Here is a 56,301-nt window from a genome sequence, read left to right on the forward strand (position 1 = left end):
GAACACACTAGCTGAAGGTTCGGCCACCTCACTCCGCAGGCGATGACGCTCTGTCGCCTGCGGAACGTGAGGCTTAAAGTTTAAATACAAGAGATTCAATGATCACGCGACTGCACTTAATTTCCGGGTTGCCCCGTTCCGGGTCGACGTTGCTCTGCGCATTACTTCGTCAGAACCCCCGTTTTTCCGCTGCGATGACCAGCCCTGTGGCCCTGCTGTGCGGGACCGTCCATGGAAAGATGTGTGGTGGAGAGTTCAGCACGTTCTTTGACGACGGCAAGCGCACGAATATTTTGCGAGGAATATTCGACTCTTACTATCCCGGTGTTGGTGCCGATCAAGTCATCTTTGATACCAATCGAACATGGACTGGTCGAGCGTCGTTGCTCGCCGCTTTGTATCCTCAGGCACGTATTATCTGCTGCGTCAGGGAGGTTGGCTGGATTATCGATAGCGTGGAAACCATGTTGGCAAAAAACCCACTCCAGCTATCGAGAATGTTCAACTTCCAGCCCGGCAGCTCCGTGTACGCACGTGCAGAATCGTTGATGGAGACAGAGCGTGGTCTGATTGGACATCCGTGGAGTACGCTCCGTGAGGCTTGGTTTGGGGTCGAGGCAAAACGCCTCATCCTGATTTCCTACGATCGCTTGGTTCGTGAACCCGAGAACATCTTGAGGTCCCTCTATCATGAAATCGATGAGGCTTGGTTCGAGCACGATTTTGAGAATGTGGTGTACGACGAGCCCGACTACGATGCTCACCTCGGCATGCCCGGTTTGCACAAGGTAAGAAGCAAGGTCGAGTACCAATCTAGAAAGCCCTGCATTCCGCCTGACCTCTTCGCGAAATACGCTGGAACCAACTTCTGGGATAAACCAGAACTCAATACGCGGAAGGTAAAGTTACTTTGAACTACGACATGGGCGATCAGCCCACTGGGCTTCGATAGAGGTACAGCAAGTGAACGCCCCCGAGAAGAACGAAGAATTTGTGCAAACGCCGGTCGATCCCGCATTGGCCTGTCTCGTCGTCATCGCAAGGTTCCACGGTATCGCTACCGACGCTGCACAGCTACGTCACGCTGCAGCGCGTGGGGGGCAGCCCTTCGATGCTGACGCACTGGTCCTGTGCGCCCGCTCGATTGGTTTGAAGGCCCGTCTCGTTCCCTTGCGGACAGATCGGCTTGATCGCTCGCCACTACCAGTGCTCTGCCTAGACAAGGCCGGGAACCATTTCATCATTGCACGCCGGGAGGGCGAATCTGTCCTGTCCTTCGAAGCCGGTTCGACTAAACCCACGCTGGTGCCGATAGAGGAGATTACCCGTCGCTCCACCGGGTACATGATCGTGTTCGCTTCCCGTGCATCTCTCACGGGAGAGTTGGCAAAATTCGATTTCTCATGGTTCATTCCTGCGGTCGTCAAGTACCGGCGACTGTTGCTGGAAGTCCTGACAATCTCGTTTGTCCTGCAGATCTTCGGACTGGTGACCCCGCTCATGTTCCAGGTGGTCATGGACAAGGTGCTGGTCAACCGGACCTACAACACGCTCGCTGTGGTTGGCATCACGCTGTTTCTCAGCTCAACCTTTGAGGTGACACTCACTGCGCTACGAAACTACATCTTCTCGCACACGACGAACCGGATCGACGTTGAGCTTGGCGCACGACTCTTTAAACATCTGATCGCCCTGCCGTTGCCTTATTTCGGAGTGCGGCGTGTGGGCGACACGATCGCACGGGTACGGGAACTCGAGAGCATCCGGAATTTCCTGACAGGCCAGGCACTGACAGCGGTCATCGATCTGTTCTTCTCGATCGTATTCATCGCGGTCATGTGTTTCTACAGTGTCTGGCTGACGATCGTGGTTGTGCTTTCGCTTCCGCTCTACGCAGGTGTCTCGGCTGCCCTCATCCCGGCTTTGCGCTACCGGCTCAACGAAAAATTTTCACGTGGTGCTGACAATCAATCGTTTCTCGTCGAGACGGTGTCCGGTGTGGAAACGGTGAAGTCGATGTCGGTCGAGCCGCAGTTCACTAAAAAATGGGAAATGCAACTGGCGGCATACGTTGCGTCGGGTTTTCGTGTCACTCAACTCGGTAACGTCGGTCAGCAACTGATCCAGTACATCGGCAAGCTCGTTTCACTCGGCACGCTCCTGCTCGGTGCCAAACTTGTGATCGACGGCAAGCTGACGATTGGCGAGTTGATTGCGTTCAACATGATGTCGCAGCGCGTTGCAGCGCCGGTCCTACGACTCGCCCAGCTCTGGCAGGATTTCCAGCAGGTAGGCATCTCGATGAGCCGGCTGGGCGACATCCTGAATACACGAACCGAACTGCGTCAGAGCAGCCAGCCAATGCCTGCCATCAAGGGGGAAGTTCAGTTCGAGCACGTGCGTTTCAGATACCGCCCGGATGGACAGCCCATCCTTGATGACGTGTCGCTCGATATCCGTGCTGGTCAGGTGATCGGCATCGTCGGCCGGTCTGGATCCGGCAAGAGCACGCTTACCAAGCTCCTGCAACGTCTTTACGTTCCCGAGCACGGCGCGGTACGCATCGACGGGGTGGACCTGGCGCTAGCTGATCCATCCTGGCTCAGACGGCACATCGGCGTCGTGCTTCAAGAGAACTATCTGTTCAACCGGTCGGTCCGTGAGAATATTGCGCTCGCCGATCCCGGGGCGCCGATGGCGGCCGTCGTACACGCCGCAAAACTGGCGGGTGCACACGATTTCATCAGCGAGCTTCCGCAAGCCTACGACACTGCCATAGAAGAGCACGGCGGAAATCTATCTGGGGGACAACGCCAGCGTATCGCCATTGCACGTGCGCTATTGACCAATCCCCGTATCCTCATTTTCGATGAGGCGACCAGTGCTCTCGATTTTGAAACCGAACGTGTGATACAGAACAATATGAAGTCGATCTGCGCCGGCCGCACGGTGATCATCATCGCCCATCGGCTCAGTACCGTGCGCCACGCGAATCAGATCCTTGCGATGGACAAAGGACACATCATCGAACGCGGCACGCACGAAACGTTGCTGGCGGCTGGCGGCTACTACGCACATCTTCTTTCCTTGCAGAACGGGTGATATCGATGTTGCTTCGCCTGCACGTATTACTCGATCTGCTGCGCCGGTACCGAACCGTCTGGAGTGCAGCATGGAACATTCGCCGTCAACTGGATGGTCCCGCCAGGCTTGAATATGAACTTGCCTTTCAGCCGGCGCATCTTGAGCTGGTCGAAACGCCGGTGCATCCCGCTCCCCGGTGGACGGCTCGACTGATCATTTTGCTGGTTGCGCTGGCTATTCTGGTTGCCTGCGTTGCCAGACTCGATATCGTCGCATCGGCGAAAGGAAAACTCGTTCCCGATGCCAGAGTGAAAGTTGTTCAACCCGCAATGACAGGCGTCGTTCGGGAGATCGCTGTTCAGGATGGTCAACGGGTAAAGGCAGGCGATCTCCTGGTGAGACTCGACACCACCCAGGCTGCAGCAGACGAGGATAAAGCCAGATCGTCCAGACTGGATGCGGCATTTGCCGCCGCCCGGTCGCAGGCGCTGCTGACCGCCTTGCAGGCGGGTCGGGAACCGGAAGTCGTCAGAGTTGATGGCGCGTCCCCTGGGCGCCAGGAAGAGGCGCAACACCTCGTTGACGGAATGTATCGTGAATACGAGGACAAGTTGAATTCCGCAAGGGACGAACTCGCAAAGCGGGAAGCAGAGCTCGACAGTACACGGCAGGAGATCGCCAAGCTTGCCGCAACGGCTCCCCTCGCCCGTAGCCAGGCCAATGACTACAAGGCGCTGGCCGCCGACAAATACGTGGCGAAGAATGACTACATCGACAAGGAACAGACGGCGTTGGAGCAAGAGCATGAACTCGATGCCCAGCGTAGCCACGCCCATGAACTGTCGGCGGGGATAGCGGAGCAACAGGCAGACATTGCGCAGACCATCTCGCAGTTTCGCCGGGAACAGCTCGATGCGCTGGAGAAGGCAAATGAGCAGCTCACCCAGAGCAGCAACGACGAAACCAAGGCTCATACCCGAAGAGAATTGCTCAGTCTGACCGCGCCGGTTAGCGGCACGATCCAGCAGCTCGCCACACATACGCTCGGTGGTGTCGTAACGACTGCGCAGGCACTGATGGAGATCGTGCCGGACGACGCACTGGAGGTTGAGGCGACTGTCGAGAACAAGGATGTGGGTTTCCTGAAGATCGGCCAGCGTGCAGCGGTCAAACTTGATGCTTTTCCCTATAGCCGATACGGAATGCTTGAAGGAACGGTTGTTGATCTATCCAACGATGCTGTACAGGACAGGAAGCTCGGCCTCGCTTTCACTGTTCGCATTCGACTGACATCCAACCGGATGTGGATCGATAACCGGTGGATATCGCTTACGCCGGGTATGACCGTGAAGGCGGAGATCAAGACTGGTAGACAAACGGTTGCACAGTATCTGTTAGGCCCACTAGTTGAAGGCGCTCAGGAGAGCATGCGTGAGCGCTAGAGTTTTGTATTGGTTACCCGTGCTTGCAATCGGTGTGGTGTCGACATGTTCGACGCTCGCATATGGCTTCGATCCATTGCGCGCTGAACAGACGATCTCGCCGAATGCTGCTGCTGGCCTCGTCACGACAGTTGATCCATGTGAATCCGGTCCTCTCAGCGAGCCGCTGACATTGGACGATGCGGTTGCGCGTGCGTTGTGCCGTAACCCGAAAACCCGTGAAGCATGGGCTGACGTCAAGGCTCAGGCGGCTGCGGTTGGCGTGGCACGAGCATCGTACCTGCCGACTATCACTGGAAACTGGCAGGGCGTTCGGGACAATTCCGTCACGGATATTACGGGGCATCCCGAGCTGAGTTCGAACTACGCTGCGACGGTGCGTTCGGAAGGCGTGTCGCTCAACTGGCTTCTGTACGATTTCGGAGGGCGGGAGGCGGCACTCAGGAATGCATCATCGCTACTGGAGGCGGCGCAGGCTACGCAAAATGCGACATTACAGGCGACGTTCGCCACGGTTGCCAAAGATTATTACTCGGCCCAGGCGGCTCGTGCGGCGCTGGATGCGGCTCGGGACATCGAGGAGATGACAAGGCAAAGTGCCACGGTAGCGCAGGCCAGGGTCGACAGGGGGGCTGCCCCCGTCACCGATGCGTTGCAGGCACAGAGCCAGCATGAACAGGCGATACTGAGTCTCGCCAAGGCCCGGAGTGACGCCCAGTCGTCGATCGGTGCGGTGGCGGTAGACATGGGCTACGACCCCACCGTTATTACCGAAGTGCCTGCTGTGACGGATACTGTGATTCCGGGCAGGATTTTTACGCAAGCTCTTGCACAGTTGATCGAAGAGGTGAAGCGGACTCACCCCAGCGTCGTAGCCGCAGAAGCGCAATATGATGCTGCCGTAGCGAAAGCTGCTCAGGTACGTGCGCAGGGGTTGCCAAGTATCAGTCTCACGGGGAAATACAGCCGGGACAACCAGCCTCAAAGCCTGGGGCTCGGACTTCCAACCTTTCCGTCCAGCGGTCACGACGCCTATATCGGCATTCAGGTTTCCATTCCGATCTTCGAAGGATTCGGACGAAACTATCAGATTGATCAGGCACAGGCCGAAGCAGAACGGCAACTGGATACGCTCGAAGAAACCCGGCTCAAGGTCGCACTGGACGTCTGGGATAGCTATCATGCCCTGGAAGCCGCGTCGGAAAGCTCAGCTCACAGCAGCGCTCTGCTGGATATCTCCCAGCAGGCCTATATCGCAGCCGAACACCGTTATAGCGTTGGCGTCGGTAACATCCTCGAACTGCTTAATACGCAGACGACTCTCGCCAATGCGAAGGAACGCCGGATTCAGACGTTGACCGAATGGGACAATGCCCGGATTGATCTCGCGTCGAAGCTGGGACGCCTCGATCTATCGTTCACTGCAACGGCAGGAACAAATTGAATGACTCTCTGGAAATCATGTCTGGCCTCTCCGCATGTTTCTTTTGCCGAGCATGTTGCAGTCGAAGCTAGCAATCTCGATATGCGCTACACAACTATATTTTGTACTCCATAAGTATGATCATGAAATACTCTAGGGCTGCAATCTTGATTGCCGTTGGTATAACGACAGGTTCTGCCTTTGCAGAGGACAGACCCATTGCGGCCTCAACAGCATCGGCCCAGCCTGCTTCCATGTCTGGTCAAACAGACAGGGGAATGGCTCAAGGAGGGATCGCAACTGGCTAAAGCAGGGAATCACGAAGAGGCGGTAGCCTACTTCGACAGGATCATCGATGCATATGGGAAGCAATATGATGACAAGGGTACAAGATACTACAGTGCCCATTGGCAGATTGAGAGCTTGATGTATCTCGTTTCGTCTGCCAATGCGCATGTCAAAGCCGTGGTTGCGCCAGGAACATGGGCTTATGCCTGGTACCTGAAATCCTACGCATTGACCGGACTTGGGCGGCAGGCGGACGCGAAAGCAGCGATTCAACGGGCGGTGGACCTGTCACCTCGCAACGCGCAGTTTCTTGAAGAATGGGGAACGCTGCTCGAACTGGAAAAGAACTGGCCGCAGGCGATGAAAACATTTCAGGACGCCAAGGATGATGCCCGTCAGTTTTCGCCGCCAGATGTCAAGAACGCAGAGCTGGGGCGGGCATGGCGAGGTCAGGCGTATGTCGATGTCGAACTGAACAGGCTGGACGAGGCAGAGGCGCTGTACCAACAATGTCTGCAACTCGATCCTCACGACGCGCGTGCTGCCGCCGAGCTTCAGGGGCTACGCCGACAACGTGCGGCAACAGGCAGTAGTCAATAGAAATGAAAAGATCGCACTCACCCCGATGCTGCGAGGAACACACGTTGACGGCAATAACGGGTCTGCAGTTGCGTTGCAATACAGGCGCTCATGGCATCTGTGATCGGCGCCGGCTGGAGGAGCGAAGATGGCGGTCGATCCGGATACAACCCGTCTCGATCCCTGGGCGCGTTCGCCTCGGAATGGCGAAACGACTGGAATTCCTGCGGGACGTTTCCCTGGCGGGCATCATGTGGATTTGCTGTTCACCTTTCGCCAGTGCGCAGATGGTCGAAACGCATCCCGATCCCTCATGCCAGCTAACAAAGAATGCGCAGGTCCAGATGACCGTGCGCAGCGGGCACTACGTCATTCCGGTCGAGATCGGTGGCCATGTGTATCCGATGGTACTCGGTATCGGTTCCGACAGAACCGCTTTCACGCCCGAAGCGATCCAGACGCTCGGGCTGGCCGAGGATAGCCGGCGTGCCAGCGTCGTCGCAGGGCTCGGGACGGGCTCCACCTCTGAATACCCCCGTATTCTTCCTTCCCTCAGGTTTGGCGGTTCGGAGTGGGTCGATCTGCCTGTACTTCCCATGCAATCGATACCGGATGGTCCACCGGGTGCGGGTGAGCGACCAGTTGGGCTGCTCGGAGCTGACGTCCTGTCCCGTTTTGATCTGGATGTCGATTTCGTCAACAGGTCGATGAGCCTGTATACGGCTCAGGGATGCGTCGGACAGTTTTTACCCTGGCAGGGCCGGTACTTTGAATACGCGACCCGACCGGTGCCTGGCTCCAGGCACCGGTTTGTCATTCCAGTGCAACTGAATGGCGTGTCGCTCAATGCGTTGCTGAGCACCGGCACGGCGCGGTCGGCACTGAAACGCGAGGATCAGCCGAATGTGGGTGGCGTGAGCACCGGTTCGCCAAACAAAAACATCCCCAACGGAGCCTCCGGTTACGCAGGTTCTGGTGCGGTAGTGGATCGATACCGTTTTGAGAGCTTCCGGATTGGCCCGGCTACGTACCACAACGTTTTACTAAGGGTCAGCGATACCGTTCCCGAAGGCGAGGACATTGCTCTGGGTCTGGACTTCATGCACTCCCGACGGATCTGGTTTCCCCGATCGTCGGAGCAGGTGTTCATGCAGCCGTCGACTGATCGTCGCGATGTTCCGATACCTTCCGAAATCATTCAGCCAGGAACGTCTGGATCGATCCCGGACGGGGATGACCCCGAAAGCCTTGATGCAATGATACGGAGTCGCCCCGAACTGTCGACCCATAGCCACATGACCTATTATCCGAATGTTCGGGTGATACAGCGGGCACGGTTGCAGCCGCCTCCCTGAGCGGCTATCGGACAGCAGGTTGCTCGTCGAACGAAGTCGAAGTCGTGTTTATGCCGGGTCATCGACACGTTTCTGGTTGGGAGCTTACTGATAAGTGAATAGAAACAGACGCGTTTCGAAGTGCCTGTTGCTGCCTCTGCCTCAGGCGGTAGCTCGCAGGCGGGCACTTGAACATCATCTCGCCCTGGTTTCGTTGCAAGCAGGTGAATCGTCATCTGGCGTATTCGCCAGGCTGATGCGGGCACTCTACCTTGCGTACTTCGTTCATGAGTCGACGATCGGGCGTACAGAACTGGATGACTTCCGGGAAGCTGAAGCGTTTCTTCATCGGTGCCTTGCACGGTCCGGCGAAGACAAACGCTGTGAAATCAACGCAGCAGATACGGACGTTCTTCAGCGGGTTCCGGCGATTCACGATCGTCAGCTTGACACATCGCCGGCCCGGATCTTTGTTGCAGCGGACAGGAGAATGGACCGGTTCCTGACCAGCAATGATGCGCTTTCCCCGATTGCTGGCAGCAGCTTGACGGAGTTGCGCGATGTCACTGATTGATCGTTTGCTCGCCAGAACGCCGAAGCGGATGCTTCGTTTAAACTCAAAGTGGTTGTGCGGGTGTGGCTTGCCGATGACGGGTGTCGGTGCTGCCGTTTTCCCTGGGCGCTTGCCCCGTCGTCCGGTCAGTCGGCTCACGATCGACGTGTCGCCTTTCATAGAATCTGGTTTGACGTAACCGTCTCGTAGTTTTTCATACTGTATATAAGAAAATGCTCGATACCGGAGAGGCTTGCCAGTCAACGGTTTCCCGGATTCAGTTGCCCACGAAATTTCAAAACTCGTGGGCGAAAATCACCTCGTCACTGCAACATCAGTTCGATCTTGATGCGTTTGAATGAGCCACATTTCAGCCCCGGATCGGTCTTTCCGTAACTCTGCCAGTCAACAGTCAGCCCTTGGCAACACTCGTTCTGGTGAAAGAAAACGTATGTTTCGCACACCTGCCTCGGCATCGGTTCATCGTCGGCCCACAAATCTTCGGGTGGCGCATCGACGAAGGGAACTGCCTGGTCTGGCGGTAGCGCTCGAAGTCGATCCACTTGCCGTTTGAGGATCAAGATCATCTCATCGCAATTCCAGGTCGAGGGCAGGATGGGATTCGTGTTGTCCGTCACCTCACGCCCCGGCTGATCTGCTTGCCGTATGTGATCCCCAAGGGTTCAAGAAGCTCACGTAGCAACGCCAGACCCGCTTGGGTCACCTTGGCGCGTGCGTTGACGCCGCCACGTTGTCGCTGAGCATCGCGCTTCGCTTTGAGTGCGCCGATTTTTTGCCCCACGGTCTGATACTCCCGGTCGCTTCCCGCAAGCGCCTTGAACGCGTCACCAAGTTGCCCGTCTCGGGTAAGCGCAGCCGATAGGCCGTGCACATCGATTTCGCCCCTCGCCAGTTCCCTCAATTTTTCAACGAGCACGATCAGCTTGTTTGTTTTCTCCGCTTCGACCTTGGCCCATTCAGGAAAACGGTCACGTGCATACTGTGCCGAGAGCCAGGGCGACATCTCACCAAAAAGTCTACGAACCTTATACAAATTGATCTTCTTCACCGCAACGGGATCATCCAGGGCAAAACCACTCATGAAGATTGCTGCAAGTTCTGTCTCAAATTCCCGCTCAAGCCGGGCGTCGTCGGAACGCCAGTTGCTCCTGTGCTCCTCAGTGAATGCATCCAGTTTAACCATCGTGCCAAGCGTGCCGGTCCTGCCGTACTCCGTACTGGCTTCGACGATTGCATCGTTATAGGCGCACTTTGCTTCAACGCGAGCTACCTTGACAATCTCTGCCTGTTCCTTGTCGATCATCGGCGCAACTTCACACTGCACGACCTCAAAATTCTGGATCGCATTGTCCCGCACGAGAATGCTCAGTGCCGTACTGCTGTCCTGTTCGACCGGGCGGAGTAGTTTGTATGTCGTACGGTCCAACTGAAGGTGCTCTTCAAGGTAGCCGGTTAGCGTTGCTTCTTCCAGCAGACGTACTCGCACTTCCTCCCGCAGGTTGTCGCTGCCAGGGACCTTGAATTCAGCATCGGCCCGAACGTTGCCATAGATTCTCACGGAACACGGACGATCCCGACGATTTGCACGGTTAACGGTTTGAATGATCTGATTCGTATCTGCGTCTACATGATCAAACCGGGTCCACAGAATGTCAGGCTCCCGAACGAAGTTGAGGCCGAGTCCGAAGAGCGGGCTGGAAATCAGGATCGGCAGCGTACTGGTTCGGGCGGGCCTCGATTTCTTCAGCCGTATTCTCAGGCCGTGACACAATGACGGCCTGATCCCGCAATCCAAATCTCTCAACGAGAAGCCTGTACATCCCCATCTTCGATGTATTCAGAAGCATGACAAGTCTTGTCTTGGAAGCGATTCGCCAGCATCGAGCTTCTGTCTGAACCCCTGGAGCAGAGCAGCGAGATCGGAGTCGAAATGCTTCGTCAGCCGGATTTCGAGCGGGTTGCACTTGAACACTACGAACTCGTAGCAACAAGAGTCCGGTTCGGTCAACGTGCCGAGCGGCGGCATATCGATGGTGTTGACTGGCAACAACGTAGCAGCAGACGCTCCCGTTTTAGCGGCCAGCTCCGCCACAAACCGCCGTCGCCACTTGAACACCATGTTGTCGTTCAGGCCGTGTTCCCGTGCAATGCGTGAGACGGATGCCCCAGGCCATAGTCAGCTCGACGATCGATCGCCGGTACTCGTTCGTGAAGTTCGGCCGCTTCGCGGCCGCCTTCAGCGCGTCGTCAGAAGTGAGGCCTTGATACGCTTTGCATTGTACCGGCGGATATTCATTCATCTGGCTTTGTTGATCGTCCATAGGCTCTAGTAAATCGGCAACTGCGCGGTCGCCTTTATCTCCTGAAGGGAAAGGTGCGAGTTCAGGGTCACAATTCCCGGCAAGCTAGAAAAGATGTCAGTAAAGAGGTGGCCATATTCGGCAAGATCTTTCGCGACAATCTGGACAAGATAGTCTGCATCGCCGCTGACCTTGTGACAGCTAAGAACATTCCGATGAGCTGCAAGCTGTGCTTCGATCCGAGTTAATACCTTTTCCGCGTGTTCCGTGACAGTGATGTGCACGAAAGCTAAAACCCCCAGTCCTAGCAACTTCCGACTTACCACTGCCTGATAGCCTTCAATGTAGCCTTCTGCTTCTAGCCGTCTTTGGCGTCGCCAGCTGGGCGATTCACTTAGCGAAAGTTTCTCCGCAAGTTTGCCACCCGTCATGCGTCCGTCCGTTTGCAGGAGACGAAGCATGTCTTGATCGATATGGTCGAGTTTCTGCATGAAAAAATCTTTCTCTTACGGGAAGAATTGCACGGGAATTCTCCAGAATACTAGCTCCAACCCGCGCATTTTTGCAAAGTAATTTCTGTGACGTATCGCTAGACTGATGCTACTCAATGCGGGGATGGCGACCACAGATGATCACGATATACAGCGAAGCTCACGCGTCGCACTGCGACACATATGAGGTTATGAACGGAGAACTGACTCCGTGCTTTGAGACTCCACAACGCGCCTTTTCAATTGTCAAGGAATTAAAGTTTTGCGGGCTGAGCGATATACGTCTTCCCGATTCACACGGCATATCTTCTTATGCCAGCGTGCACGACGAGGCATACGTTCGCTTTCTTTCCGACGCGTGGAAACAGTGGTCCGACGCCGGCCGCAGAGGGTCGGCATTGCCGCTTGTGTGGCCTGTTCGGGGAAATGTCACGGCGCCTCCCGATTCGATTGACGGTCGTCTCGGCTACTACTCAATGGACACGTGTGCTCCTATAACAGCCGGCACATGGGAAGCCGTCTGCGCAAGTGCTGACACGGCGTTGACCGGAGCAGGATATCTCGAGCGTGGCCATCGGGCCGCATTCGCGCTTTGTCGTCCACCTGGTCATCACGCCAGCCGGGACTGCATGGGCGGCTACTGTTATCTCAACAATGCGGCTCTCGCAGCTCAGAAGCTGATTGATGGAGGAGCGCATCGCATCGCCATACTTGATGTCGACTATCACCACGGCAATGGCACTCAACATATTTTCTACGATCGGGCAGACGTGCTGTTCGTGTCGCTCCACGCGGATACTCGTGTCTCATATCCATACTTTTCAGGACGCAAAGAAGAAGTAGGTAATGGGATCGGTTACGGGTTCAACAAGAACTACCCGTTGCCGCACGGCGTCTCCTGGGGCGTCTATGGAGATGTCCTCGCAAACGCCTGTTCTGAGATTGAGCGATATGCGCCGGATGCACTCGTTGTTTCCTTGGGCGTCGACACGCATGAGGATGACCCAATAGGACGCTTTCGCCTTCAGGAGGGAAATTACCTGCGTATGGGCGAGATCATTGGTCGTCTCGATATACCGACGCTGCTGGTTATGGAGGGGGGATATCTCATTGAGAAGATGGCTAGCAATGTAGTGTCGGTCGTAGCATCTTTCGATGGGGTAAAAGCATGAAAGCCATACAACGTCTCCACCGCAATTTCACCGTTACAGCACAGTGGGTGAAATTCACGATCACGGCCCTGGCTGTCTTTACATTCCATCGGTCGTATGCCGCGGACGAAGTCGTCGTCAAAGTCGGCGTGGCCACGACGCTCACCGGAGTTGCGGCACATTTGGGAAAGGACGAAGAAAACGGCGCGCGTTTAGCAGTCGAGGATATCAATCGCGACGGCATTATGGTCGGCCCGCGTCGGGTAAGACTGGAGTTAGTCTCCGAAGACGACGCTGGCGATCCTCGTCTGGCAACCACCGCAGCCCAGCGTCTCGTTGATGAAAACGTGGTCGCCGTGGTTGGCCACATGAACTCCGGCACATCCATCCCGGCGGCACGCGTCTACGCCCAGGCGCACGTCGCCCAGGTTTCGCCGTCTGCAACCAATCCGGTGTTCACCCATCAGGGGTTTGCCACAACCTTCAGGGTAGTTGCGACGGACGAGTCGCAAGGCCCAGCACTTGCCGAGTATGCGTCCAATGCCCTGCGCATTCGAAGCGTTGCCATCATTGACGATTCATCGGCATACGGCGTTGGCCTTGCAGATAGCTTCGAGCGATCTGCAAAACTACGTGGAATCCGGGTCCTGTCCCACGATGCGGCGAGCGACCACACCGTCGACTTCCGGGCAGTCCTCACCCGGCTCAAGGCTGAACGGCCTGATGCTCTGGTGTTTGGCGGCATGGACGAAACAGGCGCTCTACTCGTTCGCCAGGCCGCTGCGCTGTCTTTGAACATTCCGATCGTAGCCGGCGATGGGATATGTGGGGACGATTTCCCCAAGCTTGCGGGCCCCGCTGCGAACCAAGTCGTCTGCTCGATCGCGGGTGCCGCGTTGAGCGGCTTGCCTAGCGGAAAGGCGTTCGAGCTCAGATATCAGAAACGGTTTGGCGAGCCGATACTCGGGTATGCCGCCTTCGCATACGACGCTGTGCGCGTGATCGCCGCCGCCATCGTCAAAGCCGGATCCGTCGAGCGTCCCGCAGTGCTGGCTGCGCTACACACCACCGACTATGCGGGAGTGACTGGGCGAATTCGCTTTGACAGCAACGGCGACATACATGATCCCGTCATCGCGGTGTACGGCTATCAGGGTATGGACAAGATTCTGAAGGCCCAGCTTTCTCCACCCATCATTCATTAGATCGCATTTTCCCTCAAATACTCAAAAGACCAACCAGCATGATTCAAGAAAAAACAATTCGCGCCCATCTTCAGGCAAATGGCTTTGCGCACTATCAACCAGCCATCGACTGCGACGATGACGATCGTCGCATACTCAATGAAGAATTTCTCTCACTGGAATCAGACGAATTCGCACCGCCCGGTGTACATCGCTTTCGCCGCTATGGAAACGGAATCATCATTCCCTGGGCCGAAAGGGAAGAAGTCTTCTGGATCCCGCCGGTGACCAGCGCAAACGTGTGTCGTGCCGGTTACGATCAAGGCGGCAACAATCCCGAGCATCGGAACATCCGCTACTTCAACGCGTTGAGCGACGTATGCAAGGCAAGCCGCATTCTTCAGCGGCTCATTCTCGACGATTTTTCGCATACCTTCTGGCAACACGTTGGCCAGGAATTCCCGATCTACTTCGGCGTGCACTTTGTAAAAATCCAGGCACACGATAGTCAAGAGCTTGGTATCAGTTCGCCCAATTGTTTTCACCAGGATGGCGAACCGTTTACGTTTGCTCACCTGGTTCATCGCTCAGGTTCAACCGGCGGCGGCGTCAACTATATCGGCAAGCCATCGATTCGTGACCTCTCGCTCTATGAGGTCCAGGCTGACGATATCGTTGCCCAATTTACCTTGAATGGCTTTTTGGAGAGTTTCGCGGTTTTCGATCCGGCCGTTTGTCACTACGTCGATCCCGTGCGCAAGGCCAGCAACAGCGACGCGATAGCGGAGCGCTGCATCATCCTCATCGATTTCTCTCAAACGAGGCAGAACATCTAATGCAAACGCTCACGATGGCCGTTCTTCCGATACTCATTGCGCTGGCAGTGGGTTATGCCACCGGACGGATCATCAACTCCGGAGCCCGGACCAGTCTGGCCCGGCTGATCACGCCACTCGTATGGCTTCTCCTCTTTTCGATCGGGTACCAGTTTGGTGACGTCCTTGGAAGAGCGAGTGAGGCGAGGCACGCAATCATGCTCGCGCTCCTGCTTGCCGTTCTGACGACGGCATTTCCTTGGCTATTGATTGTTCTCGCGCACCGTCCTGACGTAACGCTCGTTCGGACCGTGAATCGGGAGCGCGTGAAATCTGATGCGGTTCTAAAACCAATTAAGGAATGCGCTATAGCACTTCTGATGGTCGTGAGCGGCGTGTTGATCAGCTTTGTCAAATTACCCGTGTTTCTGTCGGGCGTGCCGCTTCCTTCTACCAATCAGCTTCTTTATACGTTGATCTGGCTGGTGGGTGTCGATCTGGTAGGAATCACTGTCAGCAGGAAATGGCTCTCGGTCAGAACGCTCGCGATCCCTGCCCTCGTCGTACTTGGATCACTGGCGGGAGGGGTAATCGCTTCAATGGTGGGCGGGCAACCACTAAAAGTTGCGCTTGCGCTGTCAAGCGGCTTCGGGTGGTTCACCTTGTCAGGCGTGCTGATGGCCAAGTACATGGGGAATACGTACGGCACGATAGCATTACTCACGGACCTGTTTCGGGAATTGCTTGCAATCGTACTCCTGTACAGCCTGGGGGCGCGATTTTCTCAGCCCTGTATTGGCGCGAGTGGTGCAACGGCTCTGGATTCGACACTTCCGATTATCAAGCAGACATGTCGGGCGACTGAGGTTCCGACCGCGCTCGTCAGCGGTCTCATCCTGACGCTAATCGCCCCATTTCTGATCACTCTTTTCTTGATGAGATGACTATGCAGAGCATCGAAAACAATACCGTTGTCCGACTGCGTGCAAGCGGTCTGCGTATGACGGTGAAGACACAGAACCCGGATGCAGCCAGGTTTGGGAAGGATTTTGTGTTCTGCGAGAGCGTCGTAAAAGGTAAACACGAGCACGGTTACTTCCGGCGCGATCAGCTCGTGGTGCTACGTCACAGTGTCGAGCAGGTAATGTCCGATTTCACTTAGATTTCAATCTCCGGCGTATCCGAAAGGAAGCGAGATGTGTCGGAAGACGAACAGTCCAGTAGGGGAGAAAAATGGGCCCGATCACTACGTCGCCCAGTCAGAGTGTTATCGCTAATGAGCCCGGACGTCGAGCCGAAGCCGCTTATTGGCTGTTGTGGCTTGCGATGCTATCGACCACTACCGGCTCGATGCTCTTGCTGCTCGGGCTCGCATCAATCCTGTACGTGGAGCGTGGTTCTTCCTTGGCCGCCGGCGTCGTGTTCATCAGTCAGTGGCTGCTCCCCATTTTCCTGGTCGGATGGTTGGGGCGACTTGGTCGATTCCGACAGCCTGTCCGCGTGCTGGCATGCCTCGAGTTCTTTCAACTGGTTATGCTGTTGCCGGTTGCGAGCAATCTTCTTGTGGTCGCTTTCGTCGGACTGGTAGCTCGTGGCGTACTGGAGGCAATAGCCCGCTCGCTCAGAAGTACGGCACTGAAGCTTTACATTCCTGCCAGTCGTCTCGAGAAAGCGGCCACGCTTTTCAATGCGTCCCAATACCTCGGTGTCGCGGCAGGCGGTGTGTTGTCTTACGCAGGCATCAAAAATCTGGACGTCCATGTATTGATTGGAGTTGCAGCAGGGTGTCATGTGTTGAGTCTTGCGATGTATCTGGCCTGCCCACGCTTGCTTTCGACGCGCTCGATAGAGTCGCGCGAAGCACGCGTTGGCGTGTGGAGAAACGCGGTTCGAGAGATCAGGATTAACCCGACACTTAGGCAATCAATTGTTCAACTGACGCTTTACACTGCGATCTTGCAAGGTTTCCACACCGTCGCACGCGCCGCGCTGCCGGTCGCATTGCTGGATGGCGGCGTCAAAAGCGGATTGCTGCTACAAGCCGGCATCGGGCCGGTCATCCTGATCGCGCTAGCTCTGTACGGCTATCTCGTTAAGCGCGACGTGCCTAGGACTACTTTGGCACAAATGACTCTGATTATCGCAGGCTCATGCGTAACCATATTGCCGCTCAGCAGAAACATGGCCTCTGGTTTCATCACATACTGGATTTTTTTCTTCTGTTTCGAACTGGCCTACACCAAGCTGAGCAATGACGTTCTGCTGTCGGTTGACCGTCGTGTCGTAGCGGATGTCAGTATGGTTTACAATTCCATTGTGACAGCCTGCCTTGCCGTGTCCGTAATGATAATCGGCTTCGTAGCCGATAGAATCGGATTTAAAGATGTTTGTTTTGTCGTTGGCGGTGCCGCAATAATATCTGCACTGTGTTCGGTATTTATCTTACGGCGCGGCGAGTCTGACGTTACTACTCCCGATTAGGGGTTTCAAGATTCCTTATCTGGATTTTTTCAAATACAATCCATAAAAATTTATCATGAAATTCGATCATGTCGGCATTCAGGTGCGGCAACTGGATACGTGTATTTCTTGGTACAAGGCCGTCTTCAACGCAGCGCAAAATTGGACGTTGACCGAATTTTCTCATCTCACATTACGTAGGCTTCCCGGCATTACCGTTCTGACGGAAATCCAGTCCGATGAAATCAAGCTGCATTTGTTCGAACGCAGCGAGCTAACCTTATCAGGCGACCGGATCACGAAGTTTCAGCACATTGCGATCAATGTCGCGCGGGAAGCACGACTTGAAGAACTCCAGCAGCTCGCGTCGGTGGCAAACAAACGATTTGGACTACTGAGCGAAATCAGCGAAATCGTGTGGGACAAGAACGGCGTTGGGAGTCTGTATCTCGCTGATCCGGAAGGGAACGAGTTTGAAATTACGCATTCCCGCGAGCGGAGCTGACTGACAATGTTCAATCAAATCTTCATTACCGACGATGTCTACCTGAGCGACCACGCGTTACGCGAGGTCTGTTCGCTGAGCACAATGCCCTTGCTATACCAGTCGAGTGCCGGCGGTCGGCTCGACGGCTGCGACGCGATCCTCGCCAGCTGGGGTGCAACGCTGGATGCTCCGTTCTTTGCCCAGTTCGGTGCACTGCGTTATGTTGGTTTGCGCTGCACCTCCACCGGGAAGGTCGACGTGGACTTCCTTAACCGGCGAAACGTTCCCTGGACCAATCTGGGCCGATATGGCGACTTTGGCACCTGCGAATTTGTGATTCAGCAATTGCTCAACATCACGCGAACGCACGCAGCAAACACCTTGAGCGTTAGCCAGCGCGAGCTTCGCGGAAAGACGCTCGGCATCATCGGCTTCGGCGGGGTAGGCCAGCTCGTGGGCGAAGCCGCACTCGGTCTCGGGATGCAAGTGTTCGTTGCTACCCGCGGTGGCCGACCTGAGAGCATGCGAGACTCACTGACCCGGTGCCGCTTCGGTTCAATCGACGAAGTGGTGGCAGCCGCCGATTTCATCTCGATCCACACGCCGGCCTATACGCCCGTTCTGTCTCGCGACGTCCTGATGCGCGCCAGGCGTGAGGTCGTAATGACTGTCACGACACTCGGGCTACCGTTTCTGCTGGACGATATCGCGGCGTTTCTGCTCGCGGAACCCACGCGGCAAGTGGTCTGCGACCTTTGCGCGGCCAGTCATCTTTCACCAGATGAGTTGCCGGAGAACTTCGATGTCGTGCAGGTCTACTCGGCCCGCACGCACGAGTCTGTCGAACGCGCAGAGCGTGAACTCGTCGATAACCTGCGGTATCACGCAGGAGGTTTTGCTCATGCATGAGACGAGAGCGGGGCGTGTGCTGTTCCTGCCGGCCATCGTCATGTCAGGCACCGCGTCAGAGCCTGGCTACCAATGGCAACCCGACAGTCCTCTGGTGTGGGCAGAGGACCGCACGGAAAGCGCGCGCTTTTTCGAAGTTGATGCGGACTGGAATCGGTGGACTCTGTCGCATCACATTTCCTTTTTGCTATGGGTACTCAGTAGCAATGAAATCGACGACATCGTTGCGAACTCGCCGGATGCCACTGAGCGGTTGCAGCGAGTTGCATTATGCACGAACGCCTATGGCTCGATGCTCCGATACGCACGGTTGATCGGCCCGGAGAACTATGCCCGTTCAGTTCGCCCGATCATGAGCCAGTTCTACCCCGGGTTCTCGGCGACCTGGTCTGCAGATTACCAGATCTACAAGCGGCGGATCCTGCGGCTGCTGAAATCGCCAGATCCGCACGCACCTGGCACGGTGAAGAAGCCATTCATGGACTCATTGCACGATCATCTGTCTACCGCGAAGGCGCTAGTGCCCAAAGGTCCATCGCTCCTGCGGAGCATCGAGAATGCGCATGGCAATGAAGCCTCGGCGAGCAGCCTCGAACACTTCGTATATGACTCGCTGTTTCTGGTCAACCGCACCGCGCTGAGCCGTGGTGGTCTGATCACACAACTGCGTGCACGCGTCCGGACGCTTAGCGACGATCCGTTGTTGGAAATGGACGACGCGTCCAACGACAGCATTCTCGCCGCCGTTGGCCGCGCGCTCACAGCGCTCGATCAACAACCCGAACCCACCGCATGAACTACCTGTCATGAACCATCAACCCAGTATTGTCACTACACAACACAGGTGCGTAGTCATCGTCGATGCGCTGTCTACTGGGCGCTATCTGCCGGCCGCGTTTACTTCGTTAGGCTATCCATGCATCCACGTGAAGAACACCGTGGAGTGTAATCCTTACTTCGACAAGACATTCTCCCCTTCTTTGTTCTCGGCGCTGATCGAGTATCGTGGCTCCGTCGACGAAATTGTCGCTGAGCTGCGAGAGCGCGAAATCGTCGCGGTGATCGCTGGCTCTGAGCCCGGCGTCGAACTCGCGATCGAATTGGGCAGGCGGTTGGAGCGCCCATTGACCGATGGCCGACTGTCGGGGACGGTGTTTCGTAACAAGCTTGAGCTCTACAGGACACTCGGTTACGGCGAGCGGCTGTACATTGAGGAGGTCGTTGAGACGACGCCGATATGCATCCAGGCACTTGAGCGTTGGCTGCCCATCGTCGTGAAGCCTGTCAGTGACGCTGGATCTTCAGGGGTCAAGATCTGCGAGCGAATCGACGAGGTACACGCCGCTCTGCACTCCATTTTTTCCGCTCCCGCCCTGTTCAACGGGACAGCGGGTCAGCGGGCCGTACTCATGTCAAAGATTATGGGCGCCGAGTACATGGTCAACACGGTCACCGCCAATGGTACACATCGCGTACTCGAGGTTTGGCGCACCCAGAAGGCATTTTTCGACCGCAGCCCCGCATATGGCGTTGCGGATCTGGTGGAGCCTGGATCGCCGCAGGTCGCGCGCGTCGAGGAAATCGCTGTCGATGCGTTACGCCAACTCGGCGTGAAGAACAGCGCCGCTCATATCGAGATCATCGCGCCCGATGATGGCAGCGAGCCCGTTGTCATCGACTTCGGACTACGCCTGCAAGGACTGGTCGATCCGTCGCTCTTGCTCGCGGCGTATGGGACGACTACGATCCTCGAATCTGCGCTGGCGGCCATCGATCCGAAAGCATACGCCATCCGACCGGCACCAGCGCACCTTGCGCACTGCCGCTCGATCACTCTACATGTGCCGCGAGATGGCACCCTCAGTAAAGACGTGCGTTGGGATCTGCTCGAGTCACTGCCGGGCGTTCACTCTGTCCGCAAGGCAGTCTTGCAACGCGGTGCCTCGGTATCACGAACGAGGGACGGTTTCAGCAGTTTCGGCACCGTCTACCTGATCGGTGATGAGTCGCAGGTCGAGCGTGCGACCGAGGCGATCCGCCGTATCGAGCGTGATTCACCATTTTACGACTGCATCACCTGACGTGCAGTTTGCAGTTCTCGAGTGCGCGTCGATCGCAGTGCGGCGCCGCGAAATACAGACGTGTCCGGTATTTTCACAATCTGTCGAATACCGGTAAGTGCGTATTTCGGTGATGGTGATTAGCATGTTGGCTGTCCGACGGTCGCGGTTGAGGAAGTATCGTCGTTGGTATGTGGATTGAGATGAATCTGTGCCGACTCTAAATGCCTACATGGCGCCTACACGGATTCCAGAAAGCAAAAAGCCCAGCCATACAGGCTGGGCTTCGTGCTTGAATTTTTGGTAGGCCGTACGGGATTCGAACCTGTGACCAACGGATTAAAAGTCCGCTGCTCTACCAACTGAGCTAACGACCCAAAAAGAGAAGCGAGATTATATCGATACCCCTGCGAGGGTGTCAACCGCAGGGGCGCGACGCCAACAAAATCAGCAGCAAAAGAAAAGCCCGAAGCACTCTCATGCTCCGGGCTTTTCAGCGAGAGGCGCGCGTGTCGATGACGTCCGGCACTGCGCGTCGCGCGAACGTGCGGCTGCACGCCCACGCGATACAACACAACTACAAACGCAACTACTTGATCTGCGACAGCTTGCTCTGCGCCGACTGCGCGACATCCGAACCGCCGTATTGCGCGACGATCTGCTCGAGCGTCTTTTTCGCCGCGGCCTTCTGGCCTTGTTCGAGCTGGTTGTTTGCAATCGCCAGCATCGAGTCGGCTGCGCGCGGGTGCTGCGGATAATTCTTCACCACACCCTGCCACGCGGCCGTCGAGCCCTTGTAGTCGCGCAGCGCATACAACGCGTTGCCGAGCCAGAACTGCGCGGTCGGCTGATACGGGCTCTGCGGATACTTCGAGATGAAGCTGCGAAACGACGCCGCTGCATTCTTGAAGTCCCCGCTGCGGAACTGCTGCGACGCCGCGTTGAACGCATCCGTTTCGCCGGGCTGCACGGTGCCCTGTACGCCATCGACCGTCTGCTGCTGCGGCTCGAACTTCTTCAGCCGCGTATCGAGGTCGGTGTAGTAGTCCTTCTGCTGCTTCTGCAACGTGGCGAGCTGGTTCGCCATGTCCTCGTTCTGCCCACGCAGCGTCGCGATCTGCTGGTTCTGCTGATCGAGACGGTTGGACTGATCGAGGATCGTGCGCTGCGCGGCAGACAGCTGGCTCGACAGGCTATCGGTCTTCGTGCGCAGGTCCAGGATCGCCTGGCGAGCCTGGTCGTCGTCGAAGATGCCCGCGTGCGCGGGGACGGCCGCGAGCGTCGTCCCTGCCACGCAGACGGCCGCGGCGATCCGCAGCCAGGAGAAACGGTGCGTCATACGGCTCATCACCCGTTACGGTTACTGTTGGTACACGAGGTCGGCGCGGCGGTTCTGCGCCCACGATGCTTCGTCATGACCGGTCGCTTGCGGCTTTTCCTTGCCGAGGCTCACGGCTTCCATCTGCGAGTCGGGCACGCCCAGCGTCGACAGCGAACGGCGCACGGCTTCTGCACGCTTCTGGCCGAGTGCGAGGTTGTACTCGCTCGTGCCGCGTTCGTCGGTGTTACCCTGGATCAGCACGTGACGTTCCGGATGGCTCTTCAGATATTGCGCGTGTTGCTGCAGCAGCGACTGGTAGTCGTCCTTCACCGAATAGCTGTCGAAGTCGAAGTAAATGCTGCGCTTCGCGAGCGGGCTGTTCGGATCGTTCAGCGGATCGACATTGACCTGTGCAACGGCGTTCGGATTCGGTTGCGTCGAAACAGTGCCGCCCTTGTTGGCGTTGTCGTCGAGCTTCACGCCCGAATGACACGCAGCCAGAGCACCGACCATCAGGACCGCAAATGCGATACGAAGTTTGGACATCATTTTTAACTCTCCTTGTGTGTTATTGCATAAACGGGCCCCAGGACGGCTCGCGAACGCTGCCGCCCTGAACGGACAGGACCTGCCGGGTGCGACCATCGGTCGACACTGCCGCCAACACGCCACGGCCGTTCACCTGTGTGGCGTAAAGAATGTACTGACCGTTCGCCGCGAAGCTCGGCGATTCGTCATGTGTGGTGTCGGTGAGCGCCGTCGCGACGCCCGATTGCAGATCCTGCACGTAAAGCTTGAACGCGCCGCCGACGCGCGAGATGTACGCGAGCTGCTTGCCGTCCGGGCTCACGCGCGGGCTCGTATTGTAGTTGCCGGTGAACGTCACGCGTTGCGCGCCGCCGGCGTTTTCGCCCTGCGCCGGCATCTTGTAGATCTGCGGCGCGCCGCCGCGATCGCTCGTGAAGTAGATCGATTGTCCGTCGGGAGAGAACGCAGGCTCGGTATCGATCGACGTGCCTTGCGTCAAACGACGCAGTCCGCTGCCGTCCGAATTGACCGCGAAGATCTGCGTATTGCCGGTGCGCGACAGCGCGACTGCAAGCGTGCGGCCGTCAGGCGACCACGCCGGCGCGCTGTTGTTACCCTTCTGATCGGAAACGATCACGCGACGGCCCGTGGGCAGGTCGTGGATGTAGACGATCGGCTTCTTCTTTTCGAACGACACGTATGCGACCTTCGTGCCGTCGGGCGACCACGCGGGCGAGATAATCGGCTCGGGACTCGACAGCGCGATGTGCGCGTCCTGGCCGTCCGAATCGGAAATCTGCAACTGGTAGCGGCCACCGGTCTTGATCACGTACGACAGACGCGTCGCGAACACGCCGCGTGCACCCATCAGTTTTGCGTAGATGTAATCGGCCACCTTGTGCGCGCTCATCCGCAAACCGCTTTCGGGGCTCACGAGTACGAGACCGCCGAGGCTCTGCTGCTTGACGGTGTCGTACAGTTTAAAACGCACTTCATACTGACCGTTCGCGAGCCGGTTGACGCTGCCCGCGACGAACGCGTCGGCGCCCTTGGCCTTCCATCCGCCGAGGTCGACCGAGTCGGTTTCGGAGACGGGCGCACCGCCTGCATCGATATTCGTGAATTTGCCGCTGCGTTGCAGATCCTGGCGCACGATTGTGCTGATCTGCTGCGGAGAATTCGTCTCATTGGCGAAATTCGCGGTCGCGATCGGGAACTGCGTCGATCCGACGCCCGTGACGAGAACCGTAAGTTCAGCATGCGCGGCACTTCCGGCCGCGATCAGGCACGACGCCACTATCGTCCTTACACCTAGCTTGGTCAAAAAACTCATCGTCTTTTCCAAATTCCCTAAGAAGCCAATTTTCAAGCAATGGCGACAGATTAGAGACTCAAAAGTGCCGCATTCGTTCCCAGCGGCGCCGCTTGAGTCATTTTGCACATGCACGGTCAATCTGCAGGCGTCAACTTGATGTTGAAGCTCGGCGGGGTTTTCCCGTCGACGTCGCGCGGCATTGGGTCTGAGCGCCGCACAGCCCGCATCGCAGCTTCATCCCATTCGGCGTTCCCGCTGCTGCTAACTATCGTGGCACTCAATACCGTGCCGGTCGGAGAACAGCGTACGGCGATCAGGGTTGTAATCTGGTCCTTCGCGCCCGCGTAGTTCAGGTTCTGCTTCACGAGACGCTTCACCTTGTCCGCATATCCCGGCGATATTGCCGTCCCGCCGGACCCGCTGCCCGTCCCGCTCTTCGCGAGCCCGTTGCCCGTCGATCCTTCGCCGCCCGCCAGCCCCTGCATCTGCGCGAGGCGCGCACGGCGTTCCTGATCGAGTTTCTTCGCCTGCACATCGGCCTGGGCTTTCGCTTTCGCGGCCTTATCCGCGTCGGCTTTCTTCTTCGCGTCGGCCTGCGCCTGCTTCTGCTGATCTTCCTTTTGCTGCTCGAGCTGCTGCTGTTTCTGCTGTTCCGCTAGCTGCTGCTGGCGCAGCTTGTCGGCTTGCTGTTGCTTCTGCTTCGCGTCGGCGGCTTTCTGCTGCGCGAGCTGGGCGGCCTGCTGTGCCGCGAGTTGCTGCTGACGTTTCGCATCGGCCTCGGCTTCCTGCTGGGCTTGCAGTTTCTGCCGCTGCTGTTCCGCCAGTTGCGCCTGGCGCGCCGCTTCTTCCTGCTTGCGTTTCTTTTCCTGCAGCGCGATGTCCGCTTCCTCGTCGTTCACGGGCGGCGTCGGTGCAACCCGCACGGGCGGCGTCGGCACGGGCTGCGGCAGCGTCGTGTCCGGCACGGCTGTCCACAGTTCGGCCTCGGCGCCCTCGGGCGTGCTGTTTTGCCACTGGATGCCGTGATACAGGAAGTATCCGAGCAGCAGATGCATCACGATCGCAAGAGCAATAGCACGCCCCGTGCCGCGTTCTCGCGGCGGCTGGAGCGGGTAAGCGGATTCCTGTTTCATTGCGATTTGACGAGCAACCCGACGCGCTTCACGCCGCGCGCCTTCAGATCCGACATCACGTTCATCACGACTTCGTACTTCACGGTTTTGTCAGCGGCGATCACGACCGGCTGGTCCGGATGCGACTGCGCGCGATCCGTGATGAAGCCGTTCAGATCCGCCTTGGTCATGTCTTCCTGCTGCGTCGCGCCGGCGTCGTCCTTGTACTTGACGTTCATGTTGCCGTCGGCGCGGATGTTGACGACGACGGGCGGCGTCTGCTGTTGCGGCGCGGCGCCGCCGACGGTCGGCAGATTGACGATGGACGGTGCGACGAGCGGCGCGGTCACCATGAAGATGACGAGCAGCACGAGCATCACGTCGATGTACGGCACCACGTTGATGTCGGCCATCGCGCGGCGCGTACGGCTGCCGCGCATGCTGGAAGAAGAACCGGCCATGGTGGACTCCTTAGTGAGCCTGGCGCTGCAGGATGTTCGAGAACTCTTCGATGAAGGTCTCGAAGCGGATCGCGAGGCGATCGATGTCGTGAGCGTAGCGGTTATAGGCGACCACTGCCGGAATCGCCGCGAACAGACCGATCGCGGTTGCCGTCAGCGCTTCGGCGATGCCGGGCGCGACGTTCGCGAGGGTGGCCTGCTGCACGTTCGCGAGTCCGCGGAATGCGTTCATGATCCCCCACACGGTACCGAACAGACCGATGTACGGGCTCACCGAACCGACCGACGCGAGGAACGCGAGGTTGGCTTCAAGCACGTCCATCTCGCGCTGGAATGCCGCGCGCATTGCACGGCGCGCGCCGTCGAGAATCGCGCCCGGATCGTTGATGCGCTTTTCCTTGCCCTTCAGGAATTCGCGCATGCCGGATTCGAAAATCCGTTCGAGCGCGCCGATCGTATGACGGTTGTTCGCGGCGCTTTGATACAGCGCCTGCAGGTCGCCGCCCGACCAGAAATCGCGTTCGAAGCGTTCGGTCTGCGCGCGCGCGCGACGGATCGCAAACCACTTGCGGAAGATGAAGGTCCACGACAGCAGCGACAGCAGCAGCAGCAGCGCCATCACGGCCTGGGCCAGCAGGCTCGCATTGAGGACGAGGGAAACGATCGACAGATCTTGAGTAGTGTTCATAGAGGTTCTTGGTCACGTCCCTAAAGGGGCGTCCGGCTGCAAGGTGCGTCGAAGCTGGCGGTGAGCTAACCGGAAGCTTCGGCATATCCTTCGCCGAACCATGCTTGGTGTGGCTTTGATCGTTGCGAGTTCACTGGCGACGTATCAACGGGATTCAGTTGCTTGCCGTTGACACGCCGGTCGTAACCGGACCGCGACGCAACGCCGCGAGTACCGGTGGAGGAATGGCGGTGGCCTTGAACGCGCTGCGCTCGACGCAGCCGACCTTGATGCTACCGGTGGCGAGCAGGGTACCGTCGCGCCACGCCTCCTGGATGAAATCGACGGACGCGCGGCCGAGCCGTTCGATCCGGCTGATCACCATGATGAGGTCGTCGAGCCGTGCGGGCGCCCGATAGTCGAGCGCGGTGCTGCGCACGATGAACATCGTGCCCGTTTCGTCGGCGAGCCGTTGCTGGTCGACGCCGCACGCGCGCAACCATTCGGTGCGAGCCCGCTCGAAAAACTTCAGATAATTCGCGTAGAACACGATACCGCCGGTATCGGTGTCTTCGTAGTACACCCGGATCGGCCACGTGAAGCCTATTTCCGTGCCGGGCTGGCTGCTGGACATATTCATGCCGCGCATTTTACCGGATCGGACCACGGCCTCACGATTTGTAGCTTTTCCGGCAACGCCGAGTCAACGATATGCAGCGCGACTTTTTACCCGCGATGCACCGACAGCCCCGCGAACGACTGCGCGACCGGCATCAGTTCGATCGTGTTGATGTTCACGTGCGCGGGACGCGTGGCGATCCAGTAGATCGAATCGGCGATGTCTTCGGCAGTGAGCGGCTGCACGTTCTGATAGACGCCCGCTGCCTTCTGGTCGTCGCCGCGGAAACGCACGTTTGAAAACTCGGTGCCGCCGCACAGGCCCGGCTCGACGTCGGTGACGCGCACCGACGTGCCGGACAGATCCGCGCGCAGGTTCAGGCTGAACTGGCGCACGAACGCCTTGGTCGCGCCGTACACGTTGCCGCCCGCATACGGCCAGTTGGCCGCCGCGGAACCGAGGTTGAACACGTGCCCTCGATTGCGCTCGACCATCCCCGGCAACAGCGCGCGGGTGACCTGTACGAGCCCGGTGCAGTTGGTGTCGATCATCGTCTGCCAGTCGTCCAGCACGGCGCGCTGCGCGGGTTCGAGGCCGAGCGCGAGGCCCGCGTTGTTGACCAGCACGTCGACGGCGGCGAAATCGGCCGGCAGCGAGCCCGGCAGCGCTTCCACTGCGGCGCGGTCGCGCACGTCGAGTTCGAACGGCAGCAGACGGTCGCCGAGTTCGGCGGCGAGCGCGTCGAGACGATCCTTGCGGCGCGCGGTGGCGACGACGCTGTGACCGCCGTTGACGAACGCTCTTGCGATGGCGGCGCCGAACCCTGCGGACGCCCCGGTGACGAACACGATCATTGCTGCTCCATGGTCGGTGAAAAGGAAGGGCACAAGCCTACTTCCAATGCCGCGTTGCGGCAAGGTGGATTCGCGCATCCGGACGGCGCGCAGGCGCCGTGGGGCGGGGCTGTGGCGGATACGGACCGGTGCCGGTCCCGGTTGCCTATTCAGGGCCGTTCCCATACACTAACGCGCTCAATCCCTGCGTGACTGGCGATAGAACCCTTCGGGTTCAAGGTGGAACGACCCACCGTGAAGCGCAGGGTGCCGTTTTGCCGTTCGCCTGGGCAGCCGTGATCCGCGCGCCGTTTTTTCGGTGCCGCCGGTGGCTGTCCTGCCTCGCGTGTGCGGCCTTCCTTCATCCGCCATGTCAAGGCTGGCCCAGCCGCCAGCAGCACCGCGTGCCCGCTGCGCGCTTTGTGCACCACTCGAAGCATGAGCCGGCGCACGATCCGGTCAACCTGAACACACTTAACGGAACCCGTATGTTTGACAGAGCCGAAAGCACTATCGCCAGCGTCGATCCCGAAATCTTCAACGCGATCGAACAGGAAAACCGCCGTCAGGAAGAGCACATCGAACTGATCGCGTCGGAGAACTACACGAGCCCGGCCGTGATGGCCGCGCAGGGTTCGCAACTCACGAACAAGTACGCAGAAGGCTATCCGGGCAAGCGCTACTACGGCGGCTGCGAGTACGTCGACATCGTCGAGCAGCTTGCGATCGATCGCGTAAAGCAGCTGTTCGGCGCCGAAGCCGCGAACGTGCAGCCGAATTCCGGTTCGCAGGCGAACCAGGGCGTGTTCTTCGCGATGCTCAAGCCGGGCGACACGATCATGGGCATGAGCCTCGCGCACGGCGGTCACTTGACGCACGGCTCGCCCGTCAACATGTCGGGCAAGTGGTTCAACGTGGTCAGCTACGGCCTGAACGAAGCGGAAGATATCGACTACGACGCCGCACAAAAACTCGCCGAAGAACACAAGCCGAAGATGATCGTCGCGGGCGCGTCGGCGTTCGCGCTGCGCATCGACTTCGAACGCCTGTCGAAGATCGCGAAGTCGGTCGGCGCGTATCTGATGGTCGACATGGCGCACTACGCCGGCCTGATCGCAGCGGGCGTCTATCCGAACCCGGTGCCGCATTCGGATTTCGTCACGACCACCACGCACAAGAGCCTGCGCGGTCCGCGCGGCGGCGTGATCCTGATGAAGGCCGAGTACGAGAAGCAGATCAATTCGGCGATCTTCCCCGGCATCCAGGGCGGTCCGCTGATGCACGTGATCGCCGCGAAGGCCGTCGCGTTCAAGGAAGCGCTGTCGCCGGAATTCAAGACGTATCAGCAGAAGGTGGTCGACAATGCGCGCGTGCTCGCCGAAACGCTGGTGAAGCGCGGCCTGCGCATCGTGTCGGGTCGCACCGAAAGCCACGTGATGCTGGTCGATCTGCGCGCGAAGCAGATCACCGGCAAGGCAGCGGAAGCCGTGCTCGGCGCCGCGCACATCACCGTGAACAAGAACGCGATTCCGAACGATCCGGAAAAGCCGTTCGTTACGAGCGGCGTGCGCCTCGGCTCGCCGGCGATGACGACGCGCGGTTTCGGTACGAAGGAAGCCGAGCAGGTCGGCAACCTGATCGCCGACGTGCTCGAGAACCCGGAAGACACGGCGACGATCGATCGCGTGCGCGCGCAGGTCGCCGAGCTGACGAAGCGTTTCCCGGTCTACCGCTAAGCTGCCATGCACTGCCCCTTCTGCCGGCATGACGACACGCAGGTTGTAGATTCGCGTGTGTCCGAAGATGGTGCGACGATCCGCCGGCGCCGTCGTTGCGCGGCCTGCGACAAACGTTTTACGACGTACGAGCGGGTCGAGCTGGCGTTGCCGTCGGTCGTCAAGAAGGATGGCACCCGCACCGAATTCGACCGCCGCAAGATCGTCGCGAGCATGCAGCTTGCGTTGAGAAAGCGGCCAGTCGCAGCGGACGCGATCGATGCGGCGGTTGCCCGCATCGAATATCAACTGCTCGGTAGCGGCGAGCGTGAAGTGCGCAGCGAACGTCTCGGCGAGCTCGTGATGAACGAGCTGCGCGCGCTCGACACGATCGCGTACGTGCGCTTCGCGTCGGTGTACCGGCGTTTCGAGGACGTCTCCGAATTCGAGGACGTGATCGAGGAATTCCGTCGCGCGAGTTCGCCGCCTGCGCCCGTGAAGCCTTCGCGCAAACGCTGAAGTTTTGCTGTGCGGGCGCACGTTCGTTGCGCCCGTTTTGTTTGGCCCGTTCATTTCTCTTCCCCGTTTTCGCTGTTCATGTGCAGGTTTGCACAGGGCGGCGTGCGTCCGCCACCTGGCCGTTCGGCTGATTGTTCCGCGCTGCGCGCATCGATAGATTGACTGTGTTCCGATCCAGTCAGGAGATGCGCGATGGTGTCTGCTTCATTCCCGTTACCTCGTCGTACATGCCGCGGATTCACGCTCGTTGAAACGCTTGTGGTCGTCGCGTTGATTGCGACGCTGGCGCTGTTCGCGGTGCCTTCGTTTATCGCGTGGCGCGTGCGCGATCAGGTCGACGCGCGAGCGCAATCGATGGTCGCCACATTGAGCTATGCACGCAGCGAAGCGCTGCGTCGTGGCGTGCGCGTGACCGTGTGCCGTATCGATACGTTGCGTCATTGCCTTGCGGTGGGTAGCGCATGCGGCAGCGGCGCGACGGACTGGTCGTGCGGCTGGGCGGTGATGGCCGATGAGGGCAGCACGGCGCCGCCCGCGCTATTGCGCATGCAGCCCGGTCTCGCGGCGATTAACGTGACTGGTCTTCTCACGAATCTCACGTTCACGCCGCCGGCGGGCCTCGCGATCGGTGGTTTTCGCAGCTTCGAGTTCGCGCCGCACGCGGCTTCGCAGACGATGCGCGGCAACGCGTGGCGACGGTGCATCCGGATCGCGTCGGGCGGACGCGCGCGGATCGCCGATGGTGCTTGCGGAGCGCCATCGTGACGCGGCGAGCTTTGGTTAATCGTGTAGCGGGCAATGCGTTGATCGAGGTCATGCTCGCCGTTTCGTTGATGGCTACGACGGCACTTGGTCTGATCGCCGCGCAGTTGTGGACCGCGCGTGAAGCGCACGCGTCGGCGACGCGCGAGCAGGCCGTGCTTGTGTCGGATGCATTGACGGAGATCGCGCGCAGTGACTCGACCGGCGATGCGGCATCGATGCGCTGGCGCTCGCTTGCGGCGATGCTGCTGCCGCAGGGTGACGCATCGGTGCGTCACCTGGGCGGCGGTGCGTCGGTCGTGCAGGTGTTGTGGCATGCGCTGCCTGAGTCGCATGTGAGCGGCAGTGCGGTCGATGTGCCGGAGTCATGCGGCGGCATCGCGGCGCCCGTCGGCATGCATTGTGTCGTGATGGCGTTTGCGCGATGACCCGATCGATACGTGTTTCGCGCGGACATACGCTGATCGAATTGATGATCGCGGTAACGCTGGGTCTCGTTGTGGTGGCCGGCGCCGTGTCGCTGTATCGCTCGCAGCGTGCTGCGTTCGTGCAGGCCGCCGACGCTGCGCGCATCCACGACTCCGGCATCGCCGCGTTGTCGCTGCTTGCCGCGCAGGTGCGCATGGCGGGTTTCACGCCCGCGCAGTTGCCGCCCGGCGAAGCGATCGCAGGAGTCTTTGGATGCTCCGGCGCAAGAGCGGTCGGTGACGACGATCAGCTAAGGTGCGAGTCGCTTGCGACGCATTCGGACGGACTACGCGTGCGCTACGTCGGCGATACCGTTTCGACGTGGATGTCTGCCGATGGCCGCGCGACCGACTGTCTCGGGCAAGGTGTAGACAGCGACGTCGACGGTAGCGACGACGCGCCGCATGCGTCGATCTTTAACAGCTTCTACATCAAGACAGGCAGTACGACCGGCGAGCCCGAACTGTATTGCGAAGGGAGTGGTCACGCCGGGTTTGCGCAACCGCTGGTGGAGGGCATCGAGCGTCTGCGCATCCATTACTGGTTGTCGGGCGCACAGGGCGCGCTCGATGCATCCGCGATCGCGCGAAGCCAGTGGCCGCAGGTCGTTGCCGTCGATCTGTGCGTGCTGGTGCACGGTGCACCGCTTGGCCGGCGCATGCGCTACATCGATTGCGACGATGCGATGGTGATGCCAGCCGATACGCGTGCAAGGCAGGCATTCTGGCGACGCGTCGCGATCCGCAATCAGGAAGGGAGCGGACGATGATCCGGATGAGCAAGCGACAGCATGGCGTCGCGCTGCCGGTCGTGCTCTTGCTGTCCGCGATGATGCTCGCGACGTCGGCGGCATGGTTCGAGATGTCGATCGCCGCCGCGCGCGCCGCGTCGAATACGCAGAACGCGTTGCAGGCGTTTCATGCTGCCGATGCCGCATTGACGCAATGCGCGCGGATGGCGCTCGACGGCACCGCGCCGGCGTTGCCGGACGTCGCGCAGGAGCCCGTCGGCTGGCAGCGTGCTGCGACGTTTGGCACAGCCGCGCTGACGCCGTTCGCGCAGTGGCCGGGCGCATTGCGGCCGCCGCAATGTCTCGTCGAAGGATGGCTGCTGGCGGCGCGTCCGGACACACGCGCATGGCTGATCACCGCGCGCGGCTTCGGCGCGACGCAGGCTTCGCAGATCTGGCTGCAGGTCGAACTGGTTGTCGATGGGGATCAGGTCGAGCGTCACTGGCGACAGGTCGTCGCACGACCCTTCTGAACAACAGCGAGCGCTCCATGACCCGACGGATCACCGCGTTCACCTTGCTCGAACTCGTCATCGCGCTCGCGATTGCCGCGACGCTCGCGGTCTTCGCGATACCCGCGTATCGCCATCACATCGCGCGGGCGCATCGCATCGATGCCGCGACGGCGCTCTATCGGGCCGCGCAGTTCGTCGAATCAGGGAATGCGAACGCCGACACACAGCGCACATTGCCGCCGGGTCTCGATCGCGCACCGGAATCCGGAACAGCAATGTATCGATTGAGTGTGCTACCTGCCGATGCGACTAACGGCGGCTACGCGATTCAGGCGACGCCCGTGGACCAGGGACCGATGAGCGACGATGCGTGCGGCACGTTCGTGCTCGATGCGACCGGCGCGCGGACAAATCGTGGAGGAGGCGGGGCAGGAGAGATAGCGGCGGATGCCACCGACGAATGCTGGAACAGGCGTTGAACGCAGAGCATACGCACCGAGCCACGCGCAAAACAGACGCGCGGTTACTTCGAAGCCGATTCCCCGTCGCGATCGTCCTTCATCTGTTGCCAGATGCGATACGCTTCCCACGCGGCGAATGCGAGACCGCCCCACTTGAGCAGCGGCTTCGCGCCCGCGACGACGGTCGCGCGCAACGGCTTCGCGAGCAGGACCGACGCAATCGAACTGGCGAACGGATACTGCTTGAGCAGCGCGCCGATGCCTGCGTTCATGCCGCGACCGAAGCCCGAGCGCACGCCGCCGAAACCCGGCAGCAGAAACTTGAGCCAGCTGAAATGCGTGACGGCCTGACGCAGTTCGAGCGAAGCCTGCGCGAGTTCCATCCGCTCGACATCCGCGCGGACGATCAGCAACTCCTTGCGCAGCGCGCGCAGATGCGGCGCGCTCAGTTCCTTCTCGTAAGGGCGCTTGCTGCGAAATGTTGTGTCCGGTTGGCTCATGATCGGGGCGGCGTGATGACGAAAGTGGTGAAACGAAGAAGCGGACCGAAGCTCCAGGTCCACGAGCGCTCTATCAAGGCTTGCGGAAAATATCGCGGTCCTTCTCGAATTCCTTCAGCGTCGCTTCGAACACGATCGGCGCATTGCGCAATCCGCTGCGCGCGCGCAGTCCGCAGAACAGCGCGGCGAGCCCGTAGACCAGCGTGATGCCGGCGAGCGCCTGCCAGCGGTAGGTGTCCCAGAACGCGATCGCGACGAGCGCGGTCAGCGCGATCAACGCCATCGTCGCGAGCATCATCGCGGCGAGTCCGAGAAACAGCACGGCGAGCAGGCGGTCCTTCTCTTCGCTCAACTCGATGCCGATCAGCTCGAGCCGGGTCTGGAGAATGGCGAACACGGAGCCGAGGATGCGGCGCAGGGGCCCGTGGTCCGCGCGCGAATGGGTATCGTTCGTCATGGCCTCAGCGCGTTGTGCGTGCGGATGCATAACAACATGCATCACAAAGAAGTCGACCGGAAAATCGGCCGGCAGGTCGGCATGTCGATGTCATCGGCCTCGTGTCCGATCACACCGCTGCGTTGCGCGGGACTCGGCCGTGCAGGCCAGGTCCGCGCAGTCCGCTTGTGTACGCTTACTTCCGGTTGATCAGCAGCCCAACCAGCACACCGACACCCGCCGCGATGCCGATCGACGCCCACGGATGCTCGTGAACGTAATCGTCCGTTGCGCGCGCGGCCTTCTTGCCCTTCTCGACGACGACCACCTGGACGTCGGCGGCCTTTTCCTTGGCCTGCTTCAGGCGCGACAGCGCGGTTTCGCGCAGTTCCGATGCGCGCTCGCCCGTTGCGCTCGCGGCCTGCTTCAGCAGGTCTTCAGCGTCCGCGAGGACGGTTTTGATATCCGACATCAATCTCTCCTTGTTGACTTCCGACATTGACTGCTCCCTGTATCACGCCACGCGTGAATCGTAACGAAAGAAACGTCCGCTGGCGAGTGCGTTGGCCGGCGCACCGAAACCAGACGCACGCATGAACCGTTCCCGTCGAGACCGGCCCGGTTGCCGCGAAGCCGCACAGAGGCTCGCGTTGCACCCGGCGTTCAGTGGCGGCAGCAGCCGCGAAACAGGTGTACAGCGGGGCACACAGTGTGCATTGAATGGACGAGATCTGTCCCGTAAAAGTTTCCCCGCACAAGGTGAAAATTACAAAAACTCATAAAGTTCTGACGCGATGTTTGTTCAGCGATGCCCCGGCTTCCCGTATCCTTTAATTCCTTGCGACTCGAGCGGCCGCTGGCCGCGAGTTCACCCGATCACTTCAAGGAGCTGCACCATGAGTTTGCGTCTCGGCGACATCGCACCGGATTTCGAACAGGATTCGAGCCTCGGCACTATCCGCTTTCACGAATGGCTCGGCGACAGCTGGGGCGTCCTGTTCTCGCACCCCGCCGACTTCACGCCGGTCTGCACGACCGAACTCGGCCTGACCGCGAAGCTCGCGAGCGAGTTCGAAAAACGCAACGTGAAGACGATCGCGCTGTCGGTCGACACCGCGTCGTCGCACAACGAGTGGATCAAGGACATTAACGAGACGCAGGCGGCGAGCGTCGGCTTCCCGATCCTCGCGGACGGCGATCGCAAGGTGTCGCAGCTGTACGACATGATCCACCCGAACGCGAACGAAACGCTCACCGTGCGCTCGCTGTTCGTGATCGATCCGAAGAAGAAGGTGCGCCTGACCATCACGTATCCGGCCAGCACGGGCCGTAACTTCGACGAAGTGCTGCGCGTGATCGATTCGCTGCAGCTCACCGACAACTACAAGGTCGCGACGCCCGGCAACTGGAAGGATGGCGACGACGTGGTCATCGTGCCGTCGGTGAAGGACGAGGACGAAATCAAGCAACGGTTCCCGAAGGGCTACAAGGCACTGCGTCCGTACCTGCGTCTCACGCCGCAGCCGAACAAGTAAGCAGCCATCGTATGAAAAAACCCCCGCGTTCTGCGAAGAACGCGGGGGTTTTTGTTTCTAAGACTCAGGCTCAGAAAAACGCCTGAATCCCCGTCTGCGCACGCCCGAGAATCAGCGCGTGGATGTCGTGCGTGCCTTCATACGTGTTGACGACCTCGAGGTTCACGAGGTGACGCGCGATGCCGAACTCGTCCGAAATGCCGTTGCCGCCGAGCATGTCGCGTGCGAGCCGCGCGATGTCGAGCGCCTTGCCGCACGAATTGCGTTTCATGATCGACGTGATTTCGACGGCGGCCGTGCCTTCGTCCTTCATCCGGCCGAGGCGTAGCACGCCTTGCAGGCCGAGCGTGATTTCGGTCTGCATGTCGGCGAGCTTTTTCTGGATCAGCTGGTTCGCGGCGAGCGGCCGGCCGAACTGCTTGCGGTCCAGCACGTATTGCCGCGCGGTGTGCCAGCACGATTCCGCCGCGCCGAGCGCGCCCCACGCGATGCCGTAGCGCGCCGAATTCAGGCACGTGAACGGACCGCGCAGGCCGCTGACGTTCGGCATCAGGTTTTCTTCCGGCACGAACACTTCGTCGAGCACGATTTCGCCCGTGATCGACGAGCGCAGCCCGACCTTGCCGTGAATGGCCGGCGCCGACAGACCCTTCCAGCCCTTCTCGAGAATGAAGCCGCGGATCGCGTCCTTGCCGTTCTCTTCGAGTTTCGCCCACACGACGAACACGTCGGCGATCGGCGAATTGGTGATCCACATCTTCGAGCCCGACATCGAATAGCCGCCGTCGACTTTCTTCGCGCGCGTGACCATGCTGCCCGGATCCGAGCCGTGGTTCGGCTCGGTCAGCCCGAAGCATCCGATCCACTCGCCGGTGGCGAGCTTCGGCAGATACTTCTGCTTCTGCGCATCGGAGCCGAATTCGTAGATCGGCACCATCACGAGCGACGACTGCACCGACATCATCGAGCGGTAGCCGGAGTCGATCCGCTCCACTTCGCGCGCGATCAGCCCGTAGCTCACGTAGTTGAGGCCGGGGCCGCCGTACTGTTCCGGAATGGTCGGGCCGAGCAGCCCGAGTTCGCCCATCTCGCGGAAGATGCCGGCGTCGGTCTTCTCGTGACGGAACGCGTCGAGCACGCGCGGCGCGAGCTTGTCCTGCGAGTACGCGTACGCGGCGTCGCGCACCATGCGTTCTTCTTCGGTCAGTTGCTGGTCGAGCAACAGCGGATCTTCCCAGTGAAATTGCGCGGCGTCGGCCATGATGCGAGTCTCCTTCCTGACTTTTCCTGAATGTGGGGGTGGTGAGAGCGGCGTCGAGATGAGCAGACGCGCGGTCGGCACAGCCCGGATTTTGCCTGGTTCGTACTTCACTCAAGTGCTTGACTGCGGTTCCGCTATGCGGAACAATGTTTTGCAAATCTGCGACGAGTGTATCACCCGATGACGCCCAACTCCACCCCTGCCGTTTCCATCGACGAGCGCAAGTTCGTCGTCGCGCTCGCACGCGGGCTCGATCTGCTGCGTGCGTTCAAGCCGGGCGAAACGATGCTCGGCAATCGCGATTTCGTCGAGCGGACGGGCTTGCCGAAGGCGACTGTCAATCGACTCGCGTACACGCTGACGGTACTCGGCTATCTGCGTTTCGACGAGACGCTTGGCAAGTACGCGCTCGATGCGGGCGTGCTGTCGCTGGGCTTCGCGTTGCTGTCGGGCACCGACACGCTCGAACTCGCGCGGCCGCATCTGCGCACCTTCGCGCGCGAGGTCGGCGCGGCGGTGTCGCTCGGTTGCCGCGATGGGCTCGACATGATCTATCTGGAGACGATCCGCAGCGAGACCGCGTTGACGCTCGGCCTTGCATCGGGTTCGAAGCTGTCGATGCTGACGAGTTCGATGGGCCGCGCGTACCTCGCCGTGCAGCCCGCCGATGTGCGCGCCGCATTGCTCGCCGAACTGAAGAAAGCAGCCGGGCGCGGCGGTGCTGCGTTAGTCGCGGACGCGCAGCGCGAGATCGACGCATTCGCCGACGCGCGCTGCTGTTTTTCGTTTCGCGCGTGGCACGACGACGTGAACGCGGTCGCGGTGCCGTTTCGCGAGACACGCGACGGCCGCTGGCTCGTGCTCAGTTGCAGCGGGCCGGCTTCGTCGATGGGAGAGGAGGTGTTTCGCGACAGCGTGGCGCCCCGGTTGAAAGCGCTCGCGCGCCGGCTCGGCGACACCGGCTGACGGTATCTACATAAGACCCAGACTAAGACTCAGGCCGCGCGCGGATGATCGTGCGTCGCGAACAGCGGACCCTGCACGAAACGCACGTCGTATTGCTGCAGCAGATCGAACTGCGCTTCGTCGGTGACGCGATCGAAGATCAGCGGAATGCGCAGCCGGTTCGCGTAACCGACCAGCGGCTTCACCATCGCATCGCGCAGCGCCGCGCCCGCATCCATCTTGATGAAATCGAGCCGCGCCATGTCGGACACGGACAGGATCTGTCCGGCGTTCTGCAGGTTGCCGGCGACCTTGAACCCATAGTGCTGGTAGCTCTTCGTCAGATAGCCGAGGAACGTGCGATGCGCGACCGCGGCCGACGGCAGTTCGATCACGATACGCGACGGTGTCAGTCCGAACGACACGAGCACCGCCGAGAAGTGCTGGCCGTGGTCGTACCGCACGCTCTTCAGCAGCCGTTCGTGCACCCGCAGGAACAATAGTCCGTGACGCTGCGCGCCGAAGAAGTTGATCGAGTGCAGCGCGCGCGACATCCGGTCGAGCGCGACCAGTTGCGTGTCGTCCTCGATCCGCTCGAACGGGTCCTGCGGATCGAACGGCTCGCCGTCGATCCGCTCGGTCACCGCCTGAAAGCCGAGTTCGTCGCCGAAACGGTCCGCGTGCTCCGGCGCCGTGCCGAGCGACTGCCCATACGCATGCACGCTGATGTCGAAGATCGGCTCGTACGTGCTCCCCAGCTGGAAGCCGTTGAAGCGCGCCATCGCGATGCCGCTGTGCTCGCCCGTGCCGAGCGCCAGGTGCTCGGCGAGAAACGGACGGCTGGCGGCGCGTGCGATGAGATCGGGGATGGTCGGGGCAATCATGGACAGGCAGGGCGTCGGGTCGTGTTTTTGTCGGTCTGCGGCGGCATGCCGCACTCATTTAACGATGTTAGCAGTCCGTGTACCACGCGAATGCACTAAATGGTCATAACGATATTGGGCGCGGCATGGCGCGCGGCGCGTGCAGAAACGTTCGGCGCGCACAGATACGTTCGGATCCGCCGAGCCAGGGTTTACATGATTTTCACTAATCGTAATTAGTTTTACTATACGTAAAAACTGGAAGACATAGGCGTAGCCATGTGCGCGCCGGGACCGCATCCGGATGCGCCACAGAATGCGCACGCTCCGACAGCCGTCGGCCATCGATAAGGGAGACCCCGCAATGAATACCAACCCCCAGTCCACCAACGTGATCGAAGTCGAGCGCGTGCTCGCCGATACCCACCACCCGGCTTTCCAGTGGATGCTGCTCGTGCTGTGCGGGCTGTGTCTCGTGATCGACGGCTTCGACGCGCAGTCGATGGGTTACGTCGCGCCGAGCGTGATCGCCGAATGGCATGTGCCGAAAGCGGCGCTCGGTCCGGTGTTCAGCGCGAGCCTGTTCGGCATGCTGATCGGCGCGCTCGCGTTGTCGGTGCTGGCCGACCGGATCGGCCGGCGGCCCGTGCTGATTGGTACGACGCTGTTCTTCGCGGCCGCGATGATCGTGACGCCGCTCGTATCGACGATTCCTGCGCTGATCGCGTTGCGCTTTATCGCCGGGCTTGGCCTCGGCTGCATCATGCCGAACGCGATGGCGCTGGTCGGCGAGTTCTCGACCCCCGCGCATCGCGTGAAGCGGATGATGCTGGTGTCGTGCGGTTTCACGGTCGGCGCGGCGTTGGGCGGGTTCGTCAGCGCGGCGCTGATTCCGACGTTCGGCTGGCGCGCGGTGTTCTGGGTCGGCGGTGCGGTGCCGCTCGTGCTCGCGTGCGTGATGTTCGTCGCACTGCCCGAGTCGCTGCAGTTTCTCGTGCTGAAGGGGCATCAGGCGCGTGCGCTGCGCTGGCTCGCGAAGTTCGATCCGAGCCTGCCGATCGACGCGCACACGCGCGCGACCGTCCGCGAGAAAGCCGCCGACGGCGCGCCAGTCGCCGAGCTGTTCCGCGCAGGCCGCACGCCGGTCACGCTGATCCTGTGGGCGATCAGCTTCATGAACCTGATCGATCTGTACTTCCTGTCGAACTGGCTACCGACCGTGATGCGCGACGCAGGCTACACACCGTCGACTGCCGTGATCGTCGGCACCGTGCTGCAGACCGGCGGCGTGATCGGCACATTGCTGCTCGGCTGGTTCATCGAACGCTTCGGTTTCGTGCGCGTGCTGTTCGTCTGCTTTGCGTGCGCGGCGGTGTTCGTCGGCGCGATCGGCGTGGTTGCGCATGCGTTGCCCTGGCTGCTGGTCGCGGTGTTCGCGGGCGGCTTCTGCGTCGTCGGCGGACAGCCCGCGGTCAACGCGCTGGCAGGGCACTATTACCCGACAACGTTGCGTTCCACCGGCATTGGGTGGAGTCTCGGTATTGGGCGGATCGGCTCGGTGATCGGACCGCTGGTCGGCGGCCAGTTGATTGCGCTGAACTGGTCGAACGCGTCGCTGTTTCATGCGGCTGCGCTGCCGGTGCTGGGTTCGGCGTTGCTCGTGATCGCGCTTGCCGGCGCGACACGGCAACGCGACGGCACCGTCGCGGGCGCCGCCTAAGCCTTCACGGAGAATCGAATGACTGACGATACGAACGGGCACACGAACACGGTCTGGCAATCCGGTTTCGCGAATGAGTTCGCGACCGAAGCGTTACCGGGCGCGTTGCCCGAGGGCCGCAATTCGCCGCAGCGTGTGGCGTACGGACTGTACGCGGAGCAACTGTCGGGCACCGCGTTCACTGCGCCGCGCAGCCACAATCGCCGGTCGTGGTTGTACCGCATCCGGCCCGCCGCGATGCACAAGCCGTTCACGCCGCTGCCGTCGCATGCGCTGGTCGCGAATTTTCATGCGAATTCTCAAGATGTGCCGCCGACGCCGCCGAACCAGCTACGCTGGGACCCGCTGCCGATGCCTACCGAGCCGACCGATTTCATCGACGGCTGGGTGACGATGGCCGGCAACGGTTCGGCCGAATCGATGAACGGCTGCGCGATCCATCTGTACGCGGCGAACCGCTCGATGCAGGACCGCTTCTTCTACAGCGCCGACGGCGAACTGCTGATCGTGCCGCAGGAAGGACGTCTGCATATCGCGACCGAACTGGGCCGGCTCGACGTCGGACCGTTCGAGATTGCGGTGATCTCCCGCGGCGTGCGCTTCGCGGTGACGCTGCCCGACGGCGCGGCGCGCGGCTATGTCTGCGAGAACTTCGGCGCGCTGCTGCGATTGCCCGATCTCGGACCGATCGGCTCGAACGGCCTCGCGAACCCGCGCGACTTTCTCACGCCGCATGCGGCCTACGAAGACCGCGAGGGCGACTTCGAACTCGTCGCGAAACTGAACGGCCAGCTGTGGCGCGCGGACATCGGTCATTCGCCGCTCGACGTGGTTGCGTGGCATGGGAACTACGCGCCGTATCAGTACGACCTGCGCCGCTTCAACACGATCGGCTCGATCAGCTATGACCATCCCGATCCGTCGATTTTTCTCGTGCTGCATTCGCCGAGCGATACGCCCGGCGTCGATACGCTCGACTTCGTGATCTTCCCGCCGCGCTGGCTCGCGGCCGAAGATACCTTCCGTCCGCCGTGGTTTCACCGGAACGTCGCGAGCGAATTCATGGGCCTCGTGCACGGCGCGTACGACGCGAAGGCCGAGGGCTTCGTGCCCGGTGGCGCGAGTCTGCACAACTGCATGTCGGGTCACGGCCCGGACGCGGACACGTTCGAGAAAGCGTCGCACAGCGATACGTCGAAGCCGCACAAAGTGGGCGACACGATGGCGTTCATGTTCGAAACGCGCACGCTGATCCGCCCGACGCGCTTCGCGCTCGAAACCGCGCAACTGCAGGCGGATTACTTCGAATGCTGGCAGGGCATTCGCAAACATTTCGACCCGGAGCGTCGATGAACACTACGCATGATTTGCACGCGACGCTCGATCCGTCGCGCAGAAGCTGGCTCGATACGGCTAACGATCCTTCCTGCGATTTCCCGATCCAGAATCTGCCGTTCGGCATCTTTAGCGATTCGCGCGATGCGATACCGCGTGTCGGTGTCGCGATTGGCGATCGTATTGTGGATCTGTCGGTGCTTGAGCAGGCGGGGTTACTTACGCTGGGCGGTGACGCGTCGCGTGGTCTGGCCGCCGCGTTGCGTGACGACGCGTTGAACGCGTTCATCTCGTTGGGCCGCGAAGCATGGCGCAGCGTGCGCGTTCAACTCGGCAACCTGCTCGATCAACACACCGCGACGCTGCGCGACGATGCTGCGCTGCGCGAACGCGCGCTTATCAATGCCGCGGATGCGACGCTGCATCTGCCGGTGCGGATTTCCGGCTATACGGATTTCTATTCGTCGAAGGAACACGCGACGAACGTCGGTTCGATGTTCCGCGATCCGAAGAACGCGTTGCTGCCGAACTGGTCGGAGATGCCGATCGGCTACAACGGACGCGCGTCGTCGGTGGTCGCGAGCGGCACGCCGGTGCGGCGGCCGAACGGGCAACTGAAGCTGCCCGATGCGGAGCGTCCGGTGTTCGGTGCGTGTCGCAAGCTCGACATCGAACTGGAGACGGGTTTCATCATCGGCAGCGGTAGTGCGCTCGGCGAACCGATCGCGTGCGAGGACGCGGAGTCGCACATCTTCGGGATGGTGTTACTGAACGACTGGAGCGCGCGCGACATCCAGCAATGGGAATACGTGCCGCTCGGTCCGTTTAACTCGAAGACCTTCGCGACCACGATCTCGCCGTGGATCGTCACGCTCGATGCGCTGGAACCGTTCCGCGTCGCGCAGCCTGTACAGGAGCCGCAACCGCTCGCGTATTTGCGGCACGACGGCGCGCATGCATTCGATATCGAGCTTGAAGTGCGGTTGCGGCCGTCGCATGCGCATACGGGCACGACGATCTCGCGCACGAATTTTCGCCACATGTACTGGACGATGGCGCAGCAGCTCGCGCATCACACGGTGTCCGGGTGCAACACGCGCGTCGGCGATCTGATGGGTTCGGGGACGATCAGCGGACCGACCGCCGATTCATCCGGCAGCCTGCTCGAACTGACGTGGAACGGCCAGCGTCCGCTTGTGCTCGACGGCGGCGGCACGCGGACGTTCATCGAGGACGGTGATGAACTGACGATCGCCGGATGGTGTCAGGGCGAGGGGTATCGCGTGGGGTTCGGGCCGTGCGTGGGGGAGATTCTGCCTGCGCTGCGGTGAGTGGGGCGTGGTGCCTGACCGGTCGCGTCGATTCGCGTGAGGCGGATCGGTGCGACCGATATGCGCTGTACCGCTGATCGGGCAATGCGAGACTCACGACAACGCTTGCACACCACGCCGACGCTCCCACAACACCGCAGCCCCAAACGCAAGCGCACACACCAGCAGCAACACGATCAGCGCCTCGTTGCCGACACCCTTCATCAACGCACCGGCAATAAGCGGCCCGCCGAAGCTCGCCGCGCTCCACGACGCCCCTGCCAGCGAACTAGCCGAGACCAGCGCGGCACCGCGAAAGCGCTCGCCGCACGCGACCAGCGACAGCGTATAGATCGCCCCAGCCGCCGCGCCGAGCACAAACAGCAGCGGCCAGCACAGCCACGGCGACGACACGGCCCACGGCAGTAGCGGCAGCAACACGATAACGACGGCCGCGCAGCCGAGGTGCACGCGCTCGCGACCAAGTCGGTCCGCAAGCCAGCCGATCGGAAACTGCATCGTCGTATCGCCGAGCAGTAGTGCGGATGCGAACAGCACCGCGACCTCGGTCTCGATCCCGTGCGCCATCGCGTAGAGCGGCAGCAGCGACAGCGCGATCGTGTCGAACAGTGCGAAGAACATCGTCCCGACGACGATCGCCGGCATTCGCGGCAGCACGTGGCGCCAGGTGTCGTGTTCCTGTTCGCTTTCGATGTGCGGCGCGGCGCGGATGGTCGCGAGCGTCGGCAGCGCGAGCAGGAAGATTGCGCCGCACAGCAGGAAGCGTCCGCTGTTGAAGCCGGCGATCTGGCTCACCAGCACCGGGCCCGACATCTGGAACAGCGTGAAGGTGGTCGCGTAGATCGCGACGACGCGGCCGCGCGTCGCATCGTCGGCGAGCTGGTTGACCCATGCTTCGCCGATCGTGAACAGCAGCATCAATGCCGCGCCGCACGCGATGCGCAGCGCCGCCCATACGAACAGGTTCGACGTGAGCTGCATCGCGGCAGTCGCGACGGCGACGACGAGCACCGCGCCGGCGATCGTCTGACGGCCGCCAAAACGCGCAGCGACCCAGCCGGCGATCGGCACGACGAGCAGGCCGCCGCCTGCCTGCGCGGCGGTCAGCAATCCGACGACGTCGGTGCCGTAGCCAGCTTGCGTCAACGCGAGCGCGGTGAGCGGAAGGGTCGCGCCGCTGCCGAGTCCGACGACGGCGACGCTCAGGATCAGTGCGAGGAAATCGCGAGTGAAGACGACTTTCATCGGGCCGAATGCTACACCGGGGGGATGTCGGGCGCACGCGTCGAGCGTACGGCGAGCCGTACGGCAAGCCGCGCGTGCAACCGCAGTCTCAACCCGCCTGGCCCGCCACAGGCACCCGCTGCGCCCGTCGCTCGATCGACACCGAGAACACCGTCAGCAGCACCGCCCCGACCGCGGTCGTCACACCGACCCACGGCAGCGACGCGAGCGGAATGCCCGCGCCGATCGCCATCCCGCCGAGCCATGCGCCTGTCGCATTGCCCAGGTTGAACGCGCCTTGATTCAACGTCGACGCGAGATTCGGCGCGTGGCTCGCGCGGTCGACGATCAGCATCTGCAGCGGCGGCACGATCGCGAACGCGAGGACACCCCACACGAAGATCGTCGCCATCGCGGCGATGGGCGCATGCATCGTCACCGAGAACACCATGAGGATCGCGCAGATCGCGCACAGGAATGCGATCAACGATGGCATCAACCGCCAGTCCGCGAGCTTGCCGCCAAGCGTGCTGCCGACGGTCAGCCCCAGCCCGAACAGCAGCAGCACCAGCGTGACCGCATGCGGCGTGAAGCCGGTGACGTCTTCGAGAATCGGCGTGATGTACGTGAAGGTCGAGAACAGACTGGCCGACGCGAGCACGCTGATACCGAGCACCATCAGCACCTGCGGATTCTTCAACACGCTGAATTCGCGCACGAGGCTCGCCTTCTGCATCTCGATCCGCGCGGGCAGACACGCGGCGAGCGCAGCGGCAGCCAGCACGCCGATCACGGTGACGGCCCAGAACGTCGCGCGCCAGCCGACCGCCTGGCCGAGCGCGGTGCCGAGCGGTACGCCGAGCACGTTCGCGAGCGTGAGGCCGGTGAACATCAGCGCGATGGCCTGCGCACGTCGGTTCGGTGCGACGAGCCCGGCCGCGACCACCGAGCCGATCCCGAAGAACGCGCCGTGGCAGAACGCGGTGACGATCCGCGCGGCCATCAGGACGGCATAGCCCGGCGCCACCGCGCACAGCAGATTGCCGACGATGAACACGCCGATCAAACTCAGCAGTGCTTTCTTGCGCGGCATGTTCGCGACCGCGATCGCGACGATCGGCGCACCGATCGTCACGCCGAGCGCGTAGGCCGACACGAGCATGCCGGCGGCGGGAATCGAGACGGACAGGTCGCGTGCCACGTCGGGCAGCAAGCCCATGATGACGAACTCGGTGGTACCGATCCCAAACGCGGCAATGGCGAGGGCAAGGAGAGGCAAGGGCATGGTGGGCGGATCGGAAGCGCGGCGCGTGTTTCGGGCGGCAGACGCGCGGCGGGAGTGTCGCGGTGCGGCCAGGGTAAAGCAGTAGGGGATTGTACCTAAGCCAAAACGGCGCGGTGGTGCTGAAAACGGGGACGTGTCGGGATGTTGTGTAGTGCGTTGTTTTTCTGCGGCCTGGTTGAGTGACACGTGACCTTAGCCCCTGTCCGGATTCACTCAGCCAGATGAAGCGGGCGGCTCGACTGCATCGCCATGCCGCCCCGCGCCGCCCGCAAACCGCGCGGCACCCGCCACCCCTTCCGCGAACACCGCGTCGTAACCGCTGGCACCTTCGCGACGCAGCGCGTCGGCGAGATCGTCGAGTGGACTGTTGTCTAGCGCGGAGCGACGGTCGGCACGCAGCGCTGCTTGAGGCAACGCAGCCAGTTCCGCCGCGAGCCGCTCGGCGGCAGCACGCGCTGCGCCACGCGGCACGACCCGGTTCGCGAGTCCGAACGCGAGCGCTTCCTGCGCGTCGATCGGGCGGCCGGTCAGGATCAGATCGAGCGCGCGCGACAACCCGATCAGGCGCGGCAACCGGATCGTGCCGCCGTCGATCAGCGGAATCCCGACGCGTCGGCAGAACACGCCGAGCACCGCGTCGTCCTCGACCACGCGCAGATCGCACAGCGCCGCGAGTTCGAGACCACCCGCCACCGCATAGCCGGCAATCGCCGCGATCACTGGTTTGTCGAGCGTCATGCGGGTCGGGCCCATCGGACCGGGGCCGCTGCCGTCGGCATGCAGTTCGTTGCGGCGCGTGTCGTCGGCGAGCGCGGTCAGGTCCGCACCCGCGCAGAACGTGCCGCCCGCACCGTACAGCACGGCAACGTGCCACGCGGGGTTCGTATCGAAACGGCGAAACGCGGCGGCGAGTGCGTCGGCGGTCGGACGGTCGACTGCGTTACGACGCGCCGGACGATCGAGCACGATCGTCGCGACCGCATCGACGGCTTCAACGGTTTCGATCCGCACGTGTTCGCCGAATGTTTCGGTGATCATATTGATTTCCCCTCGAACCGATGCCTTCGCGAGTACATGCGCACAACGCATCGCAAAATGCTATGCGACGAGAATCGCCCGAACGAAGCTGCACGTAGCGCTGGTCCTGCTGTCATGGCAGTTTCATAATCCCCTCTTAGCTTAGGCGCTTTTTTAACGGGCTGGCCCGCCCCACTTATCGCATGCCTGCCTCTCTTTCATCGACCGCCGCCGGCGATGTGCCGCCCGCCACCGAAACGGTCTGGACCGTTCCGCTACCCGGTCACACGCCGTACGATCACGTGCGGCTCAAGCGCGTCTTCGTGGCCGACGGAACGCGTCATCAGGTCGTGCTCGTCGATCTGCGCAAGCTGCTCGTCTGCGCCGATCGCGACGATACCGACTACGTGCTGCAACCGGTCAACGCATGGCACGCGGGCAAGGTGCGCGGTATCCGCGAGTTTCTCGATCCGGACAACGAACGTGTCCCTGAGATGCCGTACGTGACCGTGACGCGGCGCCGGACGCCGGGTTTATTCGGCTGGCTTCGGCTCGAGCATGAAGGCGTGGTCGCGTTTCGCAACGGCCAGCATCGCGCGCGCTATCTTGCTGAAGCGGGCGCGCGCTGGCTGCCGGTCGAAGTGCATGAACGCGAGGCGATGCTGCTGCATGAAGTGTGCGGCGCAGCCGACGATGCGCGCACCGCGCTGCGGCCCGGCGTCGCCGAAGCGGGCAGCTGACGCGTCACGTACTTACACCTGTGGCACGACCCGCAGCGTCGTCTGCGCCGCATTAGCCGGTATCGATGCGACGACTTCGATGAGTCCCTGCGGCAACGACACTTCGCGCTCGAACGACCCGGACACGTGATCGATGAACGATTGCGTCTTCGCGGCGAGGAAGCGGCGCGCCGGATAGACGACCGACACCCGCGCCTCCGGATCGTCGACGATCTGTTCGGGCATCACGCGCACGAGCGTGCCGGTTTCGATGTCGTGCGCGACGAGCCGCGCGGGCAGGATCGCGAGGCCCATGCCCGACAGCGCGGCGAGCCGCACCATCAGCAGACTGTTCACCGTGTACGTGGGCCGCAGCGTGACCGGATGCGGACGGCCGTCGGCGCCTGCGAAATGCCACGTCGGACTGCGCTGCGCAGGCGGCAGCGCGACCCACGCGTGCTGCGGAAACTCGAACGGCGAGCGCGGCGCGCCGCGTTCCGCAAGATAAGCGGGCGCCGCGCACACGACGAGCGGATTCGAACCCAGCGGATGCTCGACGAGATCCTTGCCCGGCAACGCGGCCCCCGTGACGATACCGACGTCGTAGCCGTCTTCCTGCAGATCGACCGGCCGTTCCGCGAGCGTGAGCCGCACCCGCACGTGCGGATGATGTCGCTGGAAACCGTCGACGAGCAGCGACAGCGACGCGGGCGACAGCATGCCCGCCGCGACGACGCGCAGCGTGCCGCCGACCTCGCGCTCGGTATCGACGACCGCGCGCTCCAGATGATCGAGTTCCTCGAGCAGTTCCCGGCACCCTTCGAGGTAGCGCACGCCGGCCTCGGTCAGCGACAGGTTGCGGGTCGTGCGATGGATGAGCCGCGTATGGAGATGGGCTTCGAGCATCGCGATCGAGCGCGTGACGAGCGCATTCGATACGTCGAGTTGCTGGGCGGCGCGGCGAAAGCTTTCCGTTTCGGCGACGCTGACGAAGACGCGCATCGCGTGAATCTGGTTCATGGGACCTCGCCTTGTAAAAGACGCGCGGCCGGCGCGCGCAGTGCTGCATGACGGCGACATGCCATCCGGCATCGCTGCGAACCGGTTATGGCGGATTGGGATTCTCGATAAAAATCATATTGACCGTCCTGTCGAATTACAATATTTTTTGATAAAACCTGATTGTTTGAAGCTAGCAAAAAATCATAGTGAATCGATACCGGAATAGGGCTATCGGTTTTGCATGATCGGGTTGGCCAATTAGCGGTTCACCGGAACCTTCTGCGCCGTCGCGGCATCGGTCCGGTACGCTGCACTGCGAGGTGTGCATGGCGGATAGTATGTGTACATGCGGCTTCGCGCCGCGTCAGCCCATCAGTCTCCTTCGCGCGAGCCGCTGCCGCGGCAGTCCCTCACGCTCTCTCCGTTGCAAATAAATCCTTATTGAACGCTGCCCGGGACATGTCTGGAATGACATCGAGGTGTTAATGTGCATATCTATTTATGCGCTTCGCTTGATGGTAGATTAACGCCTGGTTGTGTTAATCCAGATTTCTCTGAATTTCCGTCGAATCGGCGCGTTATCCGGCGAATGGCCGGGCGCCAGGGCACGCAGCAGGTTGCCGCGCGGCCCATCATCGCGAGGACGTCATGAGCTGGCTGCACGATATCTTTCAGAAATCCCCCGAGATCGCGCTGTTCCTTTCGCTTGCCGTCGGTTACTTCGTCGGCCAGATCAGGTTCGGCAAGTTCCAGCTGGGTGGTGTCGGCGGGTCGCTGCTGGCGGCGGTCGTGATCAGTCAGGCCGGCGTGACGATCGACAATGGCGTGAAGGCCGTGATGTTCGCGGTGTTCATCTATGCGGTGGGTTACGACTCGGGGCCGGGCTTCTTCAATTCGCTGAACCGCAAGACGCTGCGCGAGATCGCGATGGCCGTGTTTCTCGCGGTATCGGCGCTCGTCACCGTGATCGTCTGCGCGAAGCTGTTCCATCTGAACAAGGGGCTCGCGGCCGGGCTTGCGGGCGGCGCGCTGACGCAGTCCGCGATCATCGGCACCGCAGGCGACGCGATCGCGCGCCTCAGCCTGCCCGCCGACCAGATCAAGTCACTGCAATCCGACGTCGCGATCGCGTACGCGGTCACCTACGTGTTCGGCACGCTCGGCGCGATCATCGTCTGCGTGAACATCCTGCCGAAGTTCATGGGCCAGGGGCTGCGCGAGGCGTCGCTCGAAGCGGAGCAGACGCTCGGCGGCGGCGTTGCGGCACACGCGCCGGGCGAGCGCGCGGCGCTGCCCGAACTGGTCGGCCGTGCGTATCGCGTGGGGCCGGCGGCGGGGCGCACGGTCAAGGACGTGGAGCTGGCGCAGCAGGATCACTTCTCGATCGAGCGGATCCGTCGCGGCGGCAACGCGCTCGAACCGCAGCCCGACGTCGTGCTGCAATCCGGTGACGTGGTGATGCTGGTCGGCCGGCGCGAAGCGGTGGTCGATGCGGCGCCGCTGATCGGTGACGAAGTGTTCGACGCGGACGGCATGAGTCTCGCGATCCAGACGCGCCGCGCCGTTTTCACGCGCAAGGGGATGAACCACACGACGATCGCGGCGGTGCGCGCGAACGTCGATCGCGAACTTCGGCACGGCGTGTTCGTCGAGAGCGCGACGCGCGCGGGGCAACCGCTGCCGCTGCTGCCCGAAACGCAGCTCGAACACGGCGACGTGATCACCTTCTACGGCTCGCCGAAAGACACGCTGCGCGCGGTGCAGGCTGCGGGCTACGAGCTGCCGTACACCGACAAGACCGATTTCATCTACATGGGCGTCGGCCTCGTGCTGGGGCTGCTGATCGGTCTCATCGTCGTCAACGTCGCCGGCATTCCGCTGACGCTCGGCTCGGGTGGTGGCTGCCTGCTGTCGGGTCTGCTGTTCGGCTGGATGCGCGGCAAGCATCCGATGTATGGCGTGATGCCGTCGGCTGCGTCGCAACTGCTGAAGGACTTCGGGCTCGCCGCGTTTGTCGCGGTGGTCGGTCTGAATTCCGGTCTGCAGGCGGTGGTCACCGTGAAGCAGAGCGGCGTGACGATCTTTCTGCTCGGCGTGATCGTCACGCTGGTGCCGCTGCTGCTCACCATGCTGTTCGGTCGCTACGTACTGGGCTATCGCAACGCGGCGATTCTCGCGGGCGCGCTGACCGGCTCGCGCAGTGCAAATCCCGCGTTCGGCGGCGTGCTCGAAAAGGCCGGCAGCGCGGTGCCGACCGTGCCGTTCGCGATCACCTATGCGATCGCGAACGTGCTGCTTACGCTGCTCGGGCCGCTCGTCGTCGGGCTGGTCTGAGGCTGTCGTTTCACTGTCTTCGCGGCATGGGCCGAGCGAGTCCTGCGCGCCACATTCCACTTACGAGGAGCATCCGTTATGGCAAAGAGCAAGGTCGTCGCGAGCAAGAGCGCGGGCAAAGTGGCTAGCAAAGCGCCCAGCAAAAGCGGCGCGCGCAGCGAACAGTCGAAGCTTGCCGCACTGAGCCCGTTCGAACTGAAGGACGAACTCATCAAGGCAGCGGGCGGCGGTGCGGTCGAGCGGCCGGCGAACGCCGCGATGCTCAACGCGGGCCGCGGCAACCCGAACTTTCTCGCGACGATTCCGCGTCACGGCTTCTGGCAACTCGGCCTGTTCGCGATGCGCGAGGCGGAGCGTTCGTTCGCGTATATGCCCGAGGGCGTCGGCGGATTTCCGAAGCGTGAAGGGCTGACCGAGCGCTTCGAACTTTTCCTGCGCGAGCATCGCGGCACGGCGGGTATCGATTTTCTGGCGGGCGCAGTGTCGTATGTGCGCGATCAGCTCGGGCTGTCGGCCAGCGATTTCCTGTACGAGATGTGCGAGGGCATTCTCGCGTCGAACTATCCGGTGCCCGACCGGATGCTGAAACACGCGGAGATCATCGTCGCGCAGTATCTGCGTCGCGAGATGATCGGCCGGCATCCGTTCGTCGGCGAGTTCGATGTGTTCGCGGTCGAAGGCGGCACGGCGGCGATGACGTACATCTTCAACACGCTGCGCGAGAATCGCCTGATCGCGCCCGGCGACACGATTGCACTCGGCATGCCGATCTTTACGCCGTACATCGAGATCCCGCGACTGAACGACTACGGGATGAACGTCGTGAACCTGAACGCGGACGTCGCGAACGGCTGGCAGTACTCGAAGAAGGAACTCGACAAGCTGCGCGATCCTAAGGTGAAGGCGTTTTTCCTCGTCAATCCGAGCAACCCGCCGTCGGTGAAGATGGACGACGAAAGCCTCGCGTACATCGCATCGATCGTCGAGGAGCGTCCCGACCTGATCCTGCTCACCGACGACGTGTACGGCACCTTCGCCGACGACTTCGTGTCGCTGTTCGCGCTCGCGCCGAAGAACACGATCCTCGTGTACTCGTACTCGAAGTATTTCGGCGCGACCGGCTGGCGGCTCGGCGCGATCGCGACGCATCACGACAACGTAGTCGACCGGCTGATCGGCAAGCTGCCCGCTGCGGTGAAGCGCGAACTGCACACGCGCTACGAATCGATCACGACCGAGCCGGACAAGCTGAAGTTCATCGACCGGCTGGTGGCCGACAGCCGCACCGTCGCGCTGAATCACACGGCCGGGCTGTCGACGCCGCAGCAGGTGCAGATGGTGCTGTTTTCGCTGTTCTCGCTGATGGACACGCCCGATGCGTACAAGAAGGCGCTCAAGCGCTTGATCCGCAGCCGCAAGCAGGCGCTCTTCGAAGAGATCGGCATTTCGTTCGACGATAACGATCCGAATCAGGTCGACTACTACACGATCCTCGACCTGGAGTTTCTCGGCGAGCGCGCGTATGGACGCGAATTCGTCGACTGGCTGTTCAAGAACACGAAGCCGTCCGAGCTGCTGTTCCGGCTCGCCCGCGAAGCGCGCGTCGTGCTGTTGCCGGGGCGCGGCTTCGGTACCGAGCATCCGTCGGGGCGCGTGTCGCTTGCGAACCTGAACGAATCGGACTACCGGAAAATCGGCAAGGCGATGCGCAAGCTGATCGAGGAATACGTCGAGCAGTTCAACGCACAGACTGGGCGGCATCTCGATCCGAACAAGGTTCGATAATGCGCAATCACATGCGCGTGCGCCGTCGCGCTTGCGTAATTTGACGGTTCGGTGAATCATCGTCAATGGGCCCGCTGCATCGACGTGCAGCGGGCCTGTCTTTCTGTACCGCACTGCCGGTACTTTCCATTCCGACGCCACCGTACCCATCATGTCCACTGTCACATCGTCCGTTCCGTGCCCCGACGTCGAGTCGCTCGACGCGATCCTCCCCGAAGAACCGCTGCTGATGATGGGCGCCGGCCCCGTGCCGATTCCCGCCGCGGTCGCGAAGGCGAACACGATCGTCATCAATCACCTCGGCAGCACGATGGCGAAGGTGGTGGGTCAGGTGAAGACGATGGCGCGCTACGTGTTCCAGACGAACTCGAAGTGGGTGCTCGGCGTCGCGGGCCCCGGCTCGGCGGCGATGGAAATGGCGATCACGAATCTCGCGTGGGAAGGCACGCGCGTGCTGAGCATCCGCAACGGTTTCTTCAGCGAGCGGATGGCGGAGATGGCGCGCCGCATCGGCGCGCAGGTGTCGACGCTCGACGTTGCGGACCGCTCGGTGGCGAGCCTCGAAGAAGTCGAAGCGGCGATTCGTCGCGAGCGTCCGGAGATCGTCACGATCGTGCAGGGCGAGACGTCGAACACCGTGTGGAATCATCATCTGAAGGACATCGCGGCGCTCGCGAAGGCAGCGGGCGCGCTCGTCATCGTCGATGCGGTGTGCACGCTGAGCACGATGCCGCTCGACATGGACGCGTGGGGCATCGACGCGGTGATCACCGGCGGGCAGAAGGGCTTGTCGTCGATTCCGGGCGTGTCGCTGGTCGCGTTCTCGGACGATGCGTGGGCGCGCGTGAAGAATCGCAGTCATCCGAATGCGCACTGGTGTCTCGATGCATCGCTGGCCGAGAACTTCTGGCACAACGCGGGCTATCACTACACCGCACCGGTGTCGGGCGTGCTCGCGCTGCACGAAGCGCTGCGGCTGGTTTGCGCGGAGACGCTGGAGAAGCGTTTCGCGCGTCACCAGAAATGTTCGGTCGCGCTGCAGGAAGGGATCGCCGCGCTCGGTCTTTCGCTCTATACGCCGGCGTCGTGCCGGCTGAATTCGGTCGTCGGGATCGAGGCGCCGCAAGGCTTGAGCCCCGGCGATATCTGCGGGCACATTTCATCTCACCATCAGGTGGAGATTTCCGGATCGTTCGGTTTGCCGATCGTGCGGATCGGGCAGATGGGCGAGCAGTGCCGCGAACACAATCTGTTCAGGACGTTGCATGCGCTCGGTCGTACGATGGTTGATCTCGGCGTCGGGGTTGATTTGCCGGCTGGAGTGGCTGCGTTGGAGAAATCGCTGAGCAGCGGTGCGCGGAGCGCTGCGTTGCAGGGGTGATGCGAGAAGCGCCGCGTGCAGTGCGCGGCGCGAACGACAGTGCCGCCGGCTGACGAAAAAATATGACGGAAACAGCGCGCTAAAAAACAACGCCGGCTAAGCCGGCGTTGTCGTTCATCGAGTCGGTCGAGCTAAACCGCTCACGTCGCCGCAGACGCATTCGGCACCTTCGCATACCGCGAGTACAGCATCGCGGACAACGCAACGCCCCCCGCTGCCGCAACAGCCGCGAACAGAAACACCGCCGCATAGTTGAATTCGCCCGCGATATAACCGGCGAGCGGCCCGGTGATGCCGAGCGACAGATCCAGAAACACCGAATACGCAGACAGCGCCGCACCGCGACTCGCGGGCGGCACGAGCGCGACCGCTTCGACGCCGAGCGCCGGGAACACCAGCGCGAAGCCGAAGCCCGTCAGCGCGGCGCCGATCAACGCGATGTGCGGCTCCGGTGCGAGCCACAGCATCAACAGCCCGGCGCATTCGAATGAAAACGATGCGATCGCGACGCGGAATCCGCCGTATGTCTTGATCGTGTTCGCGAACAGCAGCCGCGCGCCGATGAACAGCGTGCCGAACACCGTCAGCGACAGCGCCGCATGCGGCCACTGACGTGCCGCGTAAAACAGCGTGATGAACGTCGCAATCGAACCGAAGCCCGCCGATCCGAGCGCGAGTCCGAGACCGTGCGGCAGTACGCGCGTGAACACGCTGCGATACGACATCCGTTCACCGTGCACGACCGGCACCGGCGCGATCTGCCGCGCGAGCGCATAGCCGAGCGCCGCAAGCACGACGATCACGATACCGAGCGCCCAGAAACCGATGCCCTGCGAGATACCGACGCCGAGCGGTGCGCCGATCGCGAGCGCGCCGTAGGTGGCGATGCCGTTCCACGAAATCACCCGCGCGTTGTTCGCCGTGCCGACGCGCCCGATGCCCCACAGGATCGCGCCGGTGCCGCACAGGCTTTCGCCGAAACCGAGCACGAGCCGGCTCAGCACCAGCAGCGACAGACTCAGCGCGGGCCAGCGGCCGCACAGCACCGCGAGCAGCAGCACCACGCCGCTCGTGCCGCAGCCGATCAACCCGATCGATACCGTCTTCTTCGGCCCGAGCGTATCGGCGGAACGGCCCGCGAGCGGACGCGACGCGAGCGTCGCGAGGTACTGCACGCTGATCGCCGCGCCGGCCAGCACGGCGCTGAAGCCGAGATCGCCGTGCACGTAACCTGGCAACACCGCGAGCGGAATCCCGATGGTCAGGTAGCAAATAAACGTGAAAAAGACGACCGGAATGATCTGCAGAGTCGTCGCGAACTGGCTGCGCTGTGTGGCTGAATCGGCGGACATGGGGAAAACGAGACTTGAAATCGGCGGAAAGGCGTGATTTTCCCATGGAACCAGTTCCCTTGCAGGATTCGCTTAATATTTTTGGCGATAAAAACGGTGTCGGAATGCGCTGGCGTGCGAGAAATGCGCATCGGCCCGGCTGGCGGGCTTTTTGCCGCGAACACTCGTGCAACGCATTGTCGTTTCTGAGCCTTTATATAAAAAAATAAGCCAAAAACACACTATCTTCATAAGACACTTACCTGTCCATCGCATTGATTTATCGCTTCACCGATATGTCCCGCATGCGGATGCGCCTATGGGTTGCCAATATTGAAGGTGATAGTTTTGAACCATCCCCGCAGCACGGCCGTACAAGCCAGAACCATCGAGACAGATCCATCCATGAGCCAGCCGATTCGCTTCTATCACCGCAACGCGATCCGCGAGATCCGCGACGCGTCCGTCACCCGCACCGTGCTTCAGTACCTGCGCGAGGACGCGCATTGCACCGGCACGAAAGAGGGCTGCGCCGAAGGCGACTGCGGTGCATGCACGGTGGTGGTCGGCGAGCGCGACACGAACGGCGGTGTGAGCTTCAAGGCGGTCAACGCGTGCATCCAGTTTCTGCCGACGCTCGACGGCAAGGCGCTCTTCACCGTCGAAGATCTGCGCCAGCCGGACGGCTCGCTGCATCCGGTGCAGGACGCGATGGTCGAGTGCCACGGTTCGCAGTGCGGTTTCTGCACGCCGGGCTTCGTGATGTCGATGTGGGCGCTGTACGGCAAGCACGGTCACGAGCACGCGTGCGCGAATCGCACGGTGCCGTCGCGCGACGAGATTGCGAACGCGCTGACCGGCAACCTGTGCCGCTGCACCGGCTATCGTCCGATCGTCGATGCGGCCGTGCGGATGTTCGATGCGCCGCCGCCGAAGGCGCCGCTCGACGTCGACACGTTGTCGAGCCAGCTCGCGACGATCGAACGCGACGACACGTTCCGCTACACGCACGCGGGCCGTAATTTCGACGCACCGCGTACCGTCGATGCGCTCGCGCAGATCAAGGCCGCGCAGCCGGCCACACGGATTCTCGCGGGCAGCACCGACGTCGGTCTGTGGGTCACGAAGCAGATGCGCGACTTGGGCGACATCGTCTACGTCGGGCAGATCGCCGAGCTGCGCCGCATTGCAATCACCGACGACTGGATCGAGATCGGCGCGGGCGTCTCCGTCGAGAAGGCGTACGCCGAACTCGCCGTGCATTACCCCGAGTTGACCGAGATGTGGCAACGCTTCGCCTCGCTGCCGATCCGCAACGCGGGCACGCTCGGCGGTAACGTCGCGAACGGCTCGCCGATCGGCGATTCGATGCCGGGGCTGATCGCGCTGGGTGCGCACGTCGTCGTGCGTGGCGGCGACATCGAGCGCGAGATGCCGCTCGAAAATCTCTACGTCGCGTATCAGAAGAAGGACATGGCGGAGCACGAGTTCGTCGTCGCGCTGAAGGTGCCGACCCGCACCGGCCGCCGCGCGAACCTGCAATTCCGCACGTACAAGCTGTCGAAGCGTTTCGACTCGGATATCTCGGCTGTGTGCGCGGCGTTCTCGTTCATCGCGGACGGCGATGCGGTGCGCGAGCCGCGCATCGCGTTCGGCGGGATGGCCGCGACGCCGAAGCGCGCGACGCACG

General features: G+C 61.3%; 56 protein-coding genes, 1 tRNA gene, 1 pseudogene and 1 riboswitch (2 of these 59 only partly in view). Of the genes and pseudogenes, 34 read left to right on the forward strand and 24 right to left on the reverse strand.

Annotated elements, in window-relative coordinates; all coding sequences use genetic code 11:
* The 7 genes from E1748_RS27085 to E1748_RS27115 form a co-directional block, all read left to right on the forward strand.
* A protein-coding gene (locus E1748_RS27085; protein ID WP_133650323.1) for a beta strand repeat-containing protein crosses the window boundary here: on the forward strand, positions 1-11 show its 3' portion. 3,760 nt of this gene lie to the left of the window's left edge; only the last 11 of its 3,771 coding nucleotides appear in the window; its start codon lies off the left edge, out of view; the stop codon is at positions 9-11.
* A gap of 87 nt (positions 12-98) precedes the next feature.
* Positions 99-914 carry a sulfotransferase family protein gene (locus tag E1748_RS27090; RefSeq protein ID WP_133650324.1) on the forward strand — a complete coding sequence of 272 codons (816 nt, stop codon included), beginning with the start codon at positions 99-101 and terminating at the stop codon, positions 912-914.
* A gap of 49 nt (positions 915-963) precedes the next feature.
* On the forward strand, positions 964-3,102 hold the full coding sequence (locus E1748_RS27095) for a type I secretion system permease/ATPase (RefSeq protein WP_276324143.1): 2,139 nt from the start codon (positions 964-966) through the stop codon (positions 3,100-3,102).
* 5 nt (positions 3,103-3,107) lie between these two features.
* Complete coding sequence (locus E1748_RS27100) at positions 3,108-4,526, forward strand: HlyD family type I secretion periplasmic adaptor subunit (protein WP_133650325.1); 1,419 nt, start codon at positions 3,108-3,110, stop codon at positions 4,524-4,526.
* The gene (locus E1748_RS27105) at positions 4,516-5,970 is read left to right on the forward strand and encodes a TolC family protein (RefSeq protein WP_240766811.1); all 1,455 of its coding nucleotides are present in this window, start codon (positions 4,516-4,518) and stop codon (positions 5,968-5,970) included. Before E1748_RS27100 ends, E1748_RS27105 begins: the two co-directional genes overlap by 11 nt.
* A 198-nt stretch (positions 5,971-6,168) precedes the next feature.
* Positions 6,169-6,837, forward strand: a complete 669-nt coding sequence (locus E1748_RS27110; RefSeq protein WP_133650326.1) for a tetratricopeptide repeat protein — start codon at positions 6,169-6,171, stop codon at positions 6,835-6,837.
* Positions 6,838-7,019: 182 nt separating this feature from the next.
* On the forward strand, positions 7,020-8,171 hold the full coding sequence (locus E1748_RS27115) for an aspartyl protease family protein (RefSeq protein ID WP_166653637.1): 1,152 nt from the start codon (positions 7,020-7,022) through the stop codon (positions 8,169-8,171).
* A 211-nt stretch (positions 8,172-8,382) separates the two neighbouring features.
* Here E1748_RS27115 and E1748_RS27120 read toward each other — a convergent pair whose 3' ends face one another.
* The 5 genes and pseudogenes from E1748_RS27120 to E1748_RS27140 form a co-directional block, all read right to left on the reverse strand.
* Positions 8,383-8,883, reverse strand: a complete 501-nt coding sequence (locus E1748_RS27120) for a hypothetical protein (protein ID WP_133650328.1) — start codon at positions 8,881-8,883, stop codon at positions 8,383-8,385.
* A 143-nt stretch (positions 8,884-9,026) separates the two neighbouring features.
* On the reverse strand, positions 9,027-9,290 hold the full coding sequence (locus tag E1748_RS27125; protein WP_133650329.1) for a hypothetical protein: 264 nt from the start codon (positions 9,288-9,290) through the stop codon (positions 9,027-9,029).
* A gap of 47 nt (positions 9,291-9,337) precedes the next feature.
* Positions 9,338-10,528: a hypothetical protein gene (locus E1748_RS27130; protein ID WP_133650330.1), complete on the reverse strand. Its 1,191-nt coding sequence runs from the start codon at positions 10,526-10,528 to the stop codon at positions 9,338-9,340.
* Positions 10,529-10,561: 33 nt separating this feature from the next.
* Positions 10,562-10,882 (reverse strand): annotated as a pseudogene (locus E1748_RS27135) (hypothetical protein); the annotation flags it as partial.
* Positions 10,883-11,050: 168 nt separating this feature from the next.
* Entirely contained in the window at positions 11,051-11,515 is a 465-nt protein-coding gene (locus tag E1748_RS27140) for an Lrp/AsnC family transcriptional regulator (protein ID WP_133650332.1), read from the reverse strand.
* Between the two features lie 137 nt (positions 11,516-11,652).
* Between E1748_RS27140 and E1748_RS27145 the strand changes: the two genes are divergently transcribed.
* The 10 genes from E1748_RS27145 (at position 11,653) to E1748_RS27190 (ending at position 20,602) form a co-directional block, all read left to right on the forward strand.
* Complete coding sequence (locus E1748_RS27145; protein WP_133650333.1) at positions 11,653-12,687, forward strand: histone deacetylase family protein; 1,035 nt, start codon at positions 11,653-11,655, stop codon at positions 12,685-12,687.
* The gene (locus tag E1748_RS27150; protein ID WP_133650334.1) at positions 12,684-13,871 is read left to right on the forward strand and encodes a branched-chain amino acid ABC transporter substrate-binding protein; all 1,188 of its coding nucleotides are present in this window, start codon (positions 12,684-12,686) and stop codon (positions 13,869-13,871) included. Before E1748_RS27145 ends, E1748_RS27150 begins: the two co-directional genes overlap by 4 nt.
* Positions 13,872-13,909: 38 nt before the next feature.
* A complete protein-coding gene (locus tag E1748_RS27155; protein WP_133650335.1) occupies positions 13,910-14,686 on the forward strand; it encodes a 2OG-Fe dioxygenase family protein in 777 nt (258 codons plus the stop codon).
* On the forward strand, positions 14,686-15,609 hold the full coding sequence (locus tag E1748_RS27160) for a LysO family transporter (protein WP_240766813.1): 924 nt from the start codon (positions 14,686-14,688) through the stop codon (positions 15,607-15,609). The genes E1748_RS27155 and E1748_RS27160 overlap by 1 nt, the downstream gene beginning before the upstream one ends.
* 2 nt (positions 15,610-15,611) lie before the next feature.
* A complete protein-coding gene (locus E1748_RS27165; protein ID WP_133650336.1) occupies positions 15,612-15,827 on the forward strand; it encodes a hypothetical protein in 216 nt (71 codons plus the stop codon).
* A 71-nt stretch (positions 15,828-15,898) separates the two neighbouring features.
* Positions 15,899-17,146, forward strand: a complete 1,248-nt coding sequence (locus E1748_RS27170; RefSeq protein ID WP_133650337.1) for an MFS transporter — start codon at positions 15,899-15,901, stop codon at positions 17,144-17,146.
* A 55-nt stretch (positions 17,147-17,201) separates the two neighbouring features.
* Complete coding sequence (locus tag E1748_RS27175) at positions 17,202-17,630, forward strand: VOC family protein (RefSeq protein WP_133650338.1); 429 nt, start codon at positions 17,202-17,204, stop codon at positions 17,628-17,630.
* A gap of 6 nt (positions 17,631-17,636) precedes the next feature.
* Positions 17,637-18,521 (forward strand): NAD(P)-dependent oxidoreductase, encoded by an 885-nt coding sequence (locus E1748_RS27180; protein WP_133650339.1) that lies wholly within the window; start codon positions 17,637-17,639, stop codon positions 18,519-18,521.
* Complete coding sequence (locus E1748_RS27185; RefSeq protein ID WP_133650340.1) at positions 18,514-19,317, forward strand: hypothetical protein; 804 nt, start codon at positions 18,514-18,516, stop codon at positions 19,315-19,317. Before E1748_RS27180 ends, E1748_RS27185 begins: the two co-directional genes overlap by 8 nt.
* 10 nt (positions 19,318-19,327) lie before the next feature.
* Complete coding sequence (locus E1748_RS27190) at positions 19,328-20,602, forward strand: ATP-grasp domain-containing protein (RefSeq protein WP_133650341.1); 1,275 nt, start codon at positions 19,328-19,330, stop codon at positions 20,600-20,602.
* Positions 20,603-20,882: 280 nt separating this feature from the next.
* On the opposite strand, the gene E1748_RS27195 is transcribed toward E1748_RS27190, so the two are convergent.
* The 9 genes from E1748_RS27195 to ydfG form a co-directional block, all read right to left on the reverse strand.
* Positions 20,883-20,958, reverse strand: a tRNA-Lys gene (locus E1748_RS27195).
* A gap of 212 nt (positions 20,959-21,170) precedes the next feature.
* Complete coding sequence (gene ybgF, locus E1748_RS27200) at positions 21,171-21,920, reverse strand: tol-pal system protein YbgF (protein ID WP_133650342.1); 750 nt, start codon at positions 21,918-21,920, stop codon at positions 21,171-21,173.
* 21 nt (positions 21,921-21,941) lie between these two features.
* A complete protein-coding gene (pal, locus tag E1748_RS27205; protein WP_133650343.1) occupies positions 21,942-22,451 on the reverse strand; it encodes a peptidoglycan-associated lipoprotein Pal in 510 nt (169 codons plus the stop codon).
* A gap of 19 nt (positions 22,452-22,470) precedes the next feature.
* Complete coding sequence (gene tolB / locus E1748_RS27210) at positions 22,471-23,763, reverse strand: Tol-Pal system beta propeller repeat protein TolB (RefSeq protein WP_133650344.1); 1,293 nt, start codon at positions 23,761-23,763, stop codon at positions 22,471-22,473.
* Between the two features lie 116 nt (positions 23,764-23,879).
* Positions 23,880-24,878 (reverse strand): cell envelope integrity protein TolA, encoded by a 999-nt coding sequence (tolA, locus tag E1748_RS27215; protein ID WP_133650345.1) that lies wholly within the window; start codon positions 24,876-24,878, stop codon positions 23,880-23,882.
* Positions 24,875-25,318 carry a protein TolR gene (tolR, locus tag E1748_RS27220; protein ID WP_133650346.1) on the reverse strand — a complete coding sequence of 148 codons (444 nt, stop codon included), beginning with the start codon at positions 25,316-25,318 and terminating at the stop codon, positions 24,875-24,877. The genes tolA and tolR overlap by 4 nt, the downstream gene beginning before the upstream one ends.
* Positions 25,319-25,328: 10 nt before the next feature.
* Positions 25,329-26,006: a protein TolQ gene (gene tolQ, locus E1748_RS27225; protein WP_133650347.1), complete on the reverse strand. Its 678-nt coding sequence runs from the start codon at positions 26,004-26,006 to the stop codon at positions 25,329-25,331.
* Between the two features lie 154 nt (positions 26,007-26,160).
* Complete coding sequence (ybgC, locus tag E1748_RS27230) at positions 26,161-26,634, reverse strand: tol-pal system-associated acyl-CoA thioesterase (RefSeq protein WP_133650348.1); 474 nt, start codon at positions 26,632-26,634, stop codon at positions 26,161-26,163.
* A gap of 77 nt (positions 26,635-26,711) precedes the next feature.
* The gene (gene ydfG / locus E1748_RS27235) at positions 26,712-27,458 is read right to left on the reverse strand and encodes a bifunctional NADP-dependent 3-hydroxy acid dehydrogenase/3-hydroxypropionate dehydrogenase YdfG (RefSeq protein WP_133650349.1); all 747 of its coding nucleotides are present in this window, start codon (positions 27,456-27,458) and stop codon (positions 26,712-26,714) included.
* 178 nt (positions 27,459-27,636) lie between these two features.
* A riboswitch (ZMP/ZTP riboswitch) is annotated at positions 27,637-27,736 on the forward strand.
* Positions 27,737-27,925: 189 nt separating this feature from the next.
* Here ydfG and glyA point away from each other — a divergent pair.
* The 7 genes from glyA (at position 27,926) to E1748_RS27275 (ending at position 32,625) form a co-directional block, all read left to right on the forward strand.
* Complete coding sequence (glyA, locus tag E1748_RS27245) at positions 27,926-29,173, forward strand: serine hydroxymethyltransferase (RefSeq protein WP_133650350.1); 1,248 nt, start codon at positions 27,926-27,928, stop codon at positions 29,171-29,173.
* Between the two features lie 6 nt (positions 29,174-29,179).
* Positions 29,180-29,671, forward strand: coding sequence for a transcriptional regulator NrdR (nrdR, locus tag E1748_RS27250; protein ID WP_133650351.1), 492 nt, complete (start codon positions 29,180-29,182; stop codon positions 29,669-29,671).
* Positions 29,672-29,863: 192 nt separating this feature from the next.
* Positions 29,864-30,436: a GspH/FimT family pseudopilin gene (locus E1748_RS27255; RefSeq protein WP_133650352.1), complete on the forward strand. Its 573-nt coding sequence runs from the start codon at positions 29,864-29,866 to the stop codon at positions 30,434-30,436.
* Positions 30,433-30,861 (forward strand): type IV pilus modification PilV family protein, encoded by a 429-nt coding sequence (locus tag E1748_RS27260; protein WP_240766814.1) that lies wholly within the window; start codon positions 30,433-30,435, stop codon positions 30,859-30,861. The genes E1748_RS27255 and E1748_RS27260 overlap by 4 nt, the downstream gene beginning before the upstream one ends.
* Positions 30,858-31,670 (forward strand): PilW family protein, encoded by an 813-nt coding sequence (locus E1748_RS27265; protein ID WP_133650353.1) that lies wholly within the window; start codon positions 30,858-30,860, stop codon positions 31,668-31,670. Before E1748_RS27260 ends, E1748_RS27265 begins: the two co-directional genes overlap by 4 nt.
* A 5-nt stretch (positions 31,671-31,675) precedes the next feature.
* Positions 31,676-32,164, forward strand: coding sequence for a pilus assembly PilX family protein (locus E1748_RS27270; protein ID WP_240766815.1), 489 nt, complete (start codon positions 31,676-31,678; stop codon positions 32,162-32,164).
* Between the two features lie 17 nt (positions 32,165-32,181).
* Complete coding sequence (locus E1748_RS27275) at positions 32,182-32,625, forward strand: type IV pilin protein (protein WP_133650354.1); 444 nt, start codon at positions 32,182-32,184, stop codon at positions 32,623-32,625.
* 44 nt (positions 32,626-32,669) lie between these two features.
* Here the strand turns inward: E1748_RS27275 and E1748_RS27280 are convergent, their stop codons facing one another.
* The 3 genes from E1748_RS27280 to E1748_RS27290 form a co-directional block, all read right to left on the reverse strand.
* The gene (locus E1748_RS27280; protein WP_133650355.1) at positions 32,670-33,107 is read right to left on the reverse strand and encodes a DUF3318 domain-containing protein; all 438 of its coding nucleotides are present in this window, start codon (positions 33,105-33,107) and stop codon (positions 32,670-32,672) included.
* Positions 33,108-33,180: 73 nt separating this feature from the next.
* A complete protein-coding gene (locus E1748_RS27285; RefSeq protein ID WP_133650356.1) occupies positions 33,181-33,564 on the reverse strand; it encodes a phage holin family protein in 384 nt (127 codons plus the stop codon).
* Between the two features lie 175 nt (positions 33,565-33,739).
* Positions 33,740-34,042: an ElaB/YgaM/YqjD family protein gene (locus E1748_RS27290; RefSeq protein ID WP_007584918.1), complete on the reverse strand. Its 303-nt coding sequence runs from the start codon at positions 34,040-34,042 to the stop codon at positions 33,740-33,742.
* Positions 34,043-34,439: 397 nt separating this feature from the next.
* On the opposite strand from E1748_RS27290, the gene E1748_RS27295 reads away from it, so the two are divergent.
* Positions 34,440-35,078, forward strand: coding sequence for a peroxiredoxin (locus E1748_RS27295; RefSeq protein ID WP_133650357.1), 639 nt, complete (start codon positions 34,440-34,442; stop codon positions 35,076-35,078).
* Positions 35,079-35,148: 70 nt separating this feature from the next.
* On the opposite strand, the gene E1748_RS27300 is transcribed toward E1748_RS27295, so the two are convergent.
* The gene (locus tag E1748_RS27300; protein WP_133650358.1) at positions 35,149-36,339 is read right to left on the reverse strand and encodes an acyl-CoA dehydrogenase; all 1,191 of its coding nucleotides are present in this window, start codon (positions 36,337-36,339) and stop codon (positions 35,149-35,151) included.
* A 180-nt stretch (positions 36,340-36,519) separates the two neighbouring features.
* Between E1748_RS27300 and E1748_RS27305 the strand changes: the two genes are divergently transcribed.
* Entirely contained in the window at positions 36,520-37,305 is a 786-nt protein-coding gene (locus E1748_RS27305; RefSeq protein ID WP_133650359.1) for an IclR family transcriptional regulator, read from the forward strand.
* Positions 37,306-37,334: 29 nt separating this feature from the next.
* On the opposite strand, the gene E1748_RS27310 is transcribed toward E1748_RS27305, so the two are convergent.
* Positions 37,335-38,168, reverse strand: a complete 834-nt coding sequence (locus tag E1748_RS27310) for an EAL domain-containing protein (protein WP_133650360.1) — start codon at positions 38,166-38,168, stop codon at positions 37,335-37,337.
* Positions 38,169-38,511: 343 nt separating this feature from the next.
* On the opposite strand from E1748_RS27310, the gene E1748_RS27315 reads away from it, so the two are divergent.
* The 3 genes from E1748_RS27315 to fahA are packed head-to-tail and all read left to right on the forward strand — an operon-like array spanning position 38,512 to position 42,533.
* Positions 38,512-39,867, forward strand: a complete 1,356-nt coding sequence (locus E1748_RS27315) for an MFS transporter (RefSeq protein WP_133650361.1) — start codon at positions 38,512-38,514, stop codon at positions 39,865-39,867.
* Positions 39,868-39,885: 18 nt separating this feature from the next.
* The gene (gene hmgA / locus E1748_RS27320; protein WP_133650362.1) at positions 39,886-41,220 is read left to right on the forward strand and encodes a homogentisate 1,2-dioxygenase; all 1,335 of its coding nucleotides are present in this window, start codon (positions 39,886-39,888) and stop codon (positions 41,218-41,220) included.
* Entirely contained in the window at positions 41,217-42,533 is a 1,317-nt protein-coding gene (gene fahA / locus E1748_RS27325) for a fumarylacetoacetase (RefSeq protein WP_166653638.1), read from the forward strand. Before hmgA ends, fahA begins: the two co-directional genes overlap by 4 nt.
* Before the next feature lie 93 nt (positions 42,534-42,626).
* Here fahA and E1748_RS27330 read toward each other — a convergent pair whose 3' ends face one another.
* The 3 genes from E1748_RS27330 to E1748_RS27340 form a co-directional block, all read right to left on the reverse strand.
* Entirely contained in the window at positions 42,627-43,778 is a 1,152-nt protein-coding gene (locus E1748_RS27330; RefSeq protein WP_133650364.1) for an MFS transporter, read from the reverse strand.
* Positions 43,779-43,866: 88 nt separating this feature from the next.
* Positions 43,867-45,042 (reverse strand): MFS transporter, encoded by a 1,176-nt coding sequence (locus E1748_RS27335; RefSeq protein WP_133650365.1) that lies wholly within the window; start codon positions 45,040-45,042, stop codon positions 43,867-43,869.
* A 213-nt stretch (positions 45,043-45,255) separates the two neighbouring features.
* Positions 45,256-46,080 (reverse strand): crotonase/enoyl-CoA hydratase family protein, encoded by an 825-nt coding sequence (locus E1748_RS27340; RefSeq protein WP_133650366.1) that lies wholly within the window; start codon positions 46,078-46,080, stop codon positions 45,256-45,258.
* A 182-nt stretch (positions 46,081-46,262) separates the two neighbouring features.
* Between E1748_RS27340 and E1748_RS27345 the strand changes: the two genes are divergently transcribed.
* Positions 46,263-46,799 carry a plasmid fertility inhibition factor family protein gene (locus E1748_RS27345; protein ID WP_166653639.1) on the forward strand — a complete coding sequence of 179 codons (537 nt, stop codon included), beginning with the start codon at positions 46,263-46,265 and terminating at the stop codon, positions 46,797-46,799.
* A gap of 12 nt (positions 46,800-46,811) precedes the next feature.
* Here E1748_RS27345 and E1748_RS27350 read toward each other — a convergent pair whose 3' ends face one another.
* Positions 46,812-47,798 (reverse strand): LysR family transcriptional regulator, encoded by a 987-nt coding sequence (locus E1748_RS27350; protein ID WP_133650367.1) that lies wholly within the window; start codon positions 47,796-47,798, stop codon positions 46,812-46,814.
* A gap of 630 nt (positions 47,799-48,428) precedes the next feature.
* Here E1748_RS27350 and aspT point away from each other — a divergent pair.
* The 3 genes from aspT to E1748_RS27365 all read left to right on the forward strand — a co-directional run bounded on the left by aspT (position 48,429) and on the right by E1748_RS27365 (position 53,280).
* Entirely contained in the window at positions 48,429-50,114 is a 1,686-nt protein-coding gene (aspT, locus tag E1748_RS27355) for an aspartate-alanine antiporter (protein WP_133650368.1), read from the forward strand.
* A 78-nt stretch (positions 50,115-50,192) separates the two neighbouring features.
* The gene (locus E1748_RS27360; protein ID WP_133650369.1) at positions 50,193-51,899 is read left to right on the forward strand and encodes a bifunctional aspartate transaminase/aspartate 4-decarboxylase; all 1,707 of its coding nucleotides are present in this window, start codon (positions 50,193-50,195) and stop codon (positions 51,897-51,899) included.
* Between the two features lie 151 nt (positions 51,900-52,050).
* The gene (locus tag E1748_RS27365; protein WP_133650370.1) at positions 52,051-53,280 is read left to right on the forward strand and encodes a pyridoxal-phosphate-dependent aminotransferase family protein; all 1,230 of its coding nucleotides are present in this window, start codon (positions 52,051-52,053) and stop codon (positions 53,278-53,280) included.
* Positions 53,281-53,420: 140 nt separating this feature from the next.
* On the opposite strand, the gene E1748_RS27370 is transcribed toward E1748_RS27365, so the two are convergent.
* Positions 53,421-54,632, reverse strand: a complete 1,212-nt coding sequence (locus E1748_RS27370; protein ID WP_133650371.1) for an MFS transporter — start codon at positions 54,630-54,632, stop codon at positions 53,421-53,423.
* Between the two features lie 384 nt (positions 54,633-55,016).
* On the opposite strand from E1748_RS27370, the gene xdhA reads away from it, so the two are divergent.
* Positions 55,017-56,301: the 5' portion of a xanthine dehydrogenase small subunit gene (gene xdhA, locus E1748_RS27375; RefSeq protein ID WP_133650372.1), read on the forward strand. Its footprint extends 227 nt past the window's final position; the window shows 1,285 of its 1,512 coding nt (coding positions 1-1,285); the start codon lies at positions 55,017-55,019; its stop codon lies beyond the right edge, outside the window.

It is taken from the genome of Paraburkholderia flava (assembly GCF_004359985.1).
Lineage (GTDB): Bacteria > Pseudomonadota > Gammaproteobacteria > Burkholderiales > Burkholderiaceae > Paraburkholderia > Paraburkholderia flava.

Coding starts and splice junctions, on each gene's coding strand:
- tolB (WP_133650344.1), bottom strand. CDS start 23,763: ATGAGTTTTTTGACCAAGCTAGGTGTAAGGACGATAGTGGCGTCGTGC.
- E1748_RS27280 (WP_133650355.1), bottom strand. CDS start 33,107: ATGAGCCAACCGGACACAACATTTCGCAGCAAGCGCCCTTACGAGAAG.
- E1748_RS27275 (WP_133650354.1), top strand. CDS start 32,182: ATGACCCGACGGATCACCGCGTTCACCTTGCTCGAACTCGTCATCGCG.
- E1748_RS27150 (WP_133650334.1), top strand. CDS start 12,684: ATGAAAGCCATACAACGTCTCCACCGCAATTTCACCGTTACAGCACAG.
- E1748_RS27330 (WP_133650364.1), bottom strand. CDS start 43,778: ATGAAAGTCGTCTTCACTCGCGATTTCCTCGCACTGATCCTGAGCGTC.
- tolQ (WP_133650347.1), bottom strand. CDS start 26,006: ATGAACACTACTCAAGATCTGTCGATCGTTTCCCTCGTCCTCAATGCG.
- E1748_RS27140 (WP_133650332.1), bottom strand. CDS start 11,515: ATGCAGAAACTCGACCATATCGATCAAGACATGCTTCGTCTCCTGCAA.
- E1748_RS27370 (WP_133650371.1), bottom strand. CDS start 54,632: ATGTCCGCCGATTCAGCCACACAGCGCAGCCAGTTCGCGACGACTCTG.
- E1748_RS27270 (WP_240766815.1), top strand. CDS start 31,676: ATGAGCAAGCGACAGCATGGCGTCGCGCTGCCGGTCGTGCTCTTGCTG.
- hmgA (WP_133650362.1), top strand. CDS start 39,886: ATGACTGACGATACGAACGGGCACACGAACACGGTCTGGCAATCCGGT.
- fahA (WP_166653638.1), top strand. CDS start 41,217: ATGAACACTACGCATGATTTGCACGCGACGCTCGATCCGTCGCGCAGA.
- E1748_RS27165 (WP_133650336.1), top strand. CDS start 15,612: ATGCAGAGCATCGAAAACAATACCGTTGTCCGACTGCGTGCAAGCGGT.
- E1748_RS27175 (WP_133650338.1), top strand. CDS start 17,202: ATGAAATTCGATCATGTCGGCATTCAGGTGCGGCAACTGGATACGTGT.
- E1748_RS27145 (WP_133650333.1), top strand. CDS start 11,653: ATGATCACGATATACAGCGAAGCTCACGCGTCGCACTGCGACACATAT.
- E1748_RS27170 (WP_133650337.1), top strand. CDS start 15,899: ATGGGCCCGATCACTACGTCGCCCAGTCAGAGTGTTATCGCTAATGAG.
- E1748_RS27255 (WP_133650352.1), top strand. CDS start 29,864: ATGGTGTCTGCTTCATTCCCGTTACCTCGTCGTACATGCCGCGGATTC.
- tolA (WP_133650345.1), bottom strand. CDS start 24,878: ATGAAACAGGAATCCGCTTACCCGCTCCAGCCGCCGCGAGAACGCGGC.
- E1748_RS27350 (WP_133650367.1), bottom strand. CDS start 47,798: ATGAACCAGATTCACGCGATGCGCGTCTTCGTCAGCGTCGCCGAAACG.
- E1748_RS27315 (WP_133650361.1), top strand. CDS start 38,512: ATGAATACCAACCCCCAGTCCACCAACGTGATCGAAGTCGAGCGCGTG.
- E1748_RS27120 (WP_133650328.1), bottom strand. CDS start 8,883: ATGAAAGGCGACACGTCGATCGTGAGCCGACTGACCGGACGACGGGGC.
- ybgC (WP_133650348.1), bottom strand. CDS start 26,634: ATGCGCGGCATGAATATGTCCAGCAGCCAGCCCGGCACGGAAATAGGC.
- E1748_RS27125 (WP_133650329.1), bottom strand. CDS start 9,290: ATGATCTTGATCCTCAAACGGCAAGTGGATCGACTTCGAGCGCTACCG.
- E1748_RS27285 (WP_133650356.1), bottom strand. CDS start 33,564: ATGACGAACGATACCCATTCGCGCGCGGACCACGGGCCCCTGCGCCGC.
- E1748_RS27340 (WP_133650366.1), bottom strand. CDS start 46,080: ATGATCACCGAAACATTCGGCGAACACGTGCGGATCGAAACCGTTGAA.
- nrdR (WP_133650351.1), top strand. CDS start 29,180: ATGCACTGCCCCTTCTGCCGGCATGACGACACGCAGGTTGTAGATTCG.
- E1748_RS27345 (WP_166653639.1), top strand. CDS start 46,263: ATGCCTGCCTCTCTTTCATCGACCGCCGCCGGCGATGTGCCGCCCGCC.
- E1748_RS27155 (WP_133650335.1), top strand. CDS start 13,910: ATGATTCAAGAAAAAACAATTCGCGCCCATCTTCAGGCAAATGGCTTT.
- ybgF (WP_133650342.1), bottom strand. CDS start 21,920: ATGACGCACCGTTTCTCCTGGCTGCGGATCGCCGCGGCCGTCTGCGTG.
- E1748_RS27185 (WP_133650340.1), top strand. CDS start 18,514: ATGCATGAGACGAGAGCGGGGCGTGTGCTGTTCCTGCCGGCCATCGTC.
- glyA (WP_133650350.1), top strand. CDS start 27,926: ATGTTTGACAGAGCCGAAAGCACTATCGCCAGCGTCGATCCCGAAATC.
- E1748_RS27365 (WP_133650370.1), top strand. CDS start 52,051: ATGTCCACTGTCACATCGTCCGTTCCGTGCCCCGACGTCGAGTCGCTC.
- E1748_RS27115 (WP_166653637.1), top strand. CDS start 7,020: ATGGCGAAACGACTGGAATTCCTGCGGGACGTTTCCCTGGCGGGCATC.
- E1748_RS27335 (WP_133650365.1), bottom strand. CDS start 45,042: ATGCCCTTGCCTCTCCTTGCCCTCGCCATTGCCGCGTTTGGGATCGGT.
- E1748_RS27290 (WP_007584918.1), bottom strand. CDS start 34,042: ATGTCGGAAGTCAACAAGGAGAGATTGATGTCGGATATCAAAACCGTC.
- E1748_RS27360 (WP_133650369.1), top strand. CDS start 50,193: ATGGCAAAGAGCAAGGTCGTCGCGAGCAAGAGCGCGGGCAAAGTGGCT.
- E1748_RS27300 (WP_133650358.1), bottom strand. CDS start 36,339: ATGGCCGACGCCGCGCAATTTCACTGGGAAGATCCGCTGTTGCTCGAC.
- E1748_RS27305 (WP_133650359.1), top strand. CDS start 36,520: ATGACGCCCAACTCCACCCCTGCCGTTTCCATCGACGAGCGCAAGTTC.
- aspT (WP_133650368.1), top strand. CDS start 48,429: ATGAGCTGGCTGCACGATATCTTTCAGAAATCCCCCGAGATCGCGCTG.
- E1748_RS27180 (WP_133650339.1), top strand. CDS start 17,637: ATGTTCAATCAAATCTTCATTACCGACGATGTCTACCTGAGCGACCAC.
- E1748_RS27100 (WP_133650325.1), top strand. CDS start 3,108: ATGTTGCTTCGCCTGCACGTATTACTCGATCTGCTGCGCCGGTACCGA.
- E1748_RS27090 (WP_133650324.1), top strand. CDS start 99: ATGATCACGCGACTGCACTTAATTTCCGGGTTGCCCCGTTCCGGGTCG.
- E1748_RS27160 (WP_240766813.1), top strand. CDS start 14,686: ATGCAAACGCTCACGATGGCCGTTCTTCCGATACTCATTGCGCTGGCA.
- E1748_RS27295 (WP_133650357.1), top strand. CDS start 34,440: ATGAGTTTGCGTCTCGGCGACATCGCACCGGATTTCGAACAGGATTCG.
- E1748_RS27265 (WP_133650353.1), top strand. CDS start 30,858: ATGACCCGATCGATACGTGTTTCGCGCGGACATACGCTGATCGAATTG.
- E1748_RS27190 (WP_133650341.1), top strand. CDS start 19,328: ATGAACCATCAACCCAGTATTGTCACTACACAACACAGGTGCGTAGTC.
- pal (WP_133650343.1), bottom strand. CDS start 22,451: ATGATGTCCAAACTTCGTATCGCATTTGCGGTCCTGATGGTCGGTGCT.
- ydfG (WP_133650349.1), bottom strand. CDS start 27,458: ATGATCGTGTTCGTCACCGGGGCGTCCGCAGGGTTCGGCGCCGCCATC.
- tolR (WP_133650346.1), bottom strand. CDS start 25,318: ATGGCCGGTTCTTCTTCCAGCATGCGCGGCAGCCGTACGCGCCGCGCG.
- E1748_RS27310 (WP_133650360.1), bottom strand. CDS start 38,168: ATGATTGCCCCGACCATCCCCGATCTCATCGCACGCGCCGCCAGCCGT.